This is a genomic window from Streptomyces sp. NPDC015661, from assembly GCF_043077765.1.
Lineage (GTDB): Bacteria > Actinomycetota > Actinomycetes > Streptomycetales > Streptomycetaceae > Streptomyces.
The window spans coordinates 55,366-110,821 of record NZ_JBIBST010000011.1; the positions used below are offsets into that span (position 1 = coordinate 55,366).

56 protein-coding genes (1 of these 56 cut by a window edge) are annotated in these 55,456 nt (G+C 72.7%); 30 read left to right on the forward strand and 26 right to left on the reverse strand.

Features of this window, described 5'->3' with window-relative positions:
• The 5 genes from ACF07V_RS28070 to ACF07V_RS28090 all read left to right on the forward strand — a co-directional run.
• A protein-coding gene (locus tag ACF07V_RS28070) for a 4'-phosphopantetheinyl transferase family protein (protein ID WP_392158267.1) crosses the window boundary here: on the forward strand, positions 1-23 show its 3' portion. 685 nt of this gene lie to the left of the window's left edge; only the last 23 of its 708 coding nucleotides appear in the window; its start codon lies beyond the left edge, outside the window; the stop codon is at positions 21-23.
• A 15-nt stretch (positions 24-38) separates the two neighbouring features.
• The gene (locus ACF07V_RS28075) at positions 39-1,610 is read left to right on the forward strand and encodes an acyl-CoA carboxylase subunit beta (RefSeq protein WP_392158268.1); all 1,572 of its coding nucleotides are present in this window, start codon (positions 39-41) and stop codon (positions 1,608-1,610) included.
• A 12-nt stretch (positions 1,611-1,622) separates the two neighbouring features.
• The gene (locus tag ACF07V_RS28080; RefSeq protein ID WP_392158270.1) at positions 1,623-1,889 is read left to right on the forward strand and encodes an acyl-CoA carboxylase subunit epsilon; all 267 of its coding nucleotides are present in this window, start codon (positions 1,623-1,625) and stop codon (positions 1,887-1,889) included.
• Between the two features lie 147 nt (positions 1,890-2,036).
• The gene (locus tag ACF07V_RS28085) at positions 2,037-3,527 is read left to right on the forward strand and encodes an MFS transporter (RefSeq protein ID WP_392158272.1); all 1,491 of its coding nucleotides are present in this window, start codon (positions 2,037-2,039) and stop codon (positions 3,525-3,527) included.
• Between the two features lie 16 nt (positions 3,528-3,543).
• A complete protein-coding gene (locus tag ACF07V_RS28090; RefSeq protein WP_392158274.1) occupies positions 3,544-3,960 on the forward strand; it encodes a pyridoxamine 5'-phosphate oxidase family protein in 417 nt (138 codons plus the stop codon).
• A 96-nt stretch (positions 3,961-4,056) separates the two neighbouring features.
• On the opposite strand, the gene ACF07V_RS28095 is transcribed toward ACF07V_RS28090, so the two are convergent.
• Positions 4,057-4,557, reverse strand: a complete 501-nt coding sequence (locus ACF07V_RS28095) for a nuclear transport factor 2 family protein (RefSeq protein ID WP_392158276.1) — start codon at positions 4,555-4,557, stop codon at positions 4,057-4,059.
• 143 nt (positions 4,558-4,700) lie between these two features.
• Here ACF07V_RS28095 and ACF07V_RS28100 point away from each other — a divergent pair, with 143 nt between their 5' ends.
• Both ACF07V_RS28100 and ACF07V_RS28105 read left to right on the forward strand, forming a co-directional pair.
• On the forward strand, positions 4,701-6,170 hold the full coding sequence (locus ACF07V_RS28100) for an FAD-dependent monooxygenase (protein ID WP_392158278.1): 1,470 nt from the start codon (positions 4,701-4,703) through the stop codon (positions 6,168-6,170).
• 132 nt (positions 6,171-6,302) lie between these two features.
• Complete coding sequence (locus ACF07V_RS28105; protein ID WP_392158280.1) at positions 6,303-6,998, forward strand: antibiotic biosynthesis monooxygenase family protein; 696 nt, start codon at positions 6,303-6,305, stop codon at positions 6,996-6,998.
• Between the two features lie 105 nt (positions 6,999-7,103).
• On the opposite strand, the gene ACF07V_RS28110 is transcribed toward ACF07V_RS28105, so the two are convergent.
• Complete coding sequence (locus ACF07V_RS28110) at positions 7,104-7,703, reverse strand: TetR/AcrR family transcriptional regulator (protein WP_392158281.1); 600 nt, start codon at positions 7,701-7,703, stop codon at positions 7,104-7,106.
• Positions 7,704-8,240: 537 nt separating this feature from the next.
• On the opposite strand from ACF07V_RS28110, the gene ACF07V_RS28115 reads away from it, so the two are divergent.
• From ACF07V_RS28115 to ACF07V_RS28155, 9 genes are all read left to right on the forward strand, one after another.
• Positions 8,241-8,882: a response regulator transcription factor gene (locus ACF07V_RS28115; protein ID WP_392158283.1), complete on the forward strand. Its 642-nt coding sequence runs from the start codon at positions 8,241-8,243 to the stop codon at positions 8,880-8,882.
• A gap of 65 nt (positions 8,883-8,947) precedes the next feature.
• Positions 8,948-9,313: an antibiotic biosynthesis monooxygenase family protein gene (locus ACF07V_RS28120; RefSeq protein WP_392158285.1), complete on the forward strand. Its 366-nt coding sequence runs from the start codon at positions 8,948-8,950 to the stop codon at positions 9,311-9,313.
• A 361-nt stretch (positions 9,314-9,674) separates the two neighbouring features.
• The gene (locus ACF07V_RS28125; RefSeq protein ID WP_392158699.1) at positions 9,675-10,520 is read left to right on the forward strand and encodes a HipA family kinase; all 846 of its coding nucleotides are present in this window, start codon (positions 9,675-9,677) and stop codon (positions 10,518-10,520) included.
• Positions 10,517-10,900 (forward strand): DUF3037 domain-containing protein, encoded by a 384-nt coding sequence (locus tag ACF07V_RS28130; protein WP_041128108.1) that lies wholly within the window; start codon positions 10,517-10,519, stop codon positions 10,898-10,900. The genes ACF07V_RS28125 and ACF07V_RS28130 overlap by 4 nt, the downstream gene beginning before the upstream one ends.
• A gap of 168 nt (positions 10,901-11,068) precedes the next feature.
• Positions 11,069-11,830 (forward strand): 3-oxoacyl-ACP reductase FabG, encoded by a 762-nt coding sequence (fabG, locus tag ACF07V_RS28135; protein ID WP_369142978.1) that lies wholly within the window; start codon positions 11,069-11,071, stop codon positions 11,828-11,830.
• 28 nt (positions 11,831-11,858) lie between these two features.
• Positions 11,859-12,626: an SDR family oxidoreductase gene (locus ACF07V_RS28140; protein ID WP_392158287.1), complete on the forward strand. Its 768-nt coding sequence runs from the start codon at positions 11,859-11,861 to the stop codon at positions 12,624-12,626.
• 148 nt (positions 12,627-12,774) lie between these two features.
• The gene (locus ACF07V_RS28145; RefSeq protein ID WP_392158289.1) at positions 12,775-14,352 is read left to right on the forward strand and encodes an ABC transporter substrate-binding protein; all 1,578 of its coding nucleotides are present in this window, start codon (positions 12,775-12,777) and stop codon (positions 14,350-14,352) included.
• Between the two features lie 82 nt (positions 14,353-14,434).
• A complete protein-coding gene (ung, locus tag ACF07V_RS28150; RefSeq protein ID WP_392158291.1) occupies positions 14,435-15,118 on the forward strand; it encodes a uracil-DNA glycosylase in 684 nt (227 codons plus the stop codon).
• Between the two features lie 70 nt (positions 15,119-15,188).
• A complete protein-coding gene (locus ACF07V_RS28155; RefSeq protein ID WP_392158293.1) occupies positions 15,189-15,662 on the forward strand; it encodes a hypothetical protein in 474 nt (157 codons plus the stop codon).
• 133 nt (positions 15,663-15,795) lie between these two features.
• On the opposite strand, the gene ACF07V_RS28160 is transcribed toward ACF07V_RS28155, so the two are convergent.
• The 3 genes from ACF07V_RS28160 to ACF07V_RS28170 form a co-directional block, all read right to left on the reverse strand.
• Positions 15,796-16,278, reverse strand: coding sequence for a hypothetical protein (locus tag ACF07V_RS28160; protein WP_392158295.1), 483 nt, complete (start codon positions 16,276-16,278; stop codon positions 15,796-15,798).
• 121 nt (positions 16,279-16,399) lie between these two features.
• A complete protein-coding gene (locus ACF07V_RS28165; protein WP_392158296.1) occupies positions 16,400-16,927 on the reverse strand; it encodes a DinB family protein in 528 nt (175 codons plus the stop codon).
• 43 nt (positions 16,928-16,970) lie between these two features.
• Positions 16,971-17,618, reverse strand: coding sequence for a TetR/AcrR family transcriptional regulator (locus ACF07V_RS28170; RefSeq protein WP_392158298.1), 648 nt, complete (start codon positions 17,616-17,618; stop codon positions 16,971-16,973).
• Positions 17,619-17,711: 93 nt separating this feature from the next.
• On the opposite strand from ACF07V_RS28170, the gene ACF07V_RS28175 reads away from it, so the two are divergent.
• Positions 17,712-18,938, forward strand: a complete 1,227-nt coding sequence (locus ACF07V_RS28175; protein WP_392158300.1) for an FAD-dependent monooxygenase — start codon at positions 17,712-17,714, stop codon at positions 18,936-18,938.
• 61 nt (positions 18,939-18,999) lie between these two features.
• A complete protein-coding gene (locus ACF07V_RS28180) occupies positions 19,000-19,905 on the forward strand; it encodes a Gfo/Idh/MocA family protein (protein WP_392158301.1) in 906 nt (301 codons plus the stop codon).
• On the opposite strand, the gene lnt is transcribed toward ACF07V_RS28180, so the two are convergent.
• Both lnt and ACF07V_RS28190 read right to left on the reverse strand, forming a co-directional pair.
• Entirely contained in the window at positions 19,829-21,412 is a 1,584-nt protein-coding gene (gene lnt / locus ACF07V_RS28185) for an apolipoprotein N-acyltransferase (RefSeq protein WP_392158303.1), read from the reverse strand. The two genes, ACF07V_RS28180 and lnt, sit on opposite strands and share 77 nt — an antisense overlap.
• 124 nt (positions 21,413-21,536) lie before the next feature.
• The gene (locus ACF07V_RS28190; protein WP_392158305.1) at positions 21,537-21,983 is read right to left on the reverse strand and encodes a nuclear transport factor 2 family protein; all 447 of its coding nucleotides are present in this window, start codon (positions 21,981-21,983) and stop codon (positions 21,537-21,539) included.
• A 67-nt stretch (positions 21,984-22,050) separates the two neighbouring features.
• Here ACF07V_RS28190 and ACF07V_RS28195 point away from each other — a divergent pair, with 67 nt between their 5' ends.
• A complete protein-coding gene (locus ACF07V_RS28195) occupies positions 22,051-22,644 on the forward strand; it encodes a flavin reductase family protein (RefSeq protein ID WP_392158306.1) in 594 nt (197 codons plus the stop codon).
• Between the two features lie 99 nt (positions 22,645-22,743).
• Positions 22,744-23,799 carry a MerR family transcriptional regulator gene (locus tag ACF07V_RS28200; RefSeq protein ID WP_392158307.1) on the forward strand — a complete coding sequence of 352 codons (1,056 nt, stop codon included), beginning with the start codon at positions 22,744-22,746 and terminating at the stop codon, positions 23,797-23,799.
• A gap of 34 nt (positions 23,800-23,833) precedes the next feature.
• Here the strand turns inward: ACF07V_RS28200 and ACF07V_RS28205 are convergent, their stop codons facing one another.
• The 12 genes from ACF07V_RS28205 to ACF07V_RS28260 form a co-directional block, all read right to left on the reverse strand.
• The gene (locus tag ACF07V_RS28205; protein WP_392158701.1) at positions 23,834-24,607 is read right to left on the reverse strand and encodes a DUF1295 domain-containing protein; all 774 of its coding nucleotides are present in this window, start codon (positions 24,605-24,607) and stop codon (positions 23,834-23,836) included.
• Between the two features lie 68 nt (positions 24,608-24,675).
• Positions 24,676-26,040, reverse strand: a complete 1,365-nt coding sequence (locus tag ACF07V_RS28210; RefSeq protein WP_392158309.1) for a class I SAM-dependent methyltransferase — start codon at positions 26,038-26,040, stop codon at positions 24,676-24,678.
• A complete protein-coding gene (locus ACF07V_RS28215) occupies positions 26,037-26,792 on the reverse strand; it encodes a DUF1365 domain-containing protein (RefSeq protein WP_392158311.1) in 756 nt (251 codons plus the stop codon). Before ACF07V_RS28215 ends, ACF07V_RS28210 begins: the two co-directional genes overlap by 4 nt.
• A complete protein-coding gene (locus tag ACF07V_RS28220; RefSeq protein WP_392158313.1) occupies positions 26,792-28,048 on the reverse strand; it encodes an NAD(P)/FAD-dependent oxidoreductase in 1,257 nt (418 codons plus the stop codon). Before ACF07V_RS28220 ends, ACF07V_RS28215 begins: the two co-directional genes overlap by 1 nt.
• A gap of 94 nt (positions 28,049-28,142) precedes the next feature.
• Complete coding sequence (locus ACF07V_RS28225; protein ID WP_392158315.1) at positions 28,143-28,766, reverse strand: sigma-70 family RNA polymerase sigma factor; 624 nt, start codon at positions 28,764-28,766, stop codon at positions 28,143-28,145.
• A 208-nt stretch (positions 28,767-28,974) separates the two neighbouring features.
• A complete protein-coding gene (locus ACF07V_RS28230; protein WP_392158317.1) occupies positions 28,975-30,348 on the reverse strand; it encodes a cryptochrome/photolyase family protein in 1,374 nt (457 codons plus the stop codon).
• Between the two features lie 154 nt (positions 30,349-30,502).
• On the reverse strand, positions 30,503-32,575 hold the full coding sequence (locus ACF07V_RS28235; RefSeq protein ID WP_392158319.1) for an MMPL family transporter: 2,073 nt from the start codon (positions 32,573-32,575) through the stop codon (positions 30,503-30,505).
• Between the two features lie 193 nt (positions 32,576-32,768).
• Positions 32,769-33,257 carry a MarR family winged helix-turn-helix transcriptional regulator gene (locus ACF07V_RS28240; protein ID WP_392158321.1) on the reverse strand — a complete coding sequence of 163 codons (489 nt, stop codon included), beginning with the start codon at positions 33,255-33,257 and terminating at the stop codon, positions 32,769-32,771.
• 47 nt (positions 33,258-33,304) lie between these two features.
• Positions 33,305-34,828 carry an SDR family oxidoreductase gene (locus tag ACF07V_RS28245; RefSeq protein WP_392158323.1) on the reverse strand — a complete coding sequence of 508 codons (1,524 nt, stop codon included), beginning with the start codon at positions 34,826-34,828 and terminating at the stop codon, positions 33,305-33,307.
• 130 nt (positions 34,829-34,958) lie between these two features.
• On the reverse strand, positions 34,959-36,857 hold the full coding sequence (locus ACF07V_RS28250) for an FHA domain-containing protein (RefSeq protein ID WP_392158325.1): 1,899 nt from the start codon (positions 36,855-36,857) through the stop codon (positions 34,959-34,961).
• A gap of 322 nt (positions 36,858-37,179) precedes the next feature.
• Positions 37,180-38,055 (reverse strand): undecaprenyl-diphosphate phosphatase, encoded by an 876-nt coding sequence (locus ACF07V_RS28255; protein ID WP_392158327.1) that lies wholly within the window; start codon positions 38,053-38,055, stop codon positions 37,180-37,182.
• Between the two features lie 93 nt (positions 38,056-38,148).
• On the reverse strand, positions 38,149-38,898 hold the full coding sequence (locus tag ACF07V_RS28260) for a TVP38/TMEM64 family protein (RefSeq protein ID WP_392158329.1): 750 nt from the start codon (positions 38,896-38,898) through the stop codon (positions 38,149-38,151).
• Positions 38,899-39,139: 241 nt separating this feature from the next.
• On the opposite strand from ACF07V_RS28260, the gene ACF07V_RS28265 reads away from it, so the two are divergent.
• The 3 genes from ACF07V_RS28265 (at position 39,140) to ACF07V_RS28275 (ending at position 41,692) form a co-directional block, all read left to right on the forward strand.
• Positions 39,140-39,841: a DNA alkylation repair protein gene (locus ACF07V_RS28265; protein ID WP_392158331.1), complete on the forward strand. Its 702-nt coding sequence runs from the start codon at positions 39,140-39,142 to the stop codon at positions 39,839-39,841.
• A 48-nt stretch (positions 39,842-39,889) separates the two neighbouring features.
• Complete coding sequence (locus tag ACF07V_RS28270; RefSeq protein WP_392158333.1) at positions 39,890-40,759, forward strand: patatin-like phospholipase family protein; 870 nt, start codon at positions 39,890-39,892, stop codon at positions 40,757-40,759.
• 87 nt (positions 40,760-40,846) lie between these two features.
• Entirely contained in the window at positions 40,847-41,692 is an 846-nt protein-coding gene (locus ACF07V_RS28275; RefSeq protein ID WP_392158334.1) for a spermidine synthase, read from the forward strand.
• Here ACF07V_RS28275 and ACF07V_RS28280 read toward each other — a convergent pair.
• The gene (locus ACF07V_RS28280) at positions 41,654-42,982 is read right to left on the reverse strand and encodes an MFS transporter (RefSeq protein WP_392158336.1); all 1,329 of its coding nucleotides are present in this window, start codon (positions 42,980-42,982) and stop codon (positions 41,654-41,656) included. The two genes, ACF07V_RS28275 and ACF07V_RS28280, sit on opposite strands and share 39 nt — an antisense overlap.
• A 122-nt stretch (positions 42,983-43,104) precedes the next feature.
• A complete protein-coding gene (locus ACF07V_RS28285) occupies positions 43,105-44,250 on the reverse strand; it encodes a hypothetical protein (RefSeq protein WP_392158338.1) in 1,146 nt (381 codons plus the stop codon).
• Positions 44,251-44,367: 117 nt separating this feature from the next.
• Between ACF07V_RS28285 and ACF07V_RS28290 the strand changes: the two genes are divergently transcribed.
• On the forward strand, positions 44,368-44,820 hold the full coding sequence (locus ACF07V_RS28290; protein WP_392158339.1) for a DUF4442 domain-containing protein: 453 nt from the start codon (positions 44,368-44,370) through the stop codon (positions 44,818-44,820).
• 178 nt (positions 44,821-44,998) lie between these two features.
• Complete coding sequence (locus tag ACF07V_RS28295) at positions 44,999-45,652, forward strand: DedA family protein (RefSeq protein ID WP_392158341.1); 654 nt, start codon at positions 44,999-45,001, stop codon at positions 45,650-45,652.
• A gap of 129 nt (positions 45,653-45,781) precedes the next feature.
• Here ACF07V_RS28295 and ACF07V_RS28300 read toward each other — a convergent pair whose 3' ends face one another.
• Complete coding sequence (locus ACF07V_RS28300; protein ID WP_392158342.1) at positions 45,782-46,309, reverse strand: gamma carbonic anhydrase family protein; 528 nt, start codon at positions 46,307-46,309, stop codon at positions 45,782-45,784.
• Positions 46,310-46,440: 131 nt separating this feature from the next.
• Here ACF07V_RS28300 and ACF07V_RS28305 point away from each other — a divergent pair, with 131 nt between their 5' ends.
• Positions 46,441-47,208, forward strand: a complete 768-nt coding sequence (locus ACF07V_RS28305) for an acyltransferase (protein ID WP_392158344.1) — start codon at positions 46,441-46,443, stop codon at positions 47,206-47,208.
• 19 nt (positions 47,209-47,227) lie between these two features.
• Here ACF07V_RS28305 and ACF07V_RS28310 read toward each other — a convergent pair whose 3' ends face one another.
• Positions 47,228-48,091: an EamA family transporter gene (locus ACF07V_RS28310; RefSeq protein WP_392158345.1), complete on the reverse strand. Its 864-nt coding sequence runs from the start codon at positions 48,089-48,091 to the stop codon at positions 47,228-47,230.
• Between the two features lie 104 nt (positions 48,092-48,195).
• Here ACF07V_RS28310 and ACF07V_RS28315 point away from each other — a divergent pair, with 104 nt between their 5' ends.
• Together ACF07V_RS28315 and ACF07V_RS28320 are read left to right on the forward strand one after the other, a co-directional pair.
• Positions 48,196-48,768: a helix-turn-helix domain-containing protein gene (locus ACF07V_RS28315; RefSeq protein WP_392158347.1), complete on the forward strand. Its 573-nt coding sequence runs from the start codon at positions 48,196-48,198 to the stop codon at positions 48,766-48,768.
• Positions 48,769-48,826: 58 nt separating this feature from the next.
• Positions 48,827-49,390: a YbaK/EbsC family protein gene (locus ACF07V_RS28320; protein WP_392158349.1), complete on the forward strand. Its 564-nt coding sequence runs from the start codon at positions 48,827-48,829 to the stop codon at positions 49,388-49,390.
• A 13-nt stretch (positions 49,391-49,403) separates the two neighbouring features.
• Here the strand turns inward: ACF07V_RS28320 and ACF07V_RS28325 are convergent, their stop codons facing one another.
• The 3 genes from ACF07V_RS28325 to ACF07V_RS28335 form a co-directional block, all read right to left on the reverse strand.
• Positions 49,404-49,844 carry a CoA-binding protein gene (locus ACF07V_RS28325; RefSeq protein ID WP_392158350.1) on the reverse strand — a complete coding sequence of 147 codons (441 nt, stop codon included), beginning with the start codon at positions 49,842-49,844 and terminating at the stop codon, positions 49,404-49,406.
• A 112-nt stretch (positions 49,845-49,956) separates the two neighbouring features.
• Positions 49,957-51,456, reverse strand: a complete 1,500-nt coding sequence (locus ACF07V_RS28330; RefSeq protein WP_392158352.1) for a carboxylesterase/lipase family protein — start codon at positions 51,454-51,456, stop codon at positions 49,957-49,959.
• 68 nt (positions 51,457-51,524) lie between these two features.
• On the reverse strand, positions 51,525-53,012 hold the full coding sequence (locus ACF07V_RS28335) for a long-chain fatty acid--CoA ligase (RefSeq protein WP_392158354.1): 1,488 nt from the start codon (positions 53,010-53,012) through the stop codon (positions 51,525-51,527).
• Between the two features lie 198 nt (positions 53,013-53,210).
• On the opposite strand from ACF07V_RS28335, the gene ACF07V_RS28340 reads away from it, so the two are divergent.
• Together ACF07V_RS28340 and ACF07V_RS28345 are read left to right on the forward strand one after the other, a co-directional pair.
• Positions 53,211-54,593, forward strand: coding sequence for a PucR family transcriptional regulator (locus ACF07V_RS28340; RefSeq protein WP_392158356.1), 1,383 nt, complete (start codon positions 53,211-53,213; stop codon positions 54,591-54,593).
• A 101-nt stretch (positions 54,594-54,694) separates the two neighbouring features.
• A complete protein-coding gene (locus tag ACF07V_RS28345) occupies positions 54,695-55,321 on the forward strand; it encodes a YigZ family protein (RefSeq protein ID WP_392158357.1) in 627 nt (208 codons plus the stop codon).
• Positions 55,322-55,456 lie beyond the last annotated feature (135 nt).

Genomic DNA, 55,456 nt, shown 5'->3' on the forward strand with positions numbered 1-55,456 from the left:
GGACACCGGACCGTCGAAGCTGAAGAGAGAGGAACGCCATGGCGTCCCCCCAGCCCGCGAACGAGGTCCTCGACCGTCTTGACCAACTCGCCGCCCTCAAGGAGCTCGCCCATCGGGGCCCCGACCCCGAGGCCACCGAGCGACAGCACGCCAAGGGCAAGCTCACCGCGCGGGAGCGCATCGAACTCCTGCTGGACAAGGGCAGCTTCACGGAGGTCGAGCAGCTGCGCCGGCACCGGGCGGTCGGTTTCGGCCTGGAGGCCAGGAAGCCGTACACCGACGGGGTCGTCACCGGTTGGGGCACGGTGGAGGGCCGTACGGTCTTCGTGTACGCGCACGACTTCCGGATCTTCGGCGGCGCGCTCGGCGAGGCCCATGCCGCCAAGATCCACAAGGTGATGGACATGGCCATCGCGGCCGGTGCGCCGCTGGTGTCGCTGAACGACGGCGCGGGAGCACGGATCCAGGAGGGCGTCTCGGCGCTGGCCGGTTACGGCGGCATCTTCCAGCGCAACACCCGGGCCTCCGGAGTGATCCCCCAGATCAGCGTGATGCTCGGCCCGTGCGCCGGCGGCGCGGCCTACAGCCCGGCCCTCACGGACTTCGTGTTCATGGTCCGGGAGACCTCGCAGATGTTCATCACCGGCCCGGACGTGGTGAAGGCCGTGACGGGCGAGGAGATCAGCCAGGACGGACTCGGCGGCGCCGATGTGCACGCCGGGACGTCGGGCGTCGCGCACTTCGTGTACGACGACGAGGAGACCTGCCTCGCCGAGGTCCGGTACCTGTTGTCACTGCTGCCGCAGAACAACCGGGAGATGCCGCCGCGTGCCGTGTGCGCCGACCCGGTGGACCGTCCCGGCGACGCGCTGCTCGACCTGGTCCCGGCGGACGGCGGCCGCGCCTACGACGTCCGCGGGGTGATCGAGGAGATCGTCGACGACGGCGACCTCATGGAGGTGCACGCGACCTGGGCGCCGAACCTCGTGTGCGCGCTGGCCCGTATCGACGGGCATGTGGTGGGCGTCGTCGCCAACCAGCCGTCCTCCATGGCGGGCGTGCTGGACATCAGGGCGAGCGAGAAGGGGGCGAGGTTCGTCCAGTTCTGCGACTCCTTCAACATCCCGCTGATCACACTGGTCGATGTGCCGGGCTTCCTGCCGGGCGTGGACCAGGAGCACGACGGCATCATCCGGCGTGGCGCGAAACTGCTGTACGCGTACTGCAACGCCACGGTGCCGCGGATCTCGGTGGTGCTCCGCAAGGCGTACGGCGGGGCGTACATCGTGATGGACTCCCGTTCCATCGGCGCGGACATCGCGCTGGCCTGGCCCGGCAACGAGATCGCCGTGATGGGGGCCGAAGGCGCGGCCAACGTGGTGTTCCGCCGCGAGATAGCCGCCGCCGACGACCCCGAGGCCATGCGCCGGCAGAAGATCGACGAGTACCGCGAGGAGCTGGTGCACCCGTACTACGCGGCGGAGCGCGGGCTCGTCGACGACGTCATCGACCCCCGCGAGACCCGCTCGGTGCTGTGCCGTGCGGTGGCCATGCTCTCCGCCAAGGACGCCGACCTGCCGCGCCGCAAGCACGGCAATCCGCCTCAGTAGAAGGTGATCGAGATGACCGAGTCCCAGCTCTCCCAGCTCTCCCAGCTCACCCAGCTCACCCAGCTCTCCCGGCTCGTCCGCGTGGACCGGGGCAATCCCGGCCCCGAGGAGCTGGCCGCGCTCACGGCGGCGCTCGTCGTCCGACGCGCCAGGGAAGCCGCGTCGGACGCGCCTTCCGCACGGCGGCGCGATGCCGCGCGGTGGCGGCGACCGGAGCGAGCCGCCATGTTCGAGGGCCCGCGCTCGTGGCGGCGGTCCACCGGACCCGGGAACGATTGACGTCCGGATTCCGGACGGTCGACGCGCACGGAACGGTCGCGTCGGGCCTGATTGCGGGCCGCAGTTGACACCTGGTGCGCGGGACCCGTGTACTGTGGAACCGGAGGAGGATTCCGGTTCCGTTCTCACCCCCTAGGAGTTGCTCCCATGCCCGCCTCGGACTCCACGCTCGAGAAGAGCGCACCGTTAAACACCTCGCAGACCCGTGAGGCCCGTAAGCCCGGGATCATCCTGGCGTTCATCGGCGTCGCGCAGTTCATGGTCTTCCTCGACGTGTCGATCGTGAACGTCGCACTGCCGTCCATCCAGGACAGCCTCAAGATGCCCGAGGTGAACCTGGAATACATCATCACCGCCTACGGCACCGTGCTCGGCGGATTCCTGCTGCTCGGCGGGCGGCTGGCCGACAGGTTCGGACGCCGCCGGATGCTGCAGAGCGGACTCGTCGTGTTCGCCCTGACGTCGCTGGTGGCAGGGCTGGCCCAGAACGGCACGATGCTGATCGGCGCGCGCGCCGTGCAGGGCCTCGGTTCCGCGCTCATCGCCCCGGCCGCCCTGTCCATCCTGACCAACACCTTCGCCGAGGGCCCCGCGCGCAACAAGGCGCTGGGCATCTGGGGCGCGCTGACCGGCCTGGCATCGGTCGCCGGCGTCATCCTGGGCGGCCTGCTCACGCAGGGGCCCGGCTGGCGCTGGATCTTCTTCATCAACGTGCCCATCGGCCTCGTCGCCGCGGTGATCGCTCCGACGATCGTGCGGGAGGGCCGGGGCAAGGACCGGGCGCCCTTCGACACCGCCGGCGCCGTCGCGCTCACGGCCTCGCTGCTGCTGCTGATCTTCACCCTCGGCGAGGCCGTCTACGTCGGCTGGACCACCTTCCGCACGATCGGCAGCCTGGTCGGCGTGGTCGCGCTGTTCGTGGCCTTCCTGGTCATCGAGTCGCGGGCCGCCTCCCCGCTGATCCCGCTCACCATCTTCCGGCTGCGGGCCCTGCGGACCGCGAACATCGCCACCGTGCTGCTCTTCGGCACCACGGTGACCCTGTTCTTCTTCGCCAGCCTCTTCATGCAGCAGGTCTACGGCTACTCGCCGACACGCGCCGGCCTGGCCTACGTACCCCTCGCCGTCGTCGTGTCGGTCGGCGCCGGACTCGCCTCGAATCTGGTCACCAAGGTCGCCGCGAAGCCGGTGCTCCTGATCGGTCTCTCGCTCACCTCCGTAGGACTGTTCCTGCTCTGGCGCGCACCCGCGTTCGGCAGCTACGCCACCGACCTGCTGCCGGCCTTCCTGATCGTCGGACTCGGTCTCGGCATGTCCTTCGTGACGCTGCAGATCACGGCGTTCGTCGGGGTCGGCAAGGAGGAGTCGGGCCTGGCCGCCGGGCTCATCAACACCAGCCAGGAGGCCGGCGGCGCGCTCGGCGTGGCCATCGCCGCGACCATCGCGTTCAGCAAGATCGCCCCGCTGAAGGCGGCCGCACACGGCGACCCGGTCCTGCTGAGGTACGGCCGCGCCGAGGTCTTCCACCAGGCGTTCCTGGTCGGCATCTTCTTCAGCGTCGGTGCGCTGCTCCTCGCGGTGGCCCTGCTGCCGTGGGCGCGGCCCTCCGAGCGTCCCGACGCCCCGCCCGTCGCGTAGAGAGAGGAACGACACGATGTCGCTGTCCGAAGGACGAACGAGCGCACCGGCGCTGACCCGATCGGTCGAGGCGTTCCTGGCCGAGCCCGGCCTCGCGACGCTGACGACCTTCCGGCCCGACGGCTCTCCCCATGTGGTGGTCGTCCGGTTCACCTGGGACCCCGAGTCGGGCCTCGCCCGCGTCATGACGGTCGCCTCCTCGCGCAAGGCCCGGAACCTGGTCGCCAATCCGGGCAGCCGCGCCGCGCTGTGCCAGATGGAGGGCTTCCAGTGGGTCACCCTCGAAGGCACCGCCGTGGCTTCCGACGATCCGCGGCGCGTCACCGAGGGGGCGCGGCGCTACGCCAAGCGCTACCACCAGCCGCCGCCCAACCCGCCCGGCCGGGTGGTCCTCGAGATCGCGGTCGACCGCGTGATGTCGCTCAACTGCTGACTCACGCACGGGCGCGGTGGTGCCGGGAGTCCGGGAATCGCCCGGACCGGGGGAGTCCCCTCTCCCGACACCACCGCGCAGGGGGCGCCGAGTGCGTCAGCCGGCGGAGACCGGCGGCCGGCCGGTCGCCCAGATCAGGCGGAACGACAGCCTGGTGAGCCGCCATCCGTCCGGCGTGCGGCGGACTTCGCCGTCCACCGAGGTACCGGTCGCGAAGGGCACACGAGCTGCCTCGTCCGACGGGTCGGCGGCCGGCAGATGGACGTGGGTCGAGATGAGGTTGGCCCGCAGCGACGCCCGGTCGGCACCGTGGAGAACGACGACGGCGGGCGAATTGAGGTGCTGCGTCCGCTCGAATGCCGCCAGGGCCGCGCGATGATATGCGGCGAGACCGTCGATTCCCTCATGTCGGCTGATCGGGAATTCGACGCACGAGTCCCGGGTGAACAGACTGCGCGCCCATTCTTCGTCGAGCTTGTCATGGTCAAGACTGATCAGATAGCGATCGAGGAGCCCGCCGATTTCAGCGACCGCGGCAGCTCCTTCGGTGAACCGGTTTACAGGGACGCCTGATTGGCCGTTCTGGTTCGTGGTCATATCCGAGTTCTACTGAGCGCGCCGGGGCGGGCCAACCCCGCCTGTAGCAGATTTGACGTTGCTGTCACACCTTTGTAGCCGCGGCTATTTACGCCGCCGGACGGTCGCAGCACACTGGAGAAACCCCAGCCGGAAGAGGGAAGATGGAAGACTTCAACACGGACGTGATCATCGTAGGCGGCGGCCCCACGGGGCTCATGCTCGCAGGAGAACTGGGGCTCAACGGGATTTCGTCGATTGTCCTGGAGCGGCTCACGAAGCCCATTCAGCAGTCACGGGCCCTCGGCTTCTCGGCGCGTACCATCGAGGAATTCGACCAGCGCGGACTGCTTTCTCGCCTCGGTGATGTCCAGGTCATTCCCGTCGGCCATTTCGGTGGGGTCCCCCTCGACTACCGCGTGGTCGAGGGAGGTTCGTACGGGGCGCGCGGAATACCCCAGTCACGCACCGAGGCCATGCTGGCCGGATGGGCCGCGGAGCGCGGCGCCGAAGTGCGCCGCGGCCACACGGTCACCGGAGTCTCCGACGACGACCGGGGCGTCACCGTGGACTTCGACACCGAGGAGGGCCCGGGCAGGCTGCGTGCCCGCTACCTGGTGGGCTGCGACGGCGGCCGCAGCACCGTCCGGCGTCTGGCGGGCATCGAATTCCCCGGCACCGACGCGGCCATCGAACTGCGCCTCGCCGACGTGGCCGGCGTCCAACTGCGGCCCCGCTTCAGCGGTGAGCGGGTGCCGGGCGGAATGGTCATGGTGCTGCCGCTCGGCCCGGACCACAACCGCATCGTCTACTACGACCGCAGCGAGCCCCTGCGCGAGAGCCGGGAGCCGCTCACCTTCGACGAGGTGGCCGACACCTTCGAACGACTGACCGGCGAGGACATCCGCCAGGCCACGCCCCTGTGGGTCAGCTCGACCACCGATGCCAGCCGCCAGGCCGCCGAGTACCGGAGCGGGCGCATATTCCTGGCCGGCGACGCGGCGCACATCCATCTCCCCATCGGCGCCCAGGGGATGAGCGCGGGCGTGCAGGACGCGGTCAACCTCGGCTGGAAGCTCGCCCTCGACATCAAGGGCCAGGCCCCCGAGGGGCTGCTCGACACGTATCACAGCGAGCGGCACCCGGTCGGCGCCCGCATCCTGACCAACACCCTCGCCCAGCGCTTCCTCTACCTCGGGGGAGACGAGATCAAGCCGCTGCTCGACGTCTTCACCGAGCTGACGGCGTACGAGGACGTCCAGCGCCACCTCGTCGGCATGGTCACCGGCCTGGACATCCGCCACGAGGTCGGTCCCGGCGACCACCCGCTGCTCGGCCGGCGTCTGGACAACCAGGAGGTGGTGCTCCAGGACAGGAAGACCACCAACTTCGAGCTGCTGCACGCCGGCCGTGGTGTGCTGTTCGACCTCGCGGACGACCCCGAGCTGCGGCGCATCGGCGCGGGCTGGGCGGACCGGGTGGACACGGTCACCGCCGACCGCCACAACTGCGACATCCCGCTGGACGGCTTCCTGGTCCGCCCCGACGGATACGTCGCCTGGGTCTCCCCTTCGGGCTCGCACGAGCAGGGGCTCACCGACGCCCTCACCCGCTGGTTCGGCCGGGCCGTCTGAGAACCGACTCCCCGTTCCGTCAGTTCCCTCCCGGAAGTTCCCTCCCGTCACTTCCCTCCTGGAAGTCCCTCCCGTCACTTCCCTCCCGGAAGTTTCCTCCCGGAAGTCCCTCCCGAAACGGAAGAGTAGCCAATGCCCAACATTGCCACCGAAGACCGTCACCTGACCGTCCTCAACCTGTTCACCACGGACGCGGCCGACAAGCAGACGAGCCTGCTCGGGGCGATGCGGGAGATCGTCGACGCCGCGGCCTACCCCGGCTGGATCTCCAGCACCGTGCACAGCGGCCAGGACAAGTTCGGCACCGCCAACTTCATCCAGTGGCGCAGCGGCGAGGACCTGGAGAAGCGCTACGCGGGCGACGAGTTCCAGCACCGCACGTGGCCGCTCTTCTCCGAGATCACCACGTCGATCCGGCTGCTGCAGACCGAGATCGCCTTCGCCCAGCGGCACCCCTCGCTGGGCGGCGTCACGGAGATATCGCCCGACCGGGACGACTACACGGTCATCGAGGTCTTCCTGGTGGCGGACGAGAACCAGGCCGACCTGGTCGACGCCCTGGGCCAGGACCAGGAGTGGCTGGTCGACGTGGAGGGCTACCGCTCCCACAGCGTGCTGCGCGGCCTCAAGGCACGCGGAGTCGAGGGTGCCTTCGTCGTCGCCTACTCGCAGTGGAACGACAAGGAGTCGTACGACGCGTTCCGTGCGACCCCGGCCGCCGACCAGCCGGCCGCCCGGCAGAAGGCGCAGGCCCGGGTCGACTCCCTCGCGACCTCCAGCGACTGGAACTCCTACCGCGTGGTCCACACGCGGGCCGCGGGACAGTAACGGCGTGCCGGACGGCGGGACTTCCCGCTCGGTCCGGCGGACGGACGCACACGCGGAAGGACCGGACCCCGACAAGGGCATCTCTTGTCGGGGTCCGGTCGTGTGTCAGGACGAACGCAGTCCGTCGAGCACGATGTCGATATAGCGCCGCCAGTCGCCGGTGCGACGGTGCACGATCGCGGTGAGGCCGCAGGTGATCGCCAGGATGTCGGCGCCCGCGAGGTCCGGCCGCATGGTGCCGGCCGCCTGGCCCTTGCCGACGAGATCCACGAGTTCGGCTTCGAGGTCGGCCCGCATCTCGCTGGGCGGCCCTTCGGAGCCGAGCGTGCCCTCGACGACGCTGGCGAACCCGCGGTCCCGGGCCTCCACTTCGCCGATGTGCGTCAGCAACAGGTGCAGTGCCTCGAGCGGCGCGTCCTCGGCCGTCTCACGGCAGGCGCTGCGGTAGTACTCCACGATCTCACCGAACCGCTGTTGCGCGGCCGCCTCGATCATGGCTTCCTTCGTGGGGAAGTGGCGGTAGAGCGTGCCGATGCCGACGCCGGCGCGGTGGGCCACCTCGTCCATCGAGACGCTCCCCCCTCCTTCGGCGAAGAGGGCCCGAGCGGCGGCCAGCACCTTGGCGCGGTTGCGCTCGGCATCCGCGCGGCGCGGCCGGGGACCGTCGTCGGGCTTTGACGTCGACGTTGAAGCGGAGCTAGGCATACGGAATCTCCTTCCACTTGAACCATACGCGGTGGGGCGCGGTCCGAGGGGTCCCGGGTCGCCGGCGCCGGCGGGCGGCCCCCGTCGTCGGGGCCGGCGGCGCGATCGGGGGAGCGAGTCGGTGTATTCGAATTCAACTTCTTCGGACAGTGGTGATATGAATCACAGCGGAATATGACACTCGGAGCCGACGGGTAGGGATCTTCGGGGAATGCCAGATTGCGCAGCGGCGAGCCGTGTCACTTTTTCTCAAAGTCCCTCAAGGGAAAGTAAAGTTCCCGGCGGAAAGTGTCAGCGGGGTCCCTGTGTTACGAAACCGCAACAACCTCTTCATCCCGGGGCTCCACGGATCTTCGATCGATGCCTGTAGGTTCCTTATCGAGATCTGGTTCGAGTCGCAAAATGGGCTAACTGGACGGGGGAGAAGTGAATCAGGGTTCGCTGGGGATACTTACCGAGCCTCACACGGTCGAGGGGAGCACGCCGGAGGCGGCGCGAAGGGTGGCCGGAATGCCCGACTGCTGGCGCATTCTTGTCGTGGACGACGATTCCGCCGATGCGGAGTCCCTGCTGTGCCGCCTGCGACGCCACGGCCATCAGGCGATCAGTACGGCCAAGGGCGGTGCCGCCCTGCAGGCGCACGACGATGTCGATCTGGTCCTGCTCGACCTCGAACTTCCCGATCTGGACGGTTTAGAGGTCTGCCGCGCGATCCGCGCGGTCAGCAGCGTCCCGATCATCGTCGTTACCGCCCGGGAGTCCGAACTCGACTGTGTGCTGGGCCTTCAGGCCGGCGCGGACGACTACGTGGTCAAGCCCTACGGCTTCCGTGAACTGATGGCCCGCATCGAGGCCGTCATGCGTCGTACGCGGTCCGCCCAATGGCCCACGGCCAGGGAGATCGTGCACGGCGGGCTCCGGATAGACCTGGACTCCCGCGAGGTCAGCCTGGACGGCCGCAGGATAGAAACCACCCGCAAGGAATTCGATCTCCTGCACCTCCTCGCTTCCCATTCGGGAGCCGTTGTGTCGCGCAAGCGAATTCTTCAGCAGGTGTGGGGGGATTCGTGGTCCCGCCGCACCATCGATACGCATGTCAGCAGCTTGCGCGGAAAACTCGGCGGGAGCGGCTGGATCGTCACCGTACGCGGAGTCGGATTCAAACTCGGGGACGGGTGAATTCTTGGTTCCCCGCACATGAGGCCAGGGAAAACGAACGGCGGGAACGGGAACGAGGATCAACCGTGAGTCATCCAGTCATCCTGACCGACGCGCTCGTCGACGAGCCGGTCACCCTGATCAACGCCTTCACCGTGCCGGTGGGCGAGTCCGAGCGGTTCCTGCACCGCTGGAAGGACAACGCCCGGATCATGGCCCGGCAGCCGGGGTACATCCGGGCCCGGATGTACCGCTCCCTGGTCGACGACGTGGAGCTGCGCTTCGTCAACGTGGCCGAATGGGAGACCGGGAAGGCCCTGGACGCGGCGCGCGCCAACCCCGAGTGGCGCGCCTCGATGCGGCGGGTGCTCGACGACCCCGACCTGCACGTCACTCCGCGGCCGGCCGTCTACCAGGTCGCCTTCGACGTGCACCCCGGCGACCCCTTGTGACCCACGGCTGAGCCGGCGTGCCAGGTCGTCGGGCGCCGCATCGGCTCCATGCCCCGTTCCGCGGCCGGTTGCGCGGAACGGGGCTCGGCCATGTGTGCCGTAGGTCCGGCGGACGCCGCCCTCGGCGCGGTGGCCCGGTCACTCCTCGCCCGTGATCACCCTCGGTTACTATGCTCACTTCATGCCGGAGGCGGCCGGCGAGGGGCGCGGCACCGACGACGGACCACCGGGAAGCGGGGAGACCGGCATGCCGGTCGGAACTCCCCGGACCTCCCAGCACCGTCGAGCGGCGACACCCGCCCGTCCGCCCCGGAGCGGCGGTCCGTGGCACATACGGCTGAAGAGATGGGTGGCCTGGGAAGTGTTGGAAGAGGTCGTAGCGACCCGCTATGTCACGCCCTTGCGTGAGGGCGGCTCGCTCCCCGGGATCGTCGAGGCCGACGACCTCGGCACGTACGTCATGAAATTCACCGGCGCGGGCCAGGGCCGCAAGACCCTGGTCGCCGAGGTCATCTGCGGGCAGCTCGCCCGCAGGCTCGGGCTGCGGGTGCCGGAGCTCGTCACGATCCAGCTCGACCCGGTCATCGGGCTCTCCGAACCCGACCAGGAGGTGCAGGAGCTGCTCAAGGCGAGCGGCGGGCTCAACCTGGGCATGGACTTCCTGCCCGGCTCGCTGGGCTTCGACCCGCTCGCGTACGAGGTCGACCCCCGTGAGGCCGGCCGGGTCGTCTGGTTCGACGCGGTGATCAACAACGTCGACCGGTCCTGGCGCAACCCGAACATGCTCGTCTGGCACGGCGACCTGTGGCTCATCGACCACGGCGCCACCATGATCTGGCACCACAACTGGCCGGGCGCCCAGGCCTCCGCCGCGAAGCCGTACGACGCCTCCGACCACGCGCTCGCCCCCTTCGCCCCGGACGTCGCCGCCGCGGCCGCCGAGCTCGCCCCGCTCGTCACCCGCGAGCTCCTGGAGGAGGTCGCCGCCGACGTCCCCGACGAGTGGCTCGTCGACGAGCCCGGCTTCGACGGCACCGACGAGGTGCGCGCCGCCTACGTCGCGGCGCTGCTGCCGCGCGCCGCCACCATCCACGAGCGGATCACGCTCGGACCGCGTACCGAGAGCCGGCCGCAGCAGCCGCCCGGCTGGCTCGCCGAGCGCCTCGCGCCCCGGACGCACACCATCGAGAAGGACAGCACGACGTGACCGACCGCGATGTCTTCGAGTACGCGCTGCTGCGCGTCGTGCCGCGGGTGGAGCGCGGTGAGTGCTTCAACGCGGGTGTGGTCGTCTACTGCCGTGCCCGGTCCTTCGTGGCCGCCCGCACGCATCTGGACGAGGCCAAGCTGACGGTGCTCGACCCGGCGGCCGACGTGACCGGCGTACGGGCCGCGCTGCGTGCCGTCGAGGGGGTCTGCCTGGGCGGCGACGCGGCGGGTCAGGCCGCGCGCGACGACGCGGGGCGCCGCTTCCGCTGGCTGATCGCGCCGCGCTCCACGGTCGTGCAGCCGGGGCCGGTCCACACGGGTCTGACCACCGACCCCGAGGCCGAGGTGGAACGGTTGCTCGACCTCCTCGTGCGGTAAGTGACCGTGGAGTGACCTGGTGCACCCGGTGGGCCGTTGACACCGGGTGCCAGTGCTTCTAGCGTCTCGTCTGCGGACGATACTAAGCGGTCGCTCATGTGCGGGACGCAGGAGCGGCCACCGGTCCGACCGCGACCAGGGACGATCCAAGGGCGAGGAGAACCAAGCATGTCCACCACCGAGCAGCGCGTAGCCGTCGTCACGGGTGCCGCACGGGGCATCGGCGCGGCCACCGCGCTCCGCCTGGCGGCCGAGGGCCGCGCCGTCGCCGTACTCGACCTCGACGAGGCGGCCTGCAAGGACACCGTCGAGAAGATCACCGCCGCGGGCGGCACCGCTCTCGCCGTCGGCTGCGACGTCTCGGACAGCGCTCAGGTGGAGGCCGCCGTCGCGCGGGTCGCCGCCGAGCTCGGCGCGCCGACGATCCTCGTCAACAACGCGGGCGTGCTCCGCGACAACCTGCTCTTCAAGATGTCCGAGGCCGACTGGGACCTCGTCATGAACGTCCACCTCAAGGGCGCCTTCCTGATGGCGAAGGCCGTCCAGAAGCACATGGTGGACGCGGGCTTCGGCCGGATCGTCTCCCTCTCCTCCTCCTCGGCGCTCGGCAACCGCGGCCAGGCCAACTACTCGGCCGTCAAGGCGGGTCTGCAGGGCTTCACCAAGACCCTGGCCAAGGAGCTCGGCAAGTTCGGCATCACCGCCAACGCCGTCGCCCCGGGCTTCATCGTCACCGAGATGACCGCGCAGACCGCCGAGCGCGTCGGCATGGGCTTCGAGGACTTCCAGGCGGCCGCCGCCTCCATGATCCCGGTGCAGCGGGTCGGCCGTCCCGAGGACGTCGCCAACGCGATCGCCTTCTTCACCGGCGACGACGCCGGCTTCGTCTCCGGTCAGGTCATGTACGTGGCCGGCGGCCCGCTCAACTGACGACCGGCAGCGAGAGGAGGAGGCGCGCATGAGCACGCAGGAACGGCCGGAGCTGTCCGGCAAGGTCGCCCTCGTCACCGGCGCCAGCCGGGGCATCGGATACGGCGTCGCCGAGGCCCTGGTCGCCCGCGGCGACCGGGTCGTCATCACCGGGCGCGGCGAGGAGGCCCTCAAGGAGGCCGTGGAGCGGCTGGGGGCCGACCGCGTCATCGGGGTCCCCGGCAAGGCGCACGACGAGGTCCACCAGGCCGCAGCGGTCGAGGCGGCGATGGACGGCTTCGGCCGTCTGGACTTCCTGGTCAACAACGCCGGCACCAACCCCGTCTTCGGGCCCATCGCGGACCTGGACCTCGGGGTGGCCCGCAAGGTCTTCGAGACGAACGTGATCTCCGCGCTCGGCTTCGCCCAGCGCAGCTGGCACGCCTGGCAGAAGGAGAACGGCGGGGCGATCGTGAACATCGCCTCGATCGCCGGTGTCTCCGCCTCGCCTTTCATCGGCGCATACGGAATGAGCAAGGCGGCGATGATCAATCTGACCCTTCAGCTGGCGCACGAGTACGCGCCGCTGGTGCGGGTCAACGCGATCGCCCCGGCCGTCGTGAAGACGAAATTCGCGCAGGCGCTCTACGAGGGCCGTGAGGCGGAGGCGGCCGCCGCCTATCCGCTCGGCCGGCTCGGCGTGCCCGAGGACATCGGCGGCGCGGCCGCCTTCCTGACCTCGTCGCAGTCGGAGTGGATCACCGGTCAGACGCTCGTCGTCGACGGCGGCATTTTCCTGAACGCCGGAGTCGGCTGACCGATAATCGGACACTTTCCGGATTTCCTGTCCGGATTGGGCCCGGTTATACGTCGAATGCCTCAAGTGCCCCGTCGGGCTCGAAGATTGACCTGGCGGGGTGCTGCGGTATCGTCGGCCGACCCCTGGCTGAACGAGGAGCGTGCACGTGTTCAACCGGACCAGTCTGCAGGCCGCTGCAGCCCTTGTGTCCATATCCCTGGTAACCGGATGCGGTGTCTTCTCGGACAGTGAATCCGCCGGGGATCAGAGAATCGTCGTCGGCACGACGAGTTCTCCCACCACGCTTGATCCGGCCGCGGCCTGGGACAATTCCTGGGAGCTCTTCCGGAATGTCTTCCAGACCCTCGTCGCTTTCCCGACGGGCAGCACCACCCCGCAGTCGGACGCCGCCGACTGCAAGTTCACGGACACCTCCAGCCGGGTCTTCGAGTGCAAGCTGGTGGAGGGCCTCACGTTCTCCAACGGGCACAAGCTGGACGCCAAGGCCGTGCAGTACTCGATCGAGCGCATCCGCACGATCGACCACAAGGGCGGCCCCAACGGGATGCTCGGCTCCCTCGACAAGATCGAGACCGTCGGCGACCGCACCGTCGTCTTCCGGCTCAACAAGTCGGACGCCACCTTCCCGTTCGTCCTCGCCACCCCCGCGATGTCGCTGGTCGACCCCGCCGAGTACCCGGCCGACCAGCTCCGCAAGGACGGCAAGATCATGGGCTCGGGACCGTACGTCCTCGACTCGTACACCGAGCGCGAGGCCGCGGAGCTGACGAAGAACCCCACCTACAAGGGCTTCGCCGACCGCAAGAACGGCGGCGTCACGATCAAGTACTTCGACGACTCCGAGGCCATGGTCGGCGCCCTCCGGAAGAACGAGATCGACGCGACCTACCGGGGCCTCACCGCCGAGGAGGTCGTCTCCCTCCAGGAGGACAAGCCCGAGAACAAGGGCCTCCAGCTGGTCGAGTCGACCGGCGCCGACATCCGCTACCTGGTCTTCAACACCCAGGACGAGTCCGTCGCCAAGCTCCCCGTCCGCAAGGCGATCGCCCAGCTCGTCAACCGCGACGAACTGGTCAGCAAGGTCTACCAGGGCACCGCCGAGCCCCTGTACTCGATGGTCCCCAAGGGCATCGCCGCCCACACCACCAAGTTCTTCGACCGCTTCGGCTCGCCGAGCGCCGAGAAGGCGAAGAAGATCCTCCGCAACGCGGGCATCACCGAGCCCGTCTCGCTGGACTTCTGGTACACCACCGACCGGTACGGCTCCTCGACGGCCGCCGAGTTCGCCGAGCTCAAGCGGCAGCTGGAGGAGTCCGGCCTCTTCAAGGTCACCCTGCACGGCAAGCCCTGGAAGGAGTTCCAGGCGGGCTACCAGAAGGGCGAGTACCCGGTCTTCGGCCGCGGCTGGTTCCCCGACTTCCCGGACCCGGACAACTTCGTCGCCCCCTTCCTGGGCAAGGAGAACGTCCTCGGCACGCCCTACGAGAGCCCCCGGATCACCAACGAGCTCCTGCCGAAGTCCCGCCGCGAGAGCGACCGCGGGACCGTCACGGACGAGTTCGTGGAGGCCCAGGAGATCATGGTCCAGGACGTCCGGCTGCTGCCCCTGTGGCAGGGCAAGCTGTACATCGCGGCCGGCGAGGACATCGGCGGCGGCGAGCGGGCCCTCGACCCGCAGACGGTCATGCAGATGTGGGAGCTGAGCCGCCGGGCCAGCTGGTAGGAGACCTGCGGGGGCCACTGTCAGTGGCCCCCGATAGGTTCTCGGACGGAGAAACAGGAACGTCCACCGGAGGTTGTTGACCGTGATCGACACCAGCATGCTGCCCGAGTCCTGGCGGGGTGTCCTCGGCGAGGAGCTGCAGAAGCCGTACTTCGCCCAGCTCACCGAGTTCGTCGAGGAGGAGCGCGCCAGGGGACCGGTCTTCCCTCCGAAGGACGAGGTCTTCGCCGCCCTCGACGCCACCCCGTACGACAAGGTGAAGGTCCTGATCCTCGGTCAGGACCCGTACCACGGCGAGGGCCAGGGCCACGGCCTCTGCTTCTCCGTCCGCCCCGGCGTGAAGACCCCGCCCTCCCTGCGGAACATCTACAAGGAGATGCAGGCGGAGCTCGGCCACCCCGTCCCGGACAACGGCTATCTGATGCCGTGGGCCGAGCAGGGCGTCCTCCTGCTCAACGCCGTGCTCACGGTCCGCTCCGGCGAGGCGAACTCGCACAAGAACAAGGGCTGGGAGAAGTTCACGGACGCGGTGATCACCGCCGTCGCCTCCCGCCCCGACCCCGCCGTCTTCGTCCTGTGGGGCAACTACGCGCAGAAGAAGCTGCCGCTCATCGACGAGGAGCGGCACGTCGTGGTGAAGGGCGCGCACCCCTCGCCGCTGTCGGCGAAGAAGTTCTTCGGATCGCACCCCTTCACCCAGATCGACGCCGCCGTCGCGGCCCAGGGACACGAGCCGATCGACTGGCGCATCCCGGACCTCGGCTGAGCCTCGGCCCGATCGGGGCCCGCTCCGGCTAGCGTCGTCACTCCCAGTGGGAGAGCGGGTGGAGGTCGCGGTGACCGAGCAGCAGCAGGTGTCGGACGACGGGGTCATGACCAGGATCGGGCAGGCCATGATGCTGCTCCACGGCGGTGACCGCGAGGAGGCCCGGAACCGCTTCGGGCTGCTGTGGCAGCAGATCGGCCCGGACGGCGACCCGCTGCACCGCTGCACCCTCGCGCACTACATGGCGGACGCCCAGGACGATCCCGACACCGAGCTGGCCTGGGACCTGCGGGCGCTGAGCGCGGCCTCGGGCCTCGCCGAGGAGCGGCTCGCCGAGCACGATTCGGCGGCTGCGCTCCGGGCGCTGTACCCCTCGCTCCATCTGAACCTGGCCGCCGACTACGTCAAGCTCCAGCGGCTCGACGCCGCGCGGGTCCATCTGGACCGGGCCCGCGCGGCATCGGACCACCTCGACGACGACGGCTACGGGAACGGGGTACGGGCCGCGATCGAGCGCCTGGAGCTGCGGCTCGGGGGCGCGTGACGGGGCCCGTGAAGCGGTCCGCGCAGGGGCGCGTGGCGGGGCCCGTGATCCGGTCCGCGCAGGGGCGCGTGGCGGGGCCCGTGAAGCGGTCCGCGGAGGGGCGCGTGGCGGTTCCGGGGCGTCCGGCGGGGGCTCACCGGCCGTACGTGCCGTGGCAGATCCTCGCCTGATCGCTGCCGGGGCCCCAGCCCCCGTACCGCTCGCCCAGCTCGCAGACCTCGTCCCGGGAGACGGGCGGGTTCTTCGGCAGCCCCCTGAGGTCCGGCAGTCCGGCCAGCTCCGGCCGGGCCGACGGGCGCGGACGCTCACGCCGCTCGGGTACGGGGGCGGGGTGCGGGGCCTGCGGCCGGGGCGGCGTCACCGTCCGGCGGTGCTGCCCCGCAGGAGGCGTCGCGCGGGGCGCGGCGGACGGCGGGGGAGCGGGGAGCGCCGCTTCGAGGGCCTCGCGGGCCGGGCCCTCGACGATCTGCGGGGCCACGTCCTGGGCGGGGCGTGCGGTGTCGGCCGCGGGCGCGGGGGCGGGCGCCGTCGGCGGGGCGTCCACCGAGACGCAGCCCGCCAGCGCGGCGACCGCCGCTCCGACCAGGATCTTCGCTGTGGTTCGGGTTCCATGCACCCGCGCAACTCTGCTGGTCCGTACGCGATCTTCGCGCCCCTACCGGCGGGGAATGCCCCGCACGGGTGGGTCGCGGGCCCGATCTTGACCCGCAGGCCCCCGTCGCCGGTCCGGCCGGCCGTCAGTCTCCGGTCGCGCCGTCGATCCGCTCGCGGATGAGGTCCGCGTGGCCGTTGTGGCGGGCGTACTCCTCGATCATGTGGAGGTAGATCCACCGGAGGTTGAAGGTGCGGCCGGTGCGGTGCTTCCCCGCGCCCAGGTCGTCGAGGTCGTGACCGGCGGCCAGGGTGCGCGCGTGGGCGATCTCGGCCTGCCAGGTGGCGTGGGCCTCCTCGTAGGTGTCCTCGTCCGTGACGTGGAGGTCCCGGTCGCGGTCCTCCTCGGTCGAGTAGATCCAGGGCAGCTCCTCACCGGCGAGCACCTTGCGGAACCAGCCGCGCTCGACCTCGGCCATGTGCCGGACCAGGCCGAGGAGGTTGAGGTCCGAGGGCGGGGCGGACAGGGTGCGCAGCTGGGCGTCGTCGAGCCCCTCGCACTTCGTCGCGAGGGTCGCGCGATGGAAGTCGAGCCACTGTTCCAGCGCTTCTCGCTCGCCCGTGGTGGTGGCGGGGTCGACGCGAGGGACGGTTTCGATGCGTTCGGTGGTCATGGGCGGCATCGTTCCCCAGGAACGCGGACGGCGCCAGCGGGTTTCACTCCCCCGTGTCGGCGCGGTCTCCGAGCATGCCGCGCAGCAACTCGTCGAAGCCGGTGCGCAGTTCCGCGCGGCTCGGCACGGCCGCGTGGAAGGAGCCCGCCGCGCAGGAGAACATCAGCCCCTCGCTCCAGGCGATCAGGGAGAGCGCGTGCCGTTCGGGCTCCGGCGAGCCGGCCGCCGTCATCATCGCGATCAGCGGGGTGTGGAAGGTCGCGCCGGCCGTGTCGAAGAAGCTCCGGAGCTCGGGACGGCGGGTGGCCTCCAGGGCCAGCTCGTAGCGGGAGACGAGCAGCGAGCGGTGATCGGTGAGATAGCGGTGCAGCGCGAGGGCGAGCGCGTCGACGAGCGCCTCGCCGCCGCTCCCGGGGCCGGGCAGCTCGTGCGGGGTGAGGACCTCGGCCTCGCGCTGGACCTGGCGGCGTACGGCCGTCTCCAGGAGGGCCTGGCGGGTGCGGGCGTGGTTGGAGGTCGAGCCCTGCGGCAGCCCCGCGCGCTCGTCCACGGCGCGGTGGGTCAGGCCCCGCATCCCCCGCTCGACCAGGAGGGCGAGGGCGGCGTCGCCGATCCGCTCGGCGCGGGAGGCGGGGGAGGCGGGGGAGGCGGGGGACTCCGGGGCCGGGGTCCCGGCGGTGGCTCGGCTCATGGGGGACAACCTACTGCCGACATGACTACACCTGTAGTACGGTCAGGGTGTCGGCCTCACTACACCTGTAGTTCCCGGACCCGAGGAGCAGCCATGGAACAGCACCGTGCCGTCGTCGTCGGAGCCGGCATCGGCGGCCTCACCGCCGCCGTCGCGCTGCACCGGCGCGGTTGGCGGGTCACCGTCCTCGAACGCGCCGCCGACCTCACCCCCGTCGGCGCCGGCATCGCCCTCGCCCCCAACGCGCAGCGCGCCCTCGACGTCATCGGCCTCGGCGACCGCGTCCGGGCCCTCTCCGCCTGGCAGGGCGACGGCGGCATGCGCACCCCCGGCGGCCGCTGGCTCGCCCGCACCGACGCCCGGGCCGCCGCCGCCCGCTTCGGCGGCCCCCTCGTCCTCCTCCACCGCGCCACCCTCGTCGAGCTCCTCACCTCCGCCCTCCCCGAAGGCGCCGTCCGCACCGGCGTGACCGCCACCGTCACCGACCCCGGCGACGACCACCGCCCCGCCCGCGTCACCGTCGCGGACACCGGCGCCGGGGCCCGCAGCGACCTCGAGGCCGAACTCGTCCTCGGCGCCGACGGCATCCACTCGGCGACCCGCAAGGCGCTCTTCCCCGACCACCCCGGCCCCCGCTACTCCGGAGCCACCAGCTGGCGCGTCGTCGTCCCCGCGCCCGGGCGGCCCTTCGCCCCGCACGAGACCTGGGGCGCCGGCCGACTGTGGGGCAGCCAGCCCCTCAAGGACGGCCGGGTCTACGCGTACGCCATGGCCACGGCTCCGGCCGGCGCCCACGCGCCCGACGACGAGAAGGCCGAACTGCTCCGGCTCTTCGGGGACTGGCACCACCCCGTCCCCGAGATCCTCGCCGGCGTCGCCCCCGACCGGATCCTGCGGCACGACGTCCACCACCTGCCCGACCCGCTGCCCGCCTTCCACAGCGGCAGGGTGGCCCTCCTCGGCGACGCCGCCCACGCGATGATGCCGAGCCTGGGCCAGGGCGGGAACCAGGCCGTCGAGGACGCCGTCGTCCTCGCCCACCACGCCGGCGCCGCCCCCGGCTTCCTGCCGAGCCGGGCCCTCGCCGCGTACACCGCCGACCGGTTGCCGCGCACCACCGCCATCGTCCGCAAGGCCGCCCGCACCGGCGCGCTCACCCTGCTCTCCGGCGGCCCCGCCGTCGCCCTGCGCAACGCGGCCGTCAGCGCCGTCTCCCTGTTCGGGCCCGGCCTCGCACTGCGCGGCTTCGACGGCATCTGCGACTGGCACCCGCCCGTCGACGCCGTCCCTTCGGCCGAGGGCGTGATCCGTCCCGCGTAAGCTGACCGCCGCGAACGGCCCTTACGGCCCAGGGCCGGTGAACGACGACAAGGGAGACCCCGTGAAGGTTGGCTGCATCGGACTCGGCGACATCGCGCAGAAGGCCTACCTTCCCGTCCTCGGCACCCTCCCCGGAGTCGAACTGCACCTCCAGACCCGGACGCCGGCCACCCTGGAGCGGGTGGCCGACAGCCTGCACCTGCCCGCCGGACAGCGCCACACCGACCTCGACTCGCTGCTCTCCGCCGGGCTCGACGCGGCCTTCGTCCACGCCTCCACCGCCGCCCACGCCGAGATCGCGAGCCGGCTCGTCGAAGCCGGTGTCCCCACGTACGTCGACAAGCCCCTCGCCTACGAGTACGCCGACTCCGAGCGGATCGTGGAGCTCGCAGAGAAGCACGCGGTCAGCCTCGCCGTCGGCTTCAACCGGCGCCTCGCACCCAGCTACGCCCAGTGCCTCGACCACCCGCGCGAGCTGATCCTCCTCCAGAAGAACCGCATCGGCCTGCCCGAGGACCCCCGCACCCTCGTCCTCGACGACTTCATCCACGTCGTCGACACCCTGCGCTTCCTGGTGCCCGGCGAGGTCGAGCACATCGACGTGCGGGCCCGGATCCGCGAGGGGCTCATGCACCACGTGGTGCTCCAGCTCTCCGGCGACGGCTTCACCGCCATCGGCATGATGAACCGGATGAACGGCTCCACCGAGGAGATCCTGGAGGTCTCGGGGCAGGACACCAAGCGCCAGGTCCTCAACCTCGCCGAGGTCGTCGACCACAAGGGCCAGCCGACCGTGCGCCGGCGGGGCGACTGGGTGCCCGTGGCCCGGCAGCGCGGCATCGAGCAGGCGGTCCTCGCCTTCCTCGACTCCGTACGGGAGGGCCGGGTGCTCAGCGCCCGCGACGCGCTCCGGACCCACGAACTGTGCGAGCGCGTCGTCCGCGAGGCACTGGCCCAGGCGTCCTGAACGCGCCCGCACCCTCGGCGGCGCACACCACGCCCACCACCGCGAGCGCGCCGTACAACGGCCAGTCGCCCCACCGCACATAGGCCGTCGTGGTCCGCGAGAGCGGCAGCTCGCGCACGACGGCGGCGCTCGCGTGGGTGCCGAGCACCGGCCCGACGAGGCGCCCGTCCGGACCGTACGCGGCGCTGATCCCGGTGAGCGTCGCGTGGACGACGGGTCGACCCGTCTCCGCCGCCCGCAGCGCCGCGAGCGAGGCGTGCTGGGCGGGCGCCCAGCTGTCCTGGAAGGTGCTGGTCGACGACTGCACGACCAGCAGGCCGGCCCCGTCACGGGCCAGCCGGCGGCTCATGTCGGGGAAGGCGGACTCGAAGCAGACCAGTGGCCCGACCCGCAGCGGGGACGCGCCTGCCTCGCGGGCGGGCAGGGTCATCACGACCGGCTCGGAGCCGCGCCGCCTGTCCTCCGCCGCGGCGCGGCCGGCGGACGTCACCCAGCCCAGGAGCGGGCGCGCGGGGATGTACTCGCCGAAGGGGACGAGCCGCATCTTGTCGTAGCGGTCGCCGGTGAGCCCCTTCGGGCCGACCAGGACCGCGCTCTTGTAGATGCCGGGACGGTCGGCGCCCCGCGCGTCCACGTTCACCAGGAGCGGCGCGCCCACCGCCCGCGACAGCGCGGCCAGCCGGGCCGTGAGCACCGGGTCACCCGTCGGATCGGCACCCACCCCGCTCTCGCCCCACACGACCAGGTCGACCCGCTGCCCGGCGAGGGAGCGGGTCAGCGACTCGGCCCGCGCCAGGCGCAGTTCGGGCCCGTCGGGACCGTCGAACACCCCCGGCTGCACGAGGCCGACGCGTACCGTCCCGTTCTCCCGGGGGACCGGCACCCCCCAGGCCGCCGTCCCCGCGGCCAGGGCGCAGGCGGCGAGCCCCGCCACCCCGAGCAGCCGCAGCCCGGGTGCCGCCACCAGCAGGACCACGGCCGTGTTCACCGCCACCACCAGGAGACTCACCAGCCAGACCCCGCCGACCGAGGCGAGCCGCAGCGCCGCCGGGACCTGCCACTGGCTCGCCCCGAGCAGCCCCCAGGGCCCGCCGAGCCCCTCCCAGGAGCGGGCCATCTCGATCAGCAGCCACCCCGAGGGCACCGCGAACAGGGCCGCGGCGGCCCGCAGCGGCGACGGGCTGCCGCCGAGGAGCGCTCTGACGAGCCACCCCCAGGGCAGCCACAGGAGGCCGAGCAGCGCGGCGACCGGGAGCAGGAACACATGCAGGCTCGGCAGCAGCCAGTGGTGCAGGGCCAGCATGAACCCGAGGCCGCCGGACCAGCCGTCGAGACCGGCGCGGCGGGCCCCCGGCGCACTGCGGATCAGCAAGAGCCACGGTACGAGCGCCAGATAGGCCCACCACCAGAGCCCGGGAGCCGGGAAGGCGAGCGCGGGCAGGGCGCCGCAGCCGGCGGCGAGCAGGGAACGCGCGGCCCCGTGGCGGCTCACGAACGGACCACGCATGACGTGCCTCCCGTCGATGCTTCCAGTGTCCGCGCCCCGGACGCCCTGGGGGCCGTACGCCCCAAAGCCGTACGCCGCCTCGGGTCCGTGGGCCCGACGGTCGGGACGCCCCCGGCGTCCGGGGTCAGCTGTGGCGGCGCCAGCGTTCGTCGACGACGACCGAGGTCAGCCGCCAGCCGTCCGCGGTGCGCCGCGCGGCGAAGTCGTACCGCCCGCCGCAGACGAACTCCTCGCCGGAGGCGAACCGCATCGGGTTGACGTAGTCGGCACCGACGTCCGCCAGGTCCCCGGTCTCCGGGTAGCCGTCCGGATCCCGGAACCGCACCCGCCGGTTCACGATGAGGTGCTGGCGTACGGGAAAGAGGGGCAGCGTCGCGGCGAGCCACTCCGCGACCTCCGCCGCAGGCCCCTCGATCCCGCCCGAGCCGCGGTAGTCGGCCCTGCCGTCCGGGGTGAACAGACCCCGGTAGGCACTCCAGTCACCCTCGTCGACGGCCGCCGCGTAGCCGGTGATCAGGTCGTCGAGGGCGAATCGGTCCATCACGGTCGCGAGGTCCACGCGCTGCGTCATCGGCTCAGTGTCGGGCAGCGGAGGCCAGGGGCCAAGGGGTAGGGAGGACGCCGGTCATACTGGCCGGATGCGCGTGAACATCGATCCCGGACTGACCGACCGCACCTCCTTCTACCGGCTGCTGACCGCCACCGTCGTGCCCCGGCCGATCGCCTGGGTGTCCACGGCCTCGGCCGACGGGACGGACAACCTCGCCCCGCACTCCTTCTTCACCATCTCCTCGGTCGCGCCGCCGGTCGTGCAGTTCACCTCGGTCGGACGCAAGGACACGCTGCGCAACGTCGAGGAGACCGGGGAGTTCGTGGTGAACCTCGCCCCCGAGGGGCTCTTCGAGCGGATCAACGCCACGTCCACGGACTTCCCGCGCGGGGTGAGCGAGTTCGACGCGTGCGGCGTCGAGCGGGAGCCGAGCCTGCGGGTGAAGCCGCCGCGGGTCGCCCAGTCGCCGGTGGCGCTGGAGTGCGAGCTGCACAGCACGCTGCGGATCGGCGACTCGACGGTCGTCTTCGGCCGGGTCGTGCACGCCGCGGTCGACGAGTCGGTCATGGTCGACGGCCACCCCGAGATGACCCTGATGCGCCCGCTGACCCGGCTCGGCAAGAACGAGTGGGGCACCCTGGGCGGGATCGAGGAGATCGCCAGGGTGCCCTACCGGGGCTGACGGGCCCGCCGGGGCCGGGACGTACCCGGTCGGGGCCGGAGCGGGCGCATTCCTCCACGCATCGTTTCCGCGTCGACCGGACCTCGTAGGGTGGGTGGTATGTCCGACACGGATCACGGGATCACGACCGGTGCCGTGGCACGGCGTCTGGGCGTCTCTCCCACCACGGTGCGTTCCTGGGACCAGCGGTACGGCATCGGCCCGGCCGTGCGTGCGGACGGACGACACAGGCGGTGGAGCCCGGCGGACATGGCGATGCTCGACGAGATGTGCCGGCTCACGGCCTCGGGCGTCCCGCCCGCCGAGGCGGCGAGGGCCGCCCGGCTGGCGCGGACCTCGGCGGAGTCGGCCGTCGCCGGTGCCACCTCCGACGCCGCGCCGGCCCGCGCCCCCCAGGCCCGGTCCGACGCCCCTCGGGCCGCACCCGGGGCCACGGGCGTGCCGCCCGGCAGGACCCGTCGACCCGGACCCGGCAGCGGCCTGCCGCTGGGCGACGTACGGCAGGAGGCCCGCGGGCTCGCCCGCGCCGCCGTACGCCTCGACGGCCCCGCCATGGAGGGTCTGCTCCAGGAGGCGCTGGCCGAGCACGGCCTGGTCAGCACGTGGCAGGAGATCATGGTCCCGACGCTGCACGCCGTGGGCCGCAAGTGGGAGTCCTCCGACGACCGCTACGTCGAGGTGGAGCACCTGCTCTCCTGGCACATCTCCACCGCGCTGCGGCGTGCCGCCGTGACCGGCCCGCCGGCGGCTTCCCCGGCCGCTCCGGTCGTGCTGGCGTGCGTCCCCGGGGAGCAGCACACGCTGCCCCTGGAGGCACTCGCGGCGGGACTGGCGGAGCGGGGCCTGCCGACCAGGATGTTCGGCGCGGCGGTCCCCGCGGAGGCCCTCGACGCGGCAGTGCGACGCTCGGGGCCGGCCGCCGTCGCCCTGTGGTCCCAGGCGAGATCCACCGCGAACCACGCCCTGGCCCGGCACGTGGCGGGCACGGCGTTCGGGGTGCGGGGGGCACGAAGGACCCCCCTGGTGCTGCTCGCGGGTCCCGGCTGGCTCGGCCGGGCCCCGGCTCCCGGCATGGTGCGTCCCACCGGGCTGCCCGAGGCGATCGGCGTGATCTCCCGGTTGTACGGCGAACCGGCCGTGAGCGCGGAGGAGTGACGCCGCCGCCGCGAGGGCGAGGGCCGGACGCCCCTCACCACCGGGCCGGAGCGTCGCCGGACCGCTCCGCGTCCGTCCGTCGGCGGGGCGGCCGGGGGACGAAGCCGCTGGTGCGCGCCCGGTAGGCGTCGTAACCGGGCCGGCCGGCCATGTGGGCCTCCAGGAGCCGCTTGCCGCTGCCCAGGACGAGGAGACCGCTCATCACGAGCGGGGAGACGAGGGCGAGCAGGGCGGTCTGCCAGGTGGCACAGGCCGTCAGGTACAGGCCCCACCAGACGAGGAAGTCGCCGAAGTAGTTGGGATGGCGGGTCCAGCTCCACAACCCCTGGTCCATGACGCGGCCCCGGTGCGCCGGATCCGCCTTGAACCGGGCGAGCTGGTGGTCCCCGACCGCTTCGAAGCCGAGCCCCACCGCCCACACGGCGAGGCCCAGCCACACGGTCGCCCCCGGCGGGCCGGGCAGCAGGACCGCGAACTGTACGGGGAGGGAGACGAGCCACACCAGGGCGCCCTGGAGGAGGTAGACCTTCCGCAGCGCGTACAGCGTGGGGTTGCCGCGGGCGCGGGCGAGCATCCGGGCGTACCGGGGATCCTCCCCGTGGCCGCGTCCGCGCCGGGCGATGTGGGTCGCGAGGCGCAGTCCCCAGATCACGGTGGCGAGCGCGACGACGGTCCGGCGCACGTCGTCGCCATGGCCGGCCGAGAGGAACCAGGACACGGCGGCGACGGCCGCGAAGGCGGTCCCCCAGGCGACGTCCACGATCCGATGCAGACCCCTGGCGGTGCCGATCGCGAAGGCCGTCAGCATGACGGCGAACGCGGTGGCCGCGGAGGCGGCGAGGACGAGGGCGAGCGCCCCGGGGTCGACGGCGGCGCTCACGACGTCCCGCCCCGGACGGAGGGGCCGACGGAGGGGCCCGGCAGGGTGGCCTCGCGGTGGTCGTCGGCGACGAGCAGGAGGTGACGGACGTCGAGGTGGTGGGCGCGGAATCCGGCCTCGGACCAGGCGAGGTAGAACTCCCACATCCGCCGGAAGACATGGTCGAAGCCCAGCGCTTCGACAGCGCCCTCCCGGGCGAGGAAGCGGGAGCGCCACTGGCGGAGGGTCTCGGCGTAGTGGTCGCCGTACCCGCTGACGTGGGTGACGCGCAGGCCCGCGGCGGCGCTCTCGCGGACGAGGGCCTCCGGCGAGGGGATCAGACCGCCCGGGAAGACGTACTTGCTGATCCACGTGTGGGTGCGGGCGGTGGCGAGCATCCGCTCGTGCGGCATGGTGATGGCCTGGAGCGCGACACGACCGCCGGGGGCGAGGAGGCGGCGGAGCGCGGCGAAGTAGTCGGGCCAGAACTCGGCGCCGACGGCCTCGATCATCTCGACGCTCACGACGGCGTCGTAACGGCCGCGGATGTGACGGTAGTCGAGGAGTTCGACGGTGACACGGTCGGCCGCGCCGGCCTCCGCCACGCGCTTGCGCGCGAGGGTGAGCTGTTCCTCGGAGAGGGTGACGGTGCGGACGCGGGCGCCCCGGGAAGCGGCGCGGATCGCGAGTTCTCCCCAGCCGGTGCCGATCTCCAGGAGTGCGGTGCCCGGTCCGGTCCCGGCCAGGTCGAGGATCCGGTCGATCTTGTGGTGCTGCGCCGCGGTGAACTGCGCGTCGGTGAGGAGTCCGGGCTCTGCCGGGAGACGGTCGAAGATCGCCGAGGAGTAGCTGAGACCGGGGTCGAGGAAGAGGCCGAACAGCTCGTTGGAGAGGTCGTAATGACGGTGGATGTTCTCGCGCGCCCCGTCGGGGGTGTTGCGGTCGGCCCGGGGCCTGCGCCGGACCCAGGCGCCCCGGAACCGGTGCAGCGGCGCGGGGACGAGGTCGTCGACGTGCTGGGCGAGGACGGTGAGGACGCCGACGAGGTCGTCGGCGTCCCATTCGCCGGCCATGTACGACTCACCGAAGCCGATCAGCCCGTCGGCGCCGATCCGGCGGTGGAACGCGTCCGGGTCGTGGAGCGTGAGGGTCGGTACGGTGTCGTCCTCGCCCCTCCGCCCGGGGCCCGGGAACGTGTCCCCGCCGGTCCGTACCCGCAGGGGCAGCCGGGCGAAGGCACGGTCCACGAGGTGGCGGGCGACGGCGGTGCGCAGGGCGGAGGAGCGCGCCGGCCGTGCGACGTCGGGCCAGCGGTCGGGGTCCGCCGGAACGCGCCCGGCACGGGCGGCGGGCGGCGCGGTGGGAGGAGGCGGCAGAGTCACGGTGTGCCTTCCTGTGCGGGCGAGGTACGGGGCTGCCGGGGCCGGACGCGGAGCCCCTTGAGGTAGAGGTGGATGCCGTGGCGGCGGATGCCGAGGGAGACGGCGGCGGTCGACCAGGGGTGGCGGAGGGCGGCGGCGAGCAGGGTGCCGGGGCGGGCGGGGCTGCGGGCGCCGCGGACGGTGGCCGTCAGGGGGCGGGACCCGTCCGTGTGGCGGAGCTGGACGGTCAGGTCGAGGCGCTCGCCCGGGAGCGGCAGCCGCATGTGGTACGTGCCCTCGACGTCGAGGTACGGCGAGACGTAGAACTCCTTCGCGGTCTCGGCCCGGCCGCGTGCGTCGGGGCGCAGCAGGTAGCAGTGGCGTCCGCCGTAGGTGTTGTGCACCTCGGCGACCACGCACACGCGCCGCCCGCCGCGGTCGTGGCACCAGTACAGCGTGAGCGGGTTGAAGACATGCCCCAGGACCCGGGCGTGAGCGAGCATCAGCACCCGTCCGTCCGCGTCGCGTACGCCGTGCGCGGCCAGGTACGCGTCGAGGCCGGCCCGCAGCGAGGGGGCGGTCCCGTCGAAGTGGTCGCGCGGGTCGAAGCGGGCGAGGGGGCGCAGCGGCCGGGGCAGGACGGGGAGCTCGTCGATGTCGACCAGCCACAGGTAGGTGCGATGGCGCAGGGAGTGGCGGACGGGCGTGACGCGGGTGTGCGCGATCTCGGTCGCGTACAGGGCGGGGACGGGCGGCGGGGCCGGTTCGGGCATCACCACGTCACCCCCAGATGGCGGGCGGCTTCGACGCCGGAGCGGCAGCCGTCCTCGTGGAAGCCCCACCCGTGGTAGGCGCCGGCGTAGGCGGTGACGGGGGTGCGGAGGCCGGGCAGGAGACGCTGGGCGGCCACGGACTCCGGGGTGTAGACGGGGTGTTCGTACGTCATGCGGGCCAGGACGGTCGACTCGTCGACCCGGTCGCCGGGGTTGAGGGTGACGATGTGGGGCTCGTGGGCGGGGAGCCGCTGGAGCCGGTTCATGTCGTAGCTGACCAGGACCGCTCCCGGACGGGCGGTGCAGGACGGCAGCCGGTAGTTCCATGAGGCCCTCGCGTGCGGTGAGCGGGGCAGCAGGTCGGTGTCGCGGTGCAGGACGGTCGGGTTGCGGGAGTAGGTGAAGGCGCCGAGGACACGCCGTTCCTCCTCGGTGGCGTCGGCCAGGAGCCGCAGGGCCTGGTCGGGGTGGACCGCGATCACCACGGCGGCGTGCTCGGCCGACTCGCCGTCGGCGGTGACGACGGTCGCGCGGTGGTCGCCGCGCACGACGGCGCGCACGGGCGTCGTGGTCCGTACGGAGGAGAGGCCCTTCGCGATCCGCTCGACGTAGGTCGCGGAGCCGCCGGTGACGGTCTTCCACTGCGGTGAGCCGGTCACCGACAGCAGCCCGTGGTGGTCGAGGAACCGGAACAGGTACCCGGCCGGGTAGCGCAGTGCGGTGTCCGGGGCGCAGGACCATACGGCGGAGACGAGGGGGACGGCGAAGTGGCTGACGAAGTGGGCGGGGAAGCGGTGCGTCCGCAGGAAGTCGGCGAAGGTCGCGCCGGTGTCGCCGGCGGACAACAGGCGGCGCGCGGCGCGGTGGAAGCGCGGGACGTCCGCGAGCGTCCGCAGGTGGCGGCCCCGCAGTGCGTTGCCGCCGCCTAGGAGGCCGCGTATCCCGCGCGCCCCGGCGTATTCGAGGCCGCAGCCGTCGCAGCGGACGGACATGCTCATCTCGGAGTCCTGCGTGCTGACGCCGAGTTCGCGGAAGAGCCGCAGGAGGTGGGGGTAGGTGCGGTCGTTGTGGACGATGAACCCGGTGTCCACGCGGAGCGTCCCGCCCCCGGCGGCCGGCAGTTCGTGTGTGTGCGCGTGACCCCCGAGCCGTCCCTCGGCCTCGTACAGCACCACGTCGTGCGCGCGGTTCAGGAGATGCGCGGCGGTCAGCCCCGCCACCCCCGCCCCCACCACGGCGATACTCCGTGCGTTCATCGTTCCCACCCGTCGTGTGAGACCGCCGGTCGCGGCGGCGGCCTGTGTTCCGCTGTCGGTCGTCCGGGGCGCCGGCGCCGCCGGTCGGTTCCGGTCACCCGCCGGTCGCCGCGAGGTCGAGGCTGTGGCGCATCCGCAGGAGGCCGCGGCGGGCGTGGCTCTTGACCGTGCCGAGCGGCATGCCGGTGCGGTCGGCGATCTGCGTCTGGGTCAGGTCGGCGAAGTAGGCGAGCTCCAGGACGTCGCGCTGGACGCGGGGCAGCCTGGCCAGTTCCTCGGTGACGACGACCCGGTCGATGATCCGCTCGGGGCCTTCGGGGGAGCCGCCGGTGTGCTCCAGGGCGGCGCCGAGGACCGCGGTGAGCTCGGTGCGCCGGGTGCGGGCGGTCAGCGCGTCGGCGATCTTCCGGCGGGCGATGCCGGTGAGCCACGCCGGCAGGGTTCCCCGGTCGGGACGGAAGTTCGCGCGGCCCCGCCATGCGGCGACGAACACCTGCTGGGTGACGTCCTCCGCCTCGCGGTGGTCGCCCAGGGTGCGGGCCGCGAGCGTGTGCACGAGTCGTCCCCAGCGCCGGTACGCCGCGTCCAGACAGCGCTCGTCGCCCTGGACCAGCCCTCGGGCGATCCGGTCGTCGTCGGCCGTCGTGTCGCGCGGTGCGCGGTGGGCGGGGGGCTCCGTCGGGAGGGCGAGGCGGCCGGTCGTCCGGTGCGTGGTCATGACGGTTCCTCCTCCGGGCGGCGGCGCGAGTGACCACCGGGACGTGCGACCGCCGGTCTCGGAGCGGCGGTACGGCGGAACCTCGTCGGCTCCGTGCCCTCACGTTCCGGCGAGAACCCCCTGCCCCTCAACTCGCATCGTTTACGCATTGAAATTCGGGTGCGATGCGCGTCGATCCACCCGGCCGTGCCCAGGGCTGAGGCTCCGCTCAGGAGGCCCCCCGGCCCCGGCGGAAGCGCGCCAGCCCCTCGGAGAGCTCGATCAGCGGGTCCGGGTAGTCGTAGGCGGCCCGATCGAGGCCGGTGAGGCGCCAGGGCTCGTGGACGGCCGGCCCGTCGAGGCCGGCGAGCTCCGGCAGCCAGCGCCGGACATAGGCGCCGTCCGGGTCGTACCGCTTGCCCTGGAGCACGGGGTTGAGGACGCGGTTGGGGCGGCTGTCCGTCCCGGTGCCGGCCACCCACTGCCAGTTGAGCTGGTTGTTCGCCACGTCCCCGTCCACCAGCAGATCGAGGAAGTGGCGGGCTCCCTCCCGCCAGTCGATGTACAGCGTCTTGGTGAGGAAGGAGGCGGTGATCAGCCGGCCGCGGTTGTGCATCCACCCCTCGTGGGCGAGCTGCCGCATCGCGGCGTCGACGACCGGATAGCCGGTCCGCCCCTCGCGCCACGCCGCCAGGTCCGCCTCCGCCCCGGCACCCCGTCGCCAGCGGTCGTGCCGCGGACGGTAGTCCGCGCCCGCCGCCCGGGGCCGGGCGGCGAGCACCTGACGGTGGAAGTCGCGCCAGCACAGCTGCCGCACGAAGGCCTCCGCTCCGGCGCCGCCGCGCCTCCTGGCCCGCTGAACGGCCTCCAGGGCGGAAACGGCCCCGAAGTGGAGGTACGGCGAGAGGCGCGACGTGGCGTCGCCCGCCAGGTCGTCGTGGCGCTGCTCGTACGCGTCACCGTGCGCCGTCAGCCAGGAGGCGAGTCGCTTGCGCCCCTCGCTCTCCCCTCCCACGGCGAGGCCCGGCGACACGTCCGCGATCCCGGAGCGCCGGGGCATCCGCTCCGACCGCACGCCCGTCGGCACGCGCACCGCCCCGGGGGCGGACAGCGGTGTGCGCAGGGGCTCGCCCGCCCAGCGCCGGTAGTACGGCGTGAAGACCGCGAAGTGGTCCGAGCCCTGCGGGGTGACGTCACCGGGCGGCACGACGTCCACCACGCCGTCGTGCACGTACAGCCGGCAGCCGTCCTCCTCCAGCACCTTGCGCAGCTGCTCCTCCCTCGCCCGGGCGAAGGCCGTCACACCACCGGACAGGTGGACCTCGTCGGCCTCGGTCCGCCGCACCACCGCCCTCACCTCGGAGACCGTGTCGCCCTTCCGGACCACGAGGCGGCCGCCCCGCTCCCTCAGCGCCCGGTCGAGGTCCACCAGGCAGTCCGCGAGGAAGGCCAGCCGGTTGGGGGCCGAGAAGCCCGCCCGGTCCACGGCCGGATCACGCACGAACAGCGGCACCACCTCCTGCGCCCCTTCGAGCGCGGCCCTCAGCGGCGGGTGGTCGTGCACCCGGAGGTCGGCGGTGTACAGAACGACGGCGACGGTCATCGCGTCCTCCCTGCTCGGCCGCCGGTCGCGAGCGCGCCGCCGGCTCATGGATGTCCCGTTCCTGCCTCAGCGTTTCCCCGCCGCCCCGCGTGCCGGATGCGCGCGGCGGGCACACGGGGCAGAAGACGGTCCCCGTGTGCCACGCGCGCCGCGGTCAGGGCCGGTGACGGAGCGAGCCCGGCCACCAGGCCGTGGGGCCGATGTCCCGGACGAGGGCCGGCACCAGCAGCGAGCGGACCACCAGGGTGTCGAGCAGGACGCCGAAGGCCACGATGAAGGCGATCTGGACCAGGAACGCCAGCGGGATGACCCCCAGCGCGGCGAAGGTCGCGGCGAGCACGACGCCCGCCGAGGTGATGACGCCGCCCGTGGCGACCAGCCCCCTGCGCACGCCCTCGCGCGTTCCGTGCAGCGCCGTCTCCTCGCGCACCCGCGACATGAGGAAGATGTTGTAGTCGACGCCGAGGGCGACCAGGAAGACGAATCCGTACAGGGGGACGGCGGCGTCGGTGCCCGTGAATCCGAAGACGTGCTCGAAGACGAGGGCGGAGACGCCCAGCGTGGCCAGGAAGTTGAGCCCGACCGTCGCCACCAGGAGCACCGGCAGCAGCAGGGACCGCAACAGGCCGACCAGGATCACCAGGATGATCGCCAGGACGACGGGGACGATGACCTTCCTGTCGTGTGCGGCGGTGACCTGGGTGTCGTACTGCTGGGCCGTGAAGCCGCCGACGAGTGCGTCGGCGCCGGGCACGGCGTGCAGCGTGCCGCGCAGGGCGGCGACGGTGCGCTTGGCGGCATCGGAGTCCGCGGCGTCCGCGAGGGTGACGTCCATCCGTACGCGCCCGTCGGCGACCAGCGGCCGCGGGGTGCCGGGGAGGGCGAAGAGGGTCACGGAGTCGACTCCGTCGACGGCCTCCGCGGCGGCCCCGACCGCCTCCGCCGCGTCGGCGTCGGTGATGACGACGGCGGGGTTGCCGGCACCGCCCGGGAAGTGCTCGCCCAGGCGCGCCTGGGCGGCGACGGAGGGGGCGTCCTTGACGAAGATCTCGTCGAGCGGGACGCCCTTGGAGTCGAGCGTGAAGGAGAAGGCGGCGCAGGCGAGCAGGGCCGCGAGGGAACCGGCCCAGACCTTGCGCGGCGCGCGGTCGACCAGCGCCGCGATCCTGCGCCAGACGGGGTGCGCGTCGTCCCCGACGGTCGCCCTGGGGCGGGCCGGCCAGTAGGCGGCCCGCCCGAGAAGGACCAGGACGGCGGGGAGGAACGTCACCGCGCTGAGGACCGCGCAGCCGATGCCGATGGCGCCGACGGGGCCCAGCGCCCGGTTGTTGGTGAGGTCGCTGAGGAGAAGGGCGAGCAGACCGAGCGCGACCGTGGCGGCGCTGGCCAGGATCGGGCCGAACGACTGCCTCAGGGCGGCCCGCATGGCGGGCACCCGGTCGCCGTCACGTGCGCCGAGCTCCTCCCGGTAGCGAGCGGCCAGCAGCAGGGCGTAGTCGGTTGCCGCGCCGATGACGAGGATGGACAGGATGCCCTGCACCTGGCCGTCGACGCGCACGACGTCACGGTCGGCCAGGACGTAGACGAGGGCGCAGGCCAGACCGAGGGCGAAGACGGCACCGACGATGATCACCAGCGGGAGCAGGACGCTGCGGTAGACCAGGAGCAGGATCACCAGGACGGTCACCAGGGCGACGACGAGAAGGATGCCGTCGATGCCCGCGAACGCGTCCCGGAGGTCCGCCTGGGAGGCGGCCGGGCCTCCCAGCCGGACCTCGGTCCCCGGCACGGCGGAGACCGCCGTCCCGACCCGGTCCAGCGTGGCGGGCAGCCGGTCGCCGAGGTCGGGGCGGAGCTGGACGACTCCCCGCAGGGCCTTTCCGTCCTCGGAGGGGAAGGCCGGCGAGGGGGCGCCGACCACGGCTTCGGCGCCCTTCAGGGAGGCAAGCGCCCTGGTGGCGTCCGCCGTCGCGGAAGGGCCGAGGGTGCCGCCGCTCTCGGTGGTCCAGACGACCAGGACCGGCAGGGTCTCCTCCTGTCGGAACGCTTCCTGGGCCCGGAGGACCCGGGTCGACTCCGCGCTGCGGGGCAGGAAGGCGGCCTGGTCGTTGGTCGCCACTTCGCCGAGCTTGCCGGCGTAGGGCCCGAGCCCACCACCGATGGCGAGCCAGACGACGAGTACCAGCAGCGGCAGCAGTCTGCTCGCCCACCGCAGGGGTGTGGACACGGTGATCCCCAAGTCTCTCGACAATCAATAATCTCAATGATTGAAGCAAACTGCACCATGGTCCGTCTCGAACCCTGCAACCGGGGGCGTGACAGCACCCGTGCCGCATGCCTCGGCCATCCCTTCCGCGCAGCGGCACGGCATGGATGCGGACGGGCCCCTCCTGCCGGAGAGCGTGTCCGGCAGGGCGGCGTCAGCGGCGCGGAGCGCGCAGTTCGCCGAGTTCCTCGTTCAGCGCGTCCAGGTATCTCAGCACGACGGCGAGCTCGTCCTCGGTGAACCGTTCACGCGCCCGGTCCGCCGCCTGCGCGAGTGGCATGAAATGGGCCCGCGCCACGGCCCGGGCTCCCGGGACGTAGTGGATGCGGACCACCCGTCGGTCGTCGTCGGCCCTGCTGCGCCGGATGTGGCCGGCCTTCTCCAGCCGGTCGAGGCAGGCGGTCACCGCCCCCGAGGTCAGACCGAGATGCTCCCTCAGCAGTCCCGGAGTGGCCGTGTCGGGGTGGTCGAGCACGAACGAGAGCGCGTGGACGTCGGTGGAATGCAGGCTCTCCGCGGAGGCGAAGCCGTGCACCAGACGGTTCACCTCGCCGATCGTCCGGCGCAGGGCGACCGCGAAGGCCTGCAGATCGGCCCTGGTCCCGTTCTCCGTCACGCTCTTCCCCACCTGCTTGTCGCCCACGCGGCAAGCCTATGCGGACGTCCCCCGGGTCCACGCCCTCGGCCTCTTCACGGCCGCAGACTCCCGTCCCGCCGCCCCCTCTCCGTCTCGGCGGTCAGGGCGATGTTCCGGGCCATGCCGCCGAAGACCACGGCGTGGAACGGGGAAACGCTCCACCAGTACGCCTGCCCCGCGAGGCCCTTCGGATGGAAGAGCGCCCGCTGCCGGTAGGACGTGCGGCCCGCTTCGTCCCGTTCGACGGCCATCTCCAGCCACGCGAGGCCGGGCAGGCGCATCTCGGCCCGGAGACGGAGCAGGCGTCCACGGTCGATCTCCTCCACGCGCCAGAAGTCCAGGGCGTCGCCGACCCGGAGACGCGTCGCGTCCCGCCGGCCGCGCCGGAGCCCCACTCCGCCGACGAGCCGGTCGGCCCAGCCTCGGACGGCCCAGGCCAGCGGGAAGGAGTACCAGCCGTTCTCCCCTCCCACGCCCTCGATGACCCGCCACAGTGCGTCCGGGCCCGCGTCGACGACGCGGGACCGTTCGTCCGTGTAGAGGCTGCCGCCCGCCCAGTCCGGGTCGGTCGGCAGCGGGTCGCTCGGCGCGCCGGGCGGCGAGGCGGAGGACCAGCGGGTCGTGACCTGTGCGTCCTGCACCCGGCGGAGGGCGAGACGGAGGGATCTCCCGAACGGGAGGGGGCACCCGGGGCCGTCGGGAACGTACCGGGCGATGTCGTGCTCGCCGCACACCACCTCGTGCCGGAGCGACTCGGTGAGGGGCTTGGCCAAGGAGGCCGGCACCGGGGTGACGAGACCGATCCAGTGGCTCGACAGCCGCGGGGTGAGGACGGGTACGGGGACGATGAGGCGCCTGCGGAGGCCGGCGACCTCGGCGTACCGCACCATCATCTCCCGGTAGCTGAGCACGTCGGGGCCGCCGATGTCGAAGGTCCGGTTGACGTCGGGGGGCATGCCGGCGCTGCCCACCAGATATCTCAGTACGTCGCGTACGGCGATGGGCTGGACCCTGCTGCCGACCCAGCTCGGCGTGACCATGACGGGCAGCCGTTCCGTCAGGTACCGCAGCATCTCGAACGAGGCCGATCCGGAGCCGATGACGACGGCGGCCCGCAGCACGGTGGTGGGGACGCCCGAGTCGAGGAGGATGCGACCCACCTCGGCGCGGGAGCGCAGGTGCGGCGAGAGCTCGCCCTCCGGCACTCCGCGCGGGGTGAGGCCGCCCAGATAGACGATCCGCCGTACTCCGGCGGAACGGGCCTCCGCGGCGAAGACGCGGGCGGCCAGGCGGTCTCTGTCCTCGAACTCCGGCGTCGAGCTCATGGAGTGGACGAGGTAGTAGGCGACGTCGACGCCGTCGAGCGCCTCGCGCATGCTCGCGGCGTCGGTGACGTCACCGCGCACCGCCTCCACGCGGTCGGCCCAGGGGAAGTCACGGAGCTTGTCCGGATGCCGGGCGAGGCAGCGCACGCGGTGACCGCCGTCGAGGAGCTCCGGCACCAGTCGGCCCCCGATGTAGCCGGTGGCGCCGGTGACCAGGCAGCGTGCGCCTGCGGCCGGGCTGGGAGTGTTCATGCGCTGATCCGTTTCGCCGATCGCCTTGGCGTACACGCCCTACGCACGTTGTTCGCCGTGGCGGGCCCCTGCGGATGCGGTACTACGGGTTCATGACGGAACGGATCAGCGCTGTCGGGGCTTCGCGCGCTCAGCTCGGGGCGGGGGCCCTGGTGGGGTCGGGCGCGGCCGACCCGGCCGGCTGGTAGAAGATGTCGATGTCCACCTCCTCGCCGCCGACCATCAGGGTGTCCCAGGCGCCGCTCTCCCACAGGGTCCGCAGGGTGGAGGGGTCCAGCCCTTCGAGGTGGTTCCGGAGCGTCGCGTCGTCGGGCATGCCGGGAACGCGTGGTGCCAGCCGGTCGCGGATTCCCCGGAGCCGTTCCATGAGCGCGTCGAGGTCCGCGTCCCGCTCCAGGTCCTTCCCCTCCGACTCCTCGATGCTCTGGGCGATCTTCTCCTTGATCGCCCGGCTGACGCCGTTCTCGTCGGTGGTGATCATCGTGTTCCAGGCCCGGCTCTTGTGCCGGTACTGGAGCATGGACATGGCCGCTTCGTGGCGGGCGAAGTCGGCGTCCCTGAACGGCCGGCCGGTCCAGACGCCGTTGAGGGACCGGGCCAGTGAAAGGGCGGATCCCAGACCGCTGTTGAGCCCGCGGCCGGGCCAGAAGTGGATCGCGTTGGCGGCGTCGCCGAGCAGGAAGCCGTAGGTCCCCGGGGTGGTCGACGTGGCCGGGAGCAGCCGGGTGGTGAACCTCGGCCGCTGCACCATGTCGAGCCGGAAGGCCGTGACGGCGCTCAGGTCCCGCTCGGCGACGCCGAACAGAGCCAGCCCCTCCCTGACCCGCTTCCACAGGGCCGAGCCCCTGACCATGGCGGGCAGGAAGAGCGTGCTGTGCGTCGAGCACTGGAAGTCGCCGTGGTCGTCCCGGCCCATGACGCACGGGCGTGAGGCGATGCAATCCTCGAAGACATGGCGGACCGGGTCGATGCCGATCACTTCCGCGGCCTCGGCGTCGGTGAGCCGCATGTTCAGGAAACCCTCGCCGCGCAGGGCGTTGAGGAGGAAGCGGTTCTGGGCCACGGTCAACAGGACCGTCATGGGGTCCGTCAGGGTCGACCTGACGCGCAGGCCCAGGACCACGTCCTGAATGTGCCGGCCGTACAGCGAGTAGATGGACTTGTCGGCGTTGCCGAACTTGTCGGTGAAGTACTCCCGCGTCCGGGAGCGGCCTCCCTCGCAGACGGCGAGTACATGCCCCCGGGTCTCCGCCTTGTGGTACTCGGCCGGGTCGAACACCTCGGGAACGAGCCGGATCCGCTCCGGCTTCTCGTTGGCCAGTTCGAGGAGGGTGTCCTCGATGTAGGCGATGCGGAGGTTCCTCGGCTTGTGGTCGCGGAGCGAATCGGGGCCGACCGGCCACATCTCGGTGTACGCGTCGCCGCGGAAGAGCCGGGCCTGGACCTCTTCGGGGAGGTTCAGGTACTGGCGGCTCTGCACCGTGACGACCTGCTGCCGCCTGACGTTGCCCTGGCCTTCGCTCTTCCAGACGACCTTCGCCCCGTCCTGGACCCACCGCCCGTCGTACACGGTGATGGCCACGCGCGGACCCATGAGGCTTTCCAGGAGGAGGGCGAAGCTCAGCCCCACGGGGCCGCCGCCGGTCACCGTGACGTTCAGCACCGGCCCTGCCGCGAGCGTCGCCGCGGACGGAGTGACCGGCGCGAGCACGGAGAGGTCGAGGATGGTCTCCATCGCGTCGGCTGCTTCGAAGCGGAACGTCTCGGTGCCGATCTCGACGAGATCCCCGGGCTGGAGTTCGTGCGAGGTGACGCGCGTCCCGTTGACGCGTGTTCCATTACTGCTGCCGCTGTCGTAGAGGACGAATCCGTGGCGTTCGCGACGCACCTCGGCGTGAAAGCGCGAGACGTTCCCCACCGTGATCACCACGCTGTTGTCGCTGTTGCGACCCAGGGTGAGCGGTGCGGCGCCGATCGGAAACTGCTGTCCAGCCAGAGAGCCTTGATGGCCGACGAGCCGAGGAGGCATGGGTCACCCAATTCCATGAGTCACGGATCCGATGACGAAATGCGAAACCGACCACCCGGACGAACAGCACCCCCTGCGTCACACACGGCGAGCGGACCGGAACGCAGGGCTATGGTATTCGGGCCCCGAGGCGGATGAGAAGGCGTGCGGACTCATCGGTCATCACACGGTGACCATTCGGTGAAGATGCGGGAGTGAAGTTCCGGCGGGGACGGCTGGGGTCGATGTGCGGAGAGGTGCCCCGCGTGCTGTGCCGGCCTCCGGCCCGCGTGCAGAAGGGCCCGCACGGCCGTGGCCGTGCGGGCCCTTCAGTGTCGTCTCGTCAGACGCCGGACTCGCCGGCGTGCGGGCTCAGGACGTCCGCTCCGACCAGGATGAACAGCAGGATGCCCAGCGCGATCCGGTAGTAGACGAACGGCATGAAGGACTTCGTGGTGATGAACTTCATGAACCACGCGATCACCGCGTACCCGACGGCGAAGGCGACGATCGTGGCGAAGATCGTCGGGCCCCAGGAGACGCTGCCGTCCGAGGCCGCGTCCTTCAGCTCCATGCCGCCGGAGGCGAGCACCGCCGGGATGGCGAGCAGGAAGGAGTAGCGGGCGGCGGCCTCGCGGGTGTAGCCCATGAGGAGACCGCCGGAGATGGTCGCGCCGGACCGGGAGACGCCGGGGATGAGCGCCATCGCCTGGCAGACCCCGAAGATCAGGCCGTCGCGCACGCCGAGGTCCCGGAGCGTCTTGCGCTCGCGCGCGGCCCGGTGCCGGCCGCCGGCCTCGTCGCGGGCGGCGAGCCGGTCGGCGATGCCGAGGACCACGCCCATGACGATCAGCGTGGTGGCCGTCAGCCGCAGGTCGCGGAACGGGCCCTCGATCTGGTCCTTGAGCGTGACGCCCAGGACACCGATCGGGATCGAGCCCACGATCACCAGCCAGCCCATCTGGGCGTCGTGGTCCGAGCGCATCGTCTTGTCCGTGAGCGAGCGGAACCAGGCCGAGACGATCCGGGCGATGTCCTTGCGGAAGTAGATCAGGACCGCCGTCTCCGTGCCGATCTGCGTGATCGCGGTGAAGGCCGCCCCCGGATCCTCCCAGCCGGCGAAGGCCGCGGTGAGACGCAGATGCGCGCTGGAGGAGATGGGAAGGAACTCCGTCAGCCCCTGGACGAGTCCTAGGATGAACGATTCGAACCAACTCATGGGGCTAGGGCCGTCCCGTTTGTACGTGTGCGGTCAGAAGGTCGTGCGCAGCGTACAGGTACAAGATGACGCGCCCGTGGCGAGGCCCTGGCCCTACCGGAGCACCCTCTCCCGCTCGGCCTCCGCGGCGGGGGCGGGGGCCGCGGCCCGCAGGCCGTGCCGCTTGCGCCAGGCCACCACCGCCGCGCCGAGGCCCGACAGGACGATGAACCCCGCGGAGAAGAGGAAGGCGGGCGAGCCCGGCGAACCGGCCTGGGCGCCCGCCACCACGTACGCCGCCGTGTTCGGCACGGAGCCGAGCGCGGTCGCCACGAGGAACGGCGCGTACCCCATCCGGGAGACGGCCGCGCAGTAGTTGGCCGCCGCGAACGGCACCCCCGGGAACAGCCGGATCGCCAGCATCGACCGGAACCCGTGCCGGCTCAGCTGCCCGTCCGCCGCGGTCAGCCAGCGGCCCCGCACGAACGGCCGCAGCGCGTCCTGCCCCAGGAACCTGCCGAGCGTGAACGCGACCCCCGCGCCGAGCACCGTCCCCGCCAGCGCGCCCGTCAGGCCGACCGCGGAACCGAACAGCGCGCCCGCCGCCAGATTGAGCACCGGACGCGGCACGAAGGCCGCCGCGCACACCCCGTACGCGAGCCCGAACAGCAGCACCGCACCGGCGCCGCTCGTGTGCGGCGGCCAGCCCGAGGCCAGCATCCGCTGCGGCTCGTAGAGCACCACGAGGGTGGCCGCCGTGAGCAGCAGCAGGGCCAGCAGCGACAGCCGCGAGCGGGGGGAGAGCAGGGCCCGGGAACAGCGGACGGCGAGCGAGCCCGGCGGCCGGGGGACGGGAGCGAGCATTCGGGGAGAGTAACGGACGTGTCCGTAGGAGCGCCGTAATGTGCGTCATGTCCATCCGGTGCCACGGGGGATCGTCCGTCCGGTGCCACCCGGGATCGTCCAACCGGTGCCACCCGGGATCGTCCATCCGGTGTGCTCCCGGAATCGGCCGTCCGGTGCGCACCCGGGATTGTCCGTCCGTCGCGCGTCCGGATCGCCCCTCCGGCGCCGACCCGGAGCGCGCCACGATCGAGAGGGCCCCATGACCGACACCACGCCGCCCGCGAGCGCCCTCGCCGACACCGTCCTGGAACGGCTCACCACGGTCTACCCACCCGCGGGCAACCCCTTCCGCGCCCAGGAGATGGTCGCGTACATGAAGGGCGCCGCCCCCTTCCTCGGCATCCGGACGCCCGAGCGCCGCGCCCTGTCCCGCACCGTCCTCGACGGCACCCCGCGCCCCGACGAGACCGACTGCGCCGCGATCGCCCTGCGCTGCTTCGCCCTCCCCGAGCGCGAGTACCACTACTTCGCCGTCGACTACCTGCGCCGACACGTCAAGCGCTGCTCCTCCGGCTTCCTGCCGGTCGCCCACCGCCTCGTCACCACCGTCTCCTGGTGGGACACGGTCGACCATCTCGCCGCCCATGTCGTCGGCGGCCTGGTGGCGGCCGATCCCGCCCTCGCCGGAGAGATGGACGCGTGGATCGACGACGAGGACCTGTGGGTCGCCCGCACCGCCCTCCTGCACCAGCTCCGCCACAAGGACGCCACCGACGCGGACCGGCTCTTCGCCTACTGTCTGCGCCGCTCGGCCCACCCCGACTTCTTCATCCGCAAGGCCATCGGCTGGAGCCTGCGCGAGTACGGCAAGACGGCCCCCGCCGAGGTCCGGGCCTTCGTCGCCGCACACGGCTCCCGCCTCTCCCCGCTCTCCGTCCGCGAGGCCCTCAAGAACCTCTGACCCCACCCCGGTGGTGGGACGGGACAATTCCCGCGCGAGACTCGGTACATGACGCATACGGGGACGCGGGCGGGGAAGCGGACGGCACTGGTGCTCGGGGCCGGTGGGCTCGTCGGGGCCGGGTGGGAGATCGGGGTGCTGCGCGGGCTCCTCGACGCCGGAACCGATCTGACCGGCGCCGATCTCATCGTCGGCAGCTCCGCCGGGGCCGTCGTCGGGGCGCAGCTCGCCTGCGGGCGGCGCGGACTCGACGCGCTGTACGAGCAGCAGCTCGACGGGGAGGCCACCGAGCCGGCCGCGCGGCTCGGCGTCCCGATGATCCTCCGGTACGCCGTCGCCGTCCTCCGGTCCCGTACCCCCGAGGAGTACGGGCGCAGGCTCGGCCGGCTCGCCCTCGCCGCCCCCACCGTCGCCGAGGCCGACCGGCGTGCGACCGTCGCCCGGCGGCTGGACCGGGCCGGGGACTGGCCCGCGCGGCCACTCCTCATCACCGCCGTCGACGCCGAGACCGGCGAACTCACCGCCTACGACGAGGACAGCGGGGTCCCGCTGACCGACGCCGTCACCGCGAGCTGCGCCATCCCCGGCGTGTGGCCTCCGGCGACCATCGGCGGGCGCCGCTGGATCGACGGCGGCATCCACTCCACCGCCAACGCCCACCTCGCCGCCGGCTACGACCGGATCGTCGTCGTCGCGCCCAGCGCGCAGGGGAGCAAGGTCGTGCACTCGCCTGCGCGGCAGGGCGCGGAGCTCGCGGCCGGCGGGGCACGGGTGGAGGTGATCACGCCGGACGCGGAGTCCCGCAAGGCCATCGGGCGGAACGCGCTCGACCCCGCGCACCGGGCCGCCGCGGCGCGAGCGGGGCGGGTGCAGGGTGCCTCCCGCGCCGAGGCGGTCGCCGCGGTCTGGACCGGATGACGGTCGCGCGGCGCGCCTGCGGGGCACCGAGCGGGAGGCCGGGGCCCGGCACCGGGGGCAGCACGGTGGTCGCGGCACAATGAGGGCGTGAACGAGAGCATTCCCGTCGTCCGTGAGGTCGACCAGGGCACCGCGCGCCTCATGCCCGATGTGGACCGGGAGCGGGCCTGGCTGCTGACCGTCGACGGCGCACCCCAGTCGTACGTCGACCTCGACGATCCGGCGTACCTGGAGTTCGAGTACGCGCGGCGCCTCGCCCACGTCGTCGACGGCGCCGCCGAGTCCGGCACGCCCCTCGACGTGCTGCACCTGGGCGGCGGGGCGCTCTCGCTGCCCCGGTACGTCGCCATTACCCGGCCCGGCTCGCGGCAGGACGTCGTCGAGGCCGACCGGGGGCTGCTCGCCCTGGTCGAGGAGCACCTGCCGCTGCCCGAGGGTTCGGGGATCACCGTGCACGGGGCGGACGCCCGGGCCTGGCTGGAGGCGGCACCGGACTCCTCGGCCGATCTGATCGTGGGCGACGTCTTCGGCGGCTCGCGCGTGCCCGCGCACCTCACCTCCGTCGAGTACGCGCGCGAGGTCCGGCGCGTGCTGCGGCCCGGCGGGCTCTACGCCGCCAACCTGGCCGACGGCGCGCCGTTCCCCTTCCTCCGCTCGCAGCTCGCCACCTTCGCCGCCGTCTTCCCGGAGCTCGCGCTCGTCGCGGAGCCCGCCGTGCTGCGCGGCCGCCGCTTCGGGAACGCGGTCCTGGTCGCCTCCGGCCGGGAGATCGACATCGCCCGCCTCGCGCGCCGTGCGGCGGCCGACGCCTTCCCCGCGCGCGTGGAGCACGGGGAGACGCTCGTCCGGTTCACCGGCGGCGCGGACCCGGTCCTCGACGCCGGGGCCGTACCGTCACCCGTTCCCCCGGACGGCGCCTTCGGCATCGGCTGAGGCGGGGGCCGCGGCGCCGCCCGCGACCTCCTTCGTGTGCGGGCGCCGCGTCAGGTTCCGTACGTCCGGCACGAAGAGGACCAGCGCGGTGACCAGGACCATCAGCGCCGCCGCGCCCCACAGCGCCTCGTTCCGGCCGAACGCGCTCTCCGCCGGGCCCGCGAGGGCCGTGGACAGCGGCAGCAGCGCCGTCGAGCCGAACCAGTCGTAGGCGGAGACCCGGGACAGTTTCTCCTCCGGGATCTCCTGGTGCATGGTCGTCATCCACGAGACGCCGAAGACCTCGATCGCCACGCCGCTGACGAACATCGCCGCCGTCAGGCCCGCCGCGTCCAGCGGCACCGCGAGCGCCGCCGAGGGCAGGGCTATGGGGAACACGCACAGGGTTCCGACGAAGAGCATCCGGCGCGGCTTCCACCGGGTCATCAGGACGGCGCCCGCGACGGTTCCCGCCCCGTACGCGGCGAGCGCGATGCCCCAGGGGCGCGAGCCGCCCAGCTCGTCCCGGGCGACCAGCGGCCCGAACACCGACTCGACCGCGCCGATCAGTCCCACCACCACCGAGAACTGGGCGACGATCGACCACAGCCAGGGCCGGCCGACGAACTCCTGCCAGCCCTCCCGCAGATCCGCGAAGAGCCCGCCGCCGGGGGCGCGCTCGGGGATGCCGCTCACGTCGAGGAAGGCCCGCAGACCGCCCGCGACGGCGAAGGCGACGGCGTCGATCGCGAGGACCCAGCCCGGTCCGACGAAGGCGACGAGTGCTCCGCCGAGCGCGGCGCCGCCGATGGCCGCGCCGTGCATCGCCATCCGGAAGACGGCGAAGGCGCGACTCGCCTGCTCCCCGCTGACGCTGGCCATGAGCATGCCCTCGGCCGCCGGGTTGAAGAAGGCCTGGCCGGTGCCGCAGAGCGCCGTGAGCACCATCATCTGCCAGATGCGGGCCTCACCGGAGAGCACCAGGACGGCGAAGGCGGCCTGCGAGACGCAGTTGAGGGCGTTCGCCGCGACCATCACCCGGTGCCTGGGCACCCGGTCGGCGACCGCGCCGCCGATGAGCAGGAAGAGGACCAGCGGCAGGAACCGCGCCATGGCCACGAGCCCCACGTCGCCGGCGTCGCCCCCGGCGTCGAAGACCGCCCAGGTCGTGGCGATCAGGGCGCCGTGCGTGCCGAGGTTGGTCACGATCGTGGCGGCGGTGAGCAGGAGGTAGTTGCGGCCGGCCCACTCGGGGCGGCGGGAGCGGGACGCGGCCGGGCGGGGGGAGGGGGAGGCGGGGGGTGTGGTCACCCCGGGACTATCCCCGGCCCCTCCCCGTACTGCCAACCCGATATCCGGACGGTCCGTCAGGGCGCGGAGCCCGACCGCCGGGGCCACCGGACCGGCGCGGCCGGGCCCGGTGGCCGGAGGGGTCAGGCGGAGGGCGCGAGCCGGACCGTGGAGAGGATCTGCCGGATCGTCTCGTCGGGCAGCTCGTCCTTGACGCCGTCGGCCCCGTAGAGCACCCAGGTCGAGAAGTCGCCCGCGGCGTTCTTGAAGGAGAAGGCGATCGACTTCCCGTCCGTCTCGCACTTGTTGCGCTTCTTCACGCCCGGCGCCGTGGCCGTCGCCATGCTGCCGGTGAGACCGGACTTCGTCGTGTACGGCACCGGCTTGGTGATCTTGATGGTGCTCTGCGGCATGTGCTGCGCGTAGCCGCCCCACACCCACGTGCCGGCCTCGCTGCGCGCGAGGGTCGAGGTGTCCTTGGCGCCCTGGCCGCCCTTGGTGCCGGCCGTGGACAGGCCCCAGGTCTCCTCGGTGCCGTTCTTGTCGACGTCGTACGTGCACCACTTGCTCTTGAGGCTCGTGGGGCTGGACATCGTCACCAGCGGGGTGCCGCCGCCCTTCTTCTCGTCCTCGAAGAAGGTGATCGAGCCCGGCTTGTACACCTCCCACTCCGGCGGTACGTCGAAGAGGGTGCCGTACTTCGGGTTGTAGACGACCTTCCAGCCGGGGATCGTCGGCTGCTGCGCCGCGCCGTCGCGCGGGTTGGCGATCCCGGAGGACTGGTCGGGCGCAGGGGCGGACGAGGGGTCCGCGGAGGCGGTGGCCGTGACGGACGGCTTGGGGTCGTCGGCGGTGTTCTTCCCGTCGTCGCCGTTGCCGAGCACGAGGAATCCGGTGACTCCGGCCGCGACGACCACGGCGGTCGCGGCGACGATCGCCACGACCGTCGTCTGCTTCTTGTTCCCGCCGTCGGGCCCGCCGGGCTGTCCGGGGCCCGGTACGGCGTACTGCTGCGGCACGGTCGGCTGCTGGTACGGGTTCGGGTAACCCGGCTGCTGGCCGTACCCCTGCTGCGGCTGACCCGGCTGCGCGGGCGGCTGCTGCGGGTAGCCCGGCTGCGCCGGCGGCTGCTGCGGGTAGCCGGGCTGTGTCGGCGGCTGCTGGTACCCGGGCTGGGTCGGCGGCTGCTGATACGGGTTCGGCTGCTGGTACCCCGACTGCTGGTAGGGGTTCTGACTCTGGTCCTGCGGGTTCTGCTCGCCCCCGGGCGGCTGCTGTCCTGGCCACATGGCCAGTAACCATAGAGGTGCGGGGGCCGCTCGACCACGTCCGCCCCCGGGCCGGGGGTGAGCAGGGGGCGGGCAGGGGATGGCCAAGGCTGCTACTCGTGGGTAACATCACGGTCCATGAGCGCAGACCAGATGTCCGTCGGCGAGATGCTCGCCGCCACGGTCCCCATGGCCGGAACCCTGAACCTGGAGTTCCTGGAGACCACCGCCGAGCGCGCCGTCGTGCGCCTTCCGGACCAGCCCGCCTACCACAACCACGTCGGCGGCCCGCACGCCGGAGCGATGTTCACCCTGGCCGAGTCCGCCAGCGGCGCCATCGTGCTCGCCGCCTTCGGCGACCAGCTGGGCCGCGCGGTGCCGCTCGCCGTCAGCGCCGAGATCGGCTACAAGAAGCTGGCCATGGGCGTCGTCACGGCCACCGCCACCCTCGGCCGCCCGGCCGCCGAGGTCGTCGCCGAACTCGACGCCGGAGCGCGGCCGGAGTTCCCGGTGCGGATCGACATCACCCGCGAGGACGGCGCCGTGACCGGCGAGATGACCGTCGTCTGGACCCTGCGCCCGAACTCCTGACCCCGGACGCCGCGTACCGCCCCCGCGCCCTTCCCGGGTGCGGGGGCGGTCGTGTTCCCGGAGACGTCCCCTCGGAGTCGAGGTCGGTTCGTCCTGACCAGGTAGGCTCTTCCGGCGTGCCCGCCGACGTGCGTCCCGGGCCATCGAGCAGCTGAGCAGCCGAAACGGGAGGAACCGCGTGCACGTCCAGGAGTGGCTGGAGACGATCCCCGCGGTCGCCGTCTATGTCCTAGTGGGGGTGGTGATCGGGCTGGAGAGCCTGGGCATCCCGCTCCCCGGCGAGATCGTGCTCGTGAGCTCGGCGCTGCTCGCCTCGCAGCACGGCGACATCAATCCGTACGTCCTCGGCGCCTGCGCCACCGCCGGCGCGATCATCGGCGACTCGATCGGTTACGCGATCGGCCGCAAGGGCGGACGGCCGCTGCTCGCCTGGCTGGGCAGGAAGTTCCCCAAGCACTTCAGCGAGGCCAACATCGGGCTCGCCGAGAACTCCTTCCAGAAGTGGGGCATGTGGGCGGTCTTCTTCGGCCGCTTCATCGCCCTGCTGCGGATCTTCGCGGGGCCGCTCGCCGGTGTGCTGCACATGCCGTACTGGAAGTTCCTCATCGCCAACGTCCTCGGCGGCATCCTCTGGGCCGGCGGCACCACGGCCGTCATCTACTCGGTCGGCATCGTCGCCGAGGCCTGGCTCAAGCGCTTCTCCTGGCTGGGCCTCGTCCTCGCCGTCCTGATCGGCGTCGCCTCGATGCTGGTCGTCAAGAACCGCGCCAAGAAGGCGGCGGCGCAGCGGGCCGAGGCCGCGGAGCCGGTGCCGGTCCCGGCGGCGGACTGAGCACGGACGACACGCGTACGCGAAGGAGGGCGGCACCCGGGAACGGGCGCCGCCCTCCTTCGCGTTCTCCTGCCAGGCCTCCTGCCAGGCCTCCTGCCAGGCCTCCAGCAGTCCACTGGCGGCCCTCTGTCAGTCCTCGAAGGCCTCGGCGTGCCCCTTGGCGAGCAGCAGGTACATCTCGGCGTTCAGCTGGATGCCCGCCTTCTCCTCGTCGGTCAGCGGCCGGCGCACCTTGGCGGGGACGCCGGCGACCAGCGAGCCCGGCGGGATCTCCATGCCCTGCGGGACGAGCGCCTGGGCGGCGACGAGGGAGCCGGCGCCGATCCGGGCCCCGTTGAGGACCGTCGCGCCCATGCCGACGAGCACGTCGTCCTCGATCACACAGCCGTGCACGGTCGCGTTGTGGCCGACGGTCACCCGGTCGCCGATGGAGACGGGGAAGCCGGGGTCGACGTGGACGGTGCAGTTGTCCTGGATGTTGGAGTCCTCGCCGATCGCGATCGGACCGCAGTCCGCCCGCAGGACCGCGTGGTACCAGACGCTGGCGCGGGCGCCGAGGGTGACCTCGCCGAGCACCACGGAGGTCGGGGCGGTGAAGGCGGTCGGGTCGATCCGCGGCTCCTTGCCGCCCACTCCCTTGATCAACGCCTCTGTCATGGTTCGCTCCTGATCGTCAGCCGTCGTGTCACGCCCGGGGGTGCCCCCGGGCGCAGCCTATGCCGTGCTCATGACGGACATCACAGCGCACCGCGGTGATCAGGCAGGACGGTGCCGACTACGGTGGCCGGGTGCCCAGGAACAGAAACACGTTCTCATCACTCGCCGCCTGGCGGCGCCGGGTCCTCGCCCGTGCCGTGCAGGGCGGCTGGCGCTGGGTGCAGCAGGCCGGCTCCGTCACCGCCGAACACCCGGGGAAGCTGCGGTTCCGCCGTCTCGGCGCGGGAACCCGGCTCGCCTTCCCGCAGGGCACGGTCTTCGGAGAGCCGTGGATCGAGATCGGCGAGTGCTGCATCATCGCCGAGCAGGTCACGCTGACGGCGGGGATGCTGCCGGACCTCGACCTCGGGAAGGACACGGTCCTGACGCTCGGCGACGGGGTCGTCCTCGGGCGGGGCAGCCACGTCATCGCCGACGCGAAGGTGACCATCGGCTCGGACACGTACTGCGGCCCGTACGTCTACATCACCTCGACCAACCACAGTTACGACGACCCGGACGAGCCCGTCGGCCGCCAGTGGCCCCGCTCGGAACCGGTCTCCATCGGCCCCGGCTGCTGGCTCGGCACGGGCGCGGTGATCCTGCCCGGGGCGCGCCTGGGCCGGAACGTCGTCGTCGCGGCGGGCGCGGTGGTGCGCGGCGAGGTCCCGGACCACTCGGTCGTGGCGGGCGCCCCGGCGAAGGTCGTCCGCAGCTGGGACCCGGCGAACGGCTGGCAGCCCCCACTCCGCACCCCCGCCCCGACCCCCATCCCGGAACACGTCACCCCGGAGCAACTCGCCGCGCTCGCGGCCTGGGAGGCGCATCGCGCCGGCGACTCCGAGTCCGTCCCGTCGTGACCCGAGGGGCGCGGCGCTCCTAACCCGTCGCCAGCAGGACCGTGCCCACCAGGGCGAGGCCCGCGCCCGCCGCCTGGACGGCGCGGAGGCGTTCCTTGAGGACGCCGCGGGCCGCCAGGGCCGTGACCACCGGGTAGAGGCTGGCGAGGACGGCGGCGACGGTGACCGGGCCCTGCTGGGCGGCGAGCGCGTACGTGCCGTTGGCGGCGACGTCCGCCAGGCCCACGAAGGCGAGGGCCGGGAGTGCGGCGCGGACGACTCCGGGCCCGCCCTCGGGGAGCGCGCGGCCGCCGCGGCGCACCGAGGCGTACAGCGCTCCGCCGCCGACCAGGACGTTGGTGACGCGCTGGACGAACAGGGCGAGGAACAGGCCGGTGATCGTCGTGGACGCCTCGGCGATGAGCGCCATCACCGAGCCGAAGCCGAAGGCCGCGACCAGGGTCAGCAGGACCGCCTGGCGCTGGACGGGCGCCCCGCGCAGCTCCGGTCCGCCCGCGAGCACCACGCCGAGGATCGCCACCGCGATCCCGGCGAACTGGAGCAGCCCCGGCCGGTCGCCGACGAGGAGGCCGACGGAGACGGGGACGACGACGCCGAGCGAGCCGAGCGGGGAGACCACACCCATCGGGCCGAGCGCGAGCGCCTTGTAGAACGCGAGCATGGCCGCCGGGCCGACGACGCCCGCCCCGACCGCGTACCAGAGCTGGGGTCCCGCCTCGGTCCAGGCGCCGGTCGCGAGGACGACCGTGCCGAGGACGAGCACCGCGAGGGCCTGCGAGACCACGACGACGGTGAGCGCGGGGATCCGCCGGGTGAGGAGCCCGCCCCCGAAGTCGGCGAGGCCCCAGAGGAGGCTGGTGGCCAGGGCGAACAGGGCGGTCATGAATCCTCGCAGGGGCGTGCGGCAGTACAGTGCAGTGAACCATCGGGTGCATCCCACCGTAGTTCAGTGCATTGAACTCTGTCATCCAGAATATTGGACGGAATGTGTCGGACCTCGACCAGCTCACGCAGTCGCTCGCCCGGAACCTGAAGCGCTGGCGCAAGGAGCGGGGACTCACCCTGGACGCGCTCGCCGCACGCGCGGGCGTCAGCCGCGGCATGATCATCCAGATCGAACAGGCCCGGACCAACCCCAGCGTCGGCACCACCGTGAAGCTGGCCGACGCCCTCGGCGTCTCCATCACCACCCTCCTCGACTACGAGCAGGGCCCCCAGGTCCGCCTCGTCCCGCCCGGCCAGGCCGTCCGCATGTGGTCCACCTCCACCGGCAGCCACACCACCCTCCTGGTCGGCACCGAGGCCCGCGGCCCGCTGGAGCTCTGGTCCTGGACCCTCATGCCGGGCGACGGCAGCGCCTCGGACCCGCACCCGGAGGGCACGGTAGAGCTGCTGCACGTCACCGCCGGGACGCTCACCCTGATCGTGGACGACGAGGAGCACCCGCTGCCCGCCGGCACCTCCGCCGTCTTCGAGGCCAACGTCGCGCACTCCTACCGCAACGACGGCGACGAACCGGCCGAGATGACGATGGCCGTCTCCATCCCGCCCGTACGCTGACGCCCGCCCTCTGAGACGGATTGCCGTCCGCCCGGCGGCGGTTGTTAGCGTGAGGGGCATGCGCGCACCCATCGGCAACTTCGACGACGCCCGGCCCGCCCCCGACTGCCTGGACCTGCTGACCGACCCCGTCGCGGCCGCCGTCCGCGCCTGGGCGGGCCCCGTCCCGGCCGACCGGCTGGTGTACGTGGACACCGACCCGGCCATCGCCGACACGGCCGTCTTCGTGGAGCACTACGGGCCCGAGCTCCTCGACGCGTCCGCCAACTGCGTGGTCGTCGCGGGCAGGCGCGGCGAGACGACGACCCTCGCCGCGTGCCTCGTGAAGTCGGCGACCCGCGTCGACGTCAACGGCGTCGTCCGCAAGCACCTCGGCGCCCGCAAGGCCTCGTTCGCCCCGATGGACACCGCGACCGGCGAGACCGGCATGGAGTACGGCGGGATCACCCCCGTCGGCCTCCCCGCCGACTGGCCCCTCCTCGTCGACGCCGCCGTCGTCGACACCGAGTGGGTCCTCGTCGGCAGCGGCCGTCGCCGGGGCAAGCTCATCGTCCCCGGCAAGGCCTTCGCCCAGCTTCCCGGCGCGGTCGTCCTGGAGGGCCTGGGCGTTCCCGTCGGCTGAGCCGTCGGACCAGTCAGCCGAGGCGCGGTATCTCGATCGCGGGGCAGCGGTCCATGACCATGTCGAGCCCCGCCTCCCGCGTGCGGGCGAAGGCCTCGTCGTCGATGACGTCCAACTGGAACCAGACCGCCTTGGCGCCGACCGCGACGGCCTCGTCGGCGACGGCGCCCGCCAGCTCGCTGTTCACGAAGACGTCGACGACGTCGACCGGGAACGGGATGTCGGCGAGCGAGGCGTAGCCCCGCTCGCCGTGGACCGTCTCCGCCTTCGGGTGGACCGGGACGATCCGCTTGCCGAAGCGCTGGAGGACCGCCGCCACTCCGTACGCGGCACGGGCCCGGTTCGAGGAGAGCCCGACCACCGCCCACGTGTCGCCCGTGGACGTCAGGATCCGCCGCACCGTCTCCGCGGCGGAGTACGCGGTGGGGTCCGTGGTCGTCGTGTCTGCGCTCATCGCTTCTGCTGCCTCTCGTCGGCGCGGCCCGTCCTCCACGTGAACGAGCCGCGCCGGGCCGTGATTCCCGTACGCCCCCACACCCGACCCCGAGATGTCCCCTACGGGCCGCTCAGCCCTCCCACGCCCGCCGTTCGGCCTCTCGCGGCGCCTCGACCAGGGACGGCACGCCCGGGCCGAAGGTCATCACCGGACGGGCCGGGTCCCACGGCCGCCAGCCCGGGTCGCCGGTCTTCGCGAACGCCACCCAGGCCGCGTGCATGGCCGTGGCCAGGTCCTGGGGAGCGTCCGGGCCCGTCAGCGCGCGCGTCTCCGGCAGGTCGAGCGTGTCGAAGACGAAGCCGAGTTCGAGCGCGTGGCAGGCGCGGAGGTCGAGGACGGGGGAGGGCCAGCCGAACTCGTACAGATACGTCGCGGCGGCCCCGCCGGACAGCCGCGCGTCCGCGAACATGTTCAGCGGGATCCGTAGCAGCTTGTCCGCCGCGAGCACGCCGAGGATCTCGCCCGGCTTCTCGTGCGGCCGGCCCGCCCGGTACACCTTCGCGACGTGGGACGGTATCTGCCCCTTGCGGAGCAGGATCCGCTGAGCCAGGGACCCCACCCGTTCGGTGTGTCCGCCCGGCACGAACCACAGTCGGTACTCATCCGTGGTCGTGCCCATCAGCAGCTCCACGTCCGCCGAAGCACCGTCCGCGAGCAGGTCCCCGGGATGGTCCGGCAGGACGTCGCCGTCCACGGCGATGTGGAACTGGTGTCTCCCGAGCACCGGCGTGCCCTTGCCCGAGACCGCGGCCTGCGCCGCGAGCAGCCGCTCCCGGTCCACACGGGCGAACGCCTCCGCCGTCGCCGGCACCCTGAGCCGCGCGGCGATCGCCTCCGTGGTCCTGCGGGCGACGGCCGTCGACCGGGCGCTCGGCGCCCCGCTCTGGAGCACGGCCCGCCGGAACAGGCCCTTCGCGAGCGGCGAGGCCAGCAGGGCGGCGATCGAGATCGCACCGGCCGACTCGCCGAACACGGTGACCCGCTCCGGGTCGCCCCCGAAGGCCGCGATGTTCTCCTGCACCCAGGTCAGTGCGGCGATCTGGTCGCGCAGACCGAGATTGGCGGGCGCGTCGGGGAAGACGCCGAACCCCTCGATGCCGAGACGGTAGTTGACCGAGACGAGCACCACGCCGTCCCGGGCGAAGGCGGTCCCGTCGTAGACGGGGACCGCCGTGGAGCCGTGGACCAGTGACCCGCCGTGGATCCAGACCATGACGGCACGCCCGCCGTCGCCGGCACCGTCTCCGCCGGTGCCGGCGGTCGGCCAGGGGGCCCATACGTTGAGGTTGAGACAGTCGTCGCCGGCGACATCGGGATCGGGGAGCAGGGCGTCGAGGGGCGGGGCGTACGGGCGCTTGGGCGCCGTCGGCCCGAAGGCGGTGGCCTCCCGTACCCCTTCCCAGGGCTCCGCCGGCTCCGGCGCGCGGAACCGCAGCGCCCCGACGGGGGCCTGCGCGTAGGGGATTCCGAGGAAGGCCGCCACGCCGTCCTTCAGGACGCCGCGCAGAACTCCGCCCCGCGTGCGGGCGCCGGGACCGTCCTGGACGTGTTCCGCGATGTGCTCCGACATCTCTTCACCTTTCGTCGGGTCGACGGTGACGCACCGTCCAGATGATGCGGCCGGGGCGGAGCCTCCGGTCAACCCCGCGACACCAGCGCGCGCTTGAGGATCTTTCCCGTCGGACCGAGCGGCAGCTCCTCGACGAAACGCACGATCCGGGGGTACTTGTGGCGGCCGAGCCGCTCCCGCGCCCACTCCACCAGCTCCTCCTCGGAGAGCGGGGCGGCACCGGCCCGGCGTACCACCACCGCGCACACCTCCTCGCCCCTGGCCTCGTCGGGGACGCCGATCACCGCGACCTCCGAGACCGAGGGGTGGCGCACCAGGACCTCCTCGACCTCGCGCGGGTAGATGTTGAAGCCGCCCCGGATGACCAGGTCCTTCTTGCGGTCCACGATCCGCAGGAAGCCGTCCTCGTCCCGGACGCCCAGGTCGCCCGTGCGGAACCAGCCGTCCACGACCGCCGCCGCCGTGGCCTCCGGGTCGTCGAGGTACCCGGCGAACACGTTGTGCCCGCGCACCACCACCTCCCCGACCCCGCCGTCCGTGAGCAGCCGGACCTCCCCCTCGACGGCGGCGTCCGCGATCCCCACCTCGACGCCCCAGACCGGGTGTCCGACCGTGCCGGGCCTGCGGCCGATGTGCAGCTGGTTGAAGGTCGCGACCGGCGAGGTCTCCGTCAGGCCGTACCCCTCCAGGACCTGGGTGCCGAAGGTCTCCTCGAAGCGCTCCAGGACGGCGACCGGCAGCGCCGCGCCGCCCGACACGGCGGCCCGCAGGCCCTCCGGACGCAGCTCGGAGACGGCCGCCGCCTCCACCAGGGCGTGGTACATCGTCGGCACGCCCATGAAGACCGTCACGCCCTCGTCGACGAGCGCCCGCAGAGCCGCGGGACCGCTGAACCGGGGCATCAGGACGAGCGTCGCCCCCTGCCGGAGCGTCCCGTTCATCGCACACGTCTGGCCGTAGCTGTGGAAGAGCGGCAGACAGCCGAGGACGACGTCGCCCGCGCCGAGGCCCAGCAGATCCTGCGAGGTCACGGACGCGTTCATGACGATGTTGAGATGGGTCAGCAGAGCGCCCTTGGGGCGGCCCGTCGTCCCGCTCGTGTAGAGGATCACGGCCGTGTCCGAAGCCTCGGCCGGCTCGGGCGCGGCCGGCGGCTCCGCGGCCGACGGCGCCCCCTGGAAGGCGCGCACCCCGGCGGCGCGCGCGGCCTCGTCCGCCACCGGCCACAGCGGCCCGCCGCTCACGATGCCCACCGCGCCGCTGTGCTCCAGGACGTACCGCACCTCGTCGGCGACGAGCAGCGCGTGCACCGGCACGACCGTCGCGCCGGCCGCGAGCGCCCCGTAGTACGTCCGCAGGAACTCGGTCGTGTTCGGCAGCAGCACGGCGAGCCGGTCGCCCGGCTTCACCCCGGCCTCCCGCAGCCCGGCGGCGCAGCGCAGCGCCTCCGTCCACAGCTCCCGGTAGGTGAGCCGGGTCGCGCCCTCGACGACCGCGATCCGGTCGGGGAAGTGGCGGGCGGACTCGCCCAGCACACCGGCGACGCTCAGTGACATGACACGCTCCAGGGACGCTGAGTCGACGGCGGACGAAACACGCCGGTGACCTTCGGCTGACACGGCACAGAATCCGCCGCGCACCGCCCGGGGCGCCATGTGCAGATGCCCATCATGTGGCCCGCCGAGCTGGGCAGCGGCCCCGCCGGGGCGCCCACCCCGTGGCAATCGCCAAATCACGGCGTTACCGTGCGAGCCATGACGCACAGCCCGGCCATCGCCGGCGAGCCCGGAGGGGTCCGCTCCGGCGGCACCCCCACCCCCCTCGGCGGCTCCGGCGGCTCCGGGGCGCTGCGCCGCGCCCTGGGCACGGCGATGCTCGCCGATGTCGACCGGCTCACCGACCGCGCCGTCGACGACATCCGCGCCCACTCGGGCACGTACGCCTCCGGCGCGCCCGTCACCCGCGAGGACCTCTGGGAGATCTGCCGCGACAACCTCCGGCGGGCCCTGGAGGACTTCGGCGGCCTGCCCCCGACCGGCGGCGACTCCGAGCGGGCGGCCCGCGAGACCGGCCGCCGCCGTGCCGAGCAGGGAGTCCCGCTCGACACCGTGCTCCAGGCCTACCGGCGCGGCGGCCGGGTCCTGTGGCAGGTCATGGCCGAGCACCTGCGGGGCCGGGCCGGACGGGAGTCCGACCGGCGGGACCTCGAACTCGACATGGCGAGCGAGGTCTGGGAGACCATCGACCGCTACTCGGTCGCGATGGCCGACGCGTACCGCATCGCCCAGCTGGAGCTGCAGAGCCGCCAGGACACCCGCCGGGTCGCCCTCTTCGAGGCGCTGCTCGACGGCCGCGCCGACGACCCGGCCGTCGCCTCCGCCGCGGCGGCCGCACTCGGCGTCCCCGCCGCCGACCGGTACGTCGTCGTGGTCGCCGCGCAGGACCCCGCCGCCCCGCCGCACCCCGCGCCCGCCCTGGAGGCCCAGGGCATGTGGTCCTTCTGGCGGCCCCGCTCCGGCCGCTACGCCGGCATCGTCCGGCTGCCCCGGCGCGTCGCCCAGGGCGGACGGCCGGCGGCCGCGACGCGCGGCGGCGCCGACCCGGCCGTGGGGACCCTGCTCGCCGCCCTGCGCGAGCGGACCGGCGCCACCGCGGGGGTCTCCCCGGAGTTCGAACGCCTCTCGCAGGCCGGGCGCGCACTCCGGCTCGCCGAGCAGACCCTCCGTACCCTGCCCGCGGGTGGCGGCGAGGTCGCCGTCTTCGACGACCGGCTGGCCGAGGTGCTGCTCAGCGGGCGCGCCGACATCGCCGAGCGGATCGTCACCGTCCACCTCGGACCGGTGCTCGCCACGGGCGGCGAGCGGGCGGCGCTCCTCACGACCCTGCGGGCCTGGCTCGACCACGGCTGCTCGGCCTCACGGGCCGCCGAGCAGCTCTACTGCCACCGCAACACCGTCCTCAACCGCATCGGCCGCATCACCGAGCTCACCGGCCGTTCCAGCGAGTCCGGTGAGGCCCGCCTCGGCTGGGCCCTCGCGCTCCGCGCCCTCCCGTACGCGGGGCTCGCGCCCGAGGCGGAGGCCCCCGGACCGGGCCCCGAACCCACCGCCGCGGAACCCGGGCGCTGCGGACCGTAGCGCCCCCGGAACGGCCGCCGCGGAGCCCGGGTCGGGCGGGCCGTAGCGCGCCCGCAACGGCCGCCGCGGAGCCCGGGTCCGGCGGGCCGTAGGCTGGTCGGATGCAGGAGCAGTACCGCACGCCGGCCCGCGAGGGTGTGCACGAGACCGAGATCAACCGCTCGCGCTTCCTCTGCGCGCTCGCGCCCGTCGCCGACGAGCGGGAGGCGCAGGAGTTCGTCGCGCGGATCCGCAGGGAGCACCCGACCGCCACCCACAACTGCTTCGCGTACGTCCTCGGCGCCGACGCCTCCGTGCAGAAGGCCAGCGACGACGGCGAACCCGGCGGCACCGCCGGCGTCCCCATGCTCCAGATGCTGCTGCGCCGCGAGATGCGCTACGTCGCCGTCGTCGTCACCCGCTACTACGGCGGCGTGAAGCTCGGCGCGGGCGGTCTGATCCGCGCGTACGGCGGGGTGGTCGGCGAGGCGCTCGACGCACTCGGCACCGTCACCCGGCAGCGCTTCCGGCTCGCCACCGTCACCATCGACCACCAGCGCGCGGGCAAGCTGGAGAACGATCTGCGGGCCACCGGCCGCGCCGTCCGCGACGTGCGGTACGCCGACGCCGTGACCATCGAGATCGGCCTCCCGGACGCGGACGTCCCCGCCTTCCGCGGCTGGCTCGCCGACGCCACGGCGGGCACGGCCTCCTTCGAACTCGGCGGCGAGGCGTACGGGGACGCGTGATGCGTCACACCTGACGCGCCGAACGCCGCGTCCGCACCGGGGACCGCCCCACGCGTGCGGGTGGACCCGCCCCGCCCACCCTCCCGCTCGGGATAGCGTGGTGGGCGGACATCGAAGCGCACAGCGAAGCGCGCA

Bases quoted from the DNA above. Each gene is read 5' to 3' on its own strand.
- ACF07V_RS28330 (WP_392158352.1), bottom strand. From the start codon at position 51,456: ATGTCGGAGCACATCGCGGAACACGTCCAGGACGGTCCCGGCGCCCGC.
- ACF07V_RS28095 (WP_392158276.1), bottom strand. From the start codon at position 4,557: ATGACCACGAACCAGAACGGCCAATCAGGCGTCCCTGTAAACCGGTTC.
- ACF07V_RS28190 (WP_392158305.1), bottom strand. From the start codon at position 21,983: ATGACGCAGCGCGTGGACCTCGCGACCGTGATGGACCGATTCGCCCTC.
- ACF07V_RS28340 (WP_392158356.1), top strand. From the start codon at position 53,211: ATGACGCACAGCCCGGCCATCGCCGGCGAGCCCGGAGGGGTCCGCTCC.
- ACF07V_RS28285 (WP_392158338.1), bottom strand. From the start codon at position 44,250: ATGTGGCCAGGACAGCAGCCGCCCGGGGGCGAGCAGAACCCGCAGGAC.
- ACF07V_RS28220 (WP_392158313.1), bottom strand. From the start codon at position 28,048: ATGAACGCACGGAGTATCGCCGTGGTGGGGGCGGGGGTGGCGGGGCTG.
- ACF07V_RS28255 (WP_392158327.1), bottom strand. From the start codon at position 38,055: ATGAGTTGGTTCGAATCGTTCATCCTAGGACTCGTCCAGGGGCTGACG.
- ACF07V_RS28175 (WP_392158300.1), top strand. From the start codon at position 17,712: ATGGAACAGCACCGTGCCGTCGTCGTCGGAGCCGGCATCGGCGGCCTC.
- ACF07V_RS28260 (WP_392158329.1), bottom strand. From the start codon at position 38,898: ATGCTCGCTCCCGTCCCCCGGCCGCCGGGCTCGCTCGCCGTCCGCTGT.
- ACF07V_RS28230 (WP_392158317.1), bottom strand. From the start codon at position 30,348: ATGACCGTCGCCGTCGTTCTGTACACCGCCGACCTCCGGGTGCACGAC.
- ACF07V_RS28075 (WP_392158268.1), top strand. From the start codon at position 39: ATGGCGTCCCCCCAGCCCGCGAACGAGGTCCTCGACCGTCTTGACCAA.
- ACF07V_RS28080 (WP_392158270.1), top strand. From the start codon at position 1,623: ATGACCGAGTCCCAGCTCTCCCAGCTCTCCCAGCTCACCCAGCTCACC.
- ACF07V_RS28100 (WP_392158278.1), top strand. From the start codon at position 4,701: ATGGAAGACTTCAACACGGACGTGATCATCGTAGGCGGCGGCCCCACG.
- ACF07V_RS28270 (WP_392158333.1), top strand. From the start codon at position 39,890: ATGACGCATACGGGGACGCGGGCGGGGAAGCGGACGGCACTGGTGCTC.
- ACF07V_RS28265 (WP_392158331.1), top strand. From the start codon at position 39,140: ATGACCGACACCACGCCGCCCGCGAGCGCCCTCGCCGACACCGTCCTG.
- ACF07V_RS28195 (WP_392158306.1), top strand. From the start codon at position 22,051: ATGCGCGTGAACATCGATCCCGGACTGACCGACCGCACCTCCTTCTAC.
- ACF07V_RS28110 (WP_392158281.1), bottom strand. From the start codon at position 7,703: ATGCCTAGCTCCGCTTCAACGTCGACGTCAAAGCCCGACGACGGTCCC.
- ACF07V_RS28300 (WP_392158342.1), bottom strand. From the start codon at position 46,309: ATGACAGAGGCGTTGATCAAGGGAGTGGGCGGCAAGGAGCCGCGGATC.
- ACF07V_RS28170 (WP_392158298.1), bottom strand. From the start codon at position 17,618: ATGAGCCGAGCCACCGCCGGGACCCCGGCCCCGGAGTCCCCCGCCTCC.
- ACF07V_RS28205 (WP_392158701.1), bottom strand. From the start codon at position 24,607: ATGCTGACGGCCTTCGCGATCGGCACCGCCAGGGGTCTGCATCGGATC.
- ACF07V_RS28225 (WP_392158315.1), bottom strand. From the start codon at position 28,766: ATGACCACGCACCGGACGACCGGCCGCCTCGCCCTCCCGACGGAGCCC.
- lnt (WP_392158303.1), bottom strand. From the start codon at position 21,412: ATGCGTGGTCCGTTCGTGAGCCGCCACGGGGCCGCGCGTTCCCTGCTC.
- fabG (WP_369142978.1), top strand. From the start codon at position 11,069: ATGTCCACCACCGAGCAGCGCGTAGCCGTCGTCACGGGTGCCGCACGG.
- ACF07V_RS28200 (WP_392158307.1), top strand. From the start codon at position 22,744: ATGTCCGACACGGATCACGGGATCACGACCGGTGCCGTGGCACGGCGT.
- ACF07V_RS28085 (WP_392158272.1), top strand. From the start codon at position 2,037: ATGCCCGCCTCGGACTCCACGCTCGAGAAGAGCGCACCGTTAAACACC.
- ACF07V_RS28245 (WP_392158323.1), bottom strand. From the start codon at position 34,828: ATGAACACTCCCAGCCCGGCCGCAGGCGCACGCTGCCTGGTCACCGGC.
- ACF07V_RS28345 (WP_392158357.1), top strand. From the start codon at position 54,695: ATGCAGGAGCAGTACCGCACGCCGGCCCGCGAGGGTGTGCACGAGACC.
- ACF07V_RS28335 (WP_392158354.1), bottom strand. From the start codon at position 53,012: ATGTCACTGAGCGTCGCCGGTGTGCTGGGCGAGTCCGCCCGCCACTTC.
- ACF07V_RS28105 (WP_392158280.1), top strand. From the start codon at position 6,303: ATGCCCAACATTGCCACCGAAGACCGTCACCTGACCGTCCTCAACCTG.
- ACF07V_RS28325 (WP_392158350.1), bottom strand. From the start codon at position 49,844: ATGAGCGCAGACACGACGACCACGGACCCCACCGCGTACTCCGCCGCG.
- ACF07V_RS28290 (WP_392158339.1), top strand. From the start codon at position 44,368: ATGAGCGCAGACCAGATGTCCGTCGGCGAGATGCTCGCCGCCACGGTC.
- ACF07V_RS28165 (WP_392158296.1), bottom strand. From the start codon at position 16,927: ATGACCACCGAACGCATCGAAACCGTCCCTCGCGTCGACCCCGCCACC.
- ACF07V_RS28215 (WP_392158311.1), bottom strand. From the start codon at position 26,792: ATGCCCGAACCGGCCCCGCCGCCCGTCCCCGCCCTGTACGCGACCGAG.
- ACF07V_RS28140 (WP_392158287.1), top strand. From the start codon at position 11,859: ATGAGCACGCAGGAACGGCCGGAGCTGTCCGGCAAGGTCGCCCTCGTC.
- ACF07V_RS28090 (WP_392158274.1), top strand. From the start codon at position 3,544: ATGTCGCTGTCCGAAGGACGAACGAGCGCACCGGCGCTGACCCGATCG.
- ACF07V_RS28320 (WP_392158349.1), top strand. From the start codon at position 48,827: ATGCGCGCACCCATCGGCAACTTCGACGACGCCCGGCCCGCCCCCGAC.
- ACF07V_RS28250 (WP_392158325.1), bottom strand. From the start codon at position 36,857: ATGCCTCCTCGGCTCGTCGGCCATCAAGGCTCTCTGGCTGGACAGCAG.
- ACF07V_RS28310 (WP_392158345.1), bottom strand. From the start codon at position 48,091: ATGACCGCCCTGTTCGCCCTGGCCACCAGCCTCCTCTGGGGCCTCGCC.